Source organism: Bacillus sp. PK6-026 (genome assembly GCF_054161455.1).
The window spans coordinates 4,285,797-4,343,467 of record NZ_CP096418.1 but is presented as its reverse complement, the minus strand read 5'-3'; the positions used below and the strand labels follow the sequence as shown (position 1 = coordinate 4,343,467).

General features: G+C 43.1%; 53 protein-coding genes, 4 tRNA genes, 2 pseudogenes and 1 riboswitch (2 of these 60 cut by a window edge). Of the genes and pseudogenes, 30 read left to right on the top strand and 29 right to left on the bottom strand.

Going from position 1 to position 57,671, the window contains the following annotated elements; translation table 11 throughout:
- From nagB to M1D59_RS22000, 4 genes are all read right to left on the bottom strand, one after another.
- Window positions 1-85, bottom strand: partial view of a glucosamine-6-phosphate deaminase gene (gene nagB / locus M1D59_RS22015; protein WP_025810495.1) — the 5' portion only. 662 nt of this gene lie to the left of the window's left edge; only the first 85 of its 747 coding nucleotides appear in the window; it begins with the start codon at window positions 83-85; its stop codon lies beyond the left edge, outside the window.
- On the bottom strand, window positions 82-1,332 hold the full coding sequence (nagA, locus tag M1D59_RS22010; RefSeq protein WP_025810496.1) for an N-acetylglucosamine-6-phosphate deacetylase: 1,251 nt from the start codon (window positions 1,330-1,332) through the stop codon (window positions 82-84). The genes nagB and nagA overlap by 4 nt, the downstream gene beginning before the upstream one ends.
- Before the next feature lie 131 nt (window positions 1,333-1,463).
- Entirely contained in the window at window positions 1,464-2,669 is a 1,206-nt protein-coding gene (locus M1D59_RS22005; RefSeq protein WP_020453627.1) for a CynX/NimT family MFS transporter, read from the bottom strand.
- A gap of 57 nt (window positions 2,670-2,726) precedes the next feature.
- On the bottom strand, window positions 2,727-2,879 hold the full coding sequence (locus M1D59_RS22000; protein ID WP_020453626.1) for a YycC family protein: 153 nt from the start codon (window positions 2,877-2,879) through the stop codon (window positions 2,727-2,729).
- Between the two features lie 133 nt (window positions 2,880-3,012).
- On the opposite strand from M1D59_RS22000, the gene M1D59_RS21995 reads away from it, so the two are divergent.
- The gene (locus M1D59_RS21995) at window positions 3,013-3,240 is read left to right on the top strand and encodes a hypothetical protein (protein ID WP_371268723.1); all 228 of its coding nucleotides are present in this window, start codon (window positions 3,013-3,015) and stop codon (window positions 3,238-3,240) included.
- Between the two features lie 33 nt (window positions 3,241-3,273).
- On the opposite strand, the gene M1D59_RS21990 is transcribed toward M1D59_RS21995, so the two are convergent.
- Window positions 3,274-3,471: a DUF2188 domain-containing protein gene (locus M1D59_RS21990; RefSeq protein WP_020453624.1), complete on the bottom strand. Its 198-nt coding sequence runs from the start codon at window positions 3,469-3,471 to the stop codon at window positions 3,274-3,276.
- Between the two features lie 183 nt (window positions 3,472-3,654).
- Here M1D59_RS21990 and dnaB point away from each other — a divergent pair, with 183 nt between their 5' ends.
- On the top strand, window positions 3,655-5,019 hold the full coding sequence (gene dnaB, locus M1D59_RS21985) for a replicative DNA helicase (RefSeq protein WP_020453623.1): 1,365 nt from the start codon (window positions 3,655-3,657) through the stop codon (window positions 5,017-5,019).
- 17 nt (window positions 5,020-5,036) lie between these two features.
- Here the strand turns inward: dnaB and M1D59_RS21980 are convergent, their stop codons facing one another.
- A complete protein-coding gene (locus M1D59_RS21980) occupies window positions 5,037-5,303 on the bottom strand; it encodes a holin (protein WP_106071168.1) in 267 nt (88 codons plus the stop codon).
- A gap of 265 nt (window positions 5,304-5,568) precedes the next feature.
- Here M1D59_RS21980 and M1D59_RS21975 point away from each other — a divergent pair, with 265 nt between their 5' ends.
- The 22 genes from M1D59_RS21975 (at window position 5,569) to M1D59_RS21870 (ending at window position 24,488) form a co-directional block, all read left to right on the top strand.
- The gene (locus tag M1D59_RS21975) at window positions 5,569-6,861 is read left to right on the top strand and encodes an adenylosuccinate synthase (RefSeq protein WP_020453621.1); all 1,293 of its coding nucleotides are present in this window, start codon (window positions 5,569-5,571) and stop codon (window positions 6,859-6,861) included.
- A 63-nt stretch (window positions 6,862-6,924) separates the two neighbouring features.
- Window positions 6,925-7,338 carry an NUDIX hydrolase gene (locus tag M1D59_RS21970; RefSeq protein ID WP_025810498.1) on the top strand — a complete coding sequence of 138 codons (414 nt, stop codon included), beginning with the start codon at window positions 6,925-6,927 and terminating at the stop codon, window positions 7,336-7,338.
- 226 nt (window positions 7,339-7,564) lie between these two features.
- A tRNA-Lys gene (locus M1D59_RS21965) sits at window positions 7,565-7,640 on the top strand.
- Between the two features lie 7 nt (window positions 7,641-7,647).
- Window positions 7,648-7,719, top strand: a tRNA-Glu gene (locus tag M1D59_RS21960).
- An 88-nt stretch (window positions 7,720-7,807) separates the two neighbouring features.
- A tRNA-Asp gene (locus M1D59_RS21955) sits at window positions 7,808-7,884 on the top strand.
- A gap of 21 nt (window positions 7,885-7,905) precedes the next feature.
- Window positions 7,906-7,978, top strand: a tRNA-Phe gene (locus tag M1D59_RS21950).
- A gap of 415 nt (window positions 7,979-8,393) precedes the next feature.
- Window positions 8,394-9,101: a cell wall metabolism DNA-binding response regulator WalR gene (walR, locus tag M1D59_RS21945; RefSeq protein ID WP_003177967.1), complete on the top strand. Its 708-nt coding sequence runs from the start codon at window positions 8,394-8,396 to the stop codon at window positions 9,099-9,101.
- 7 nt (window positions 9,102-9,108) lie between these two features.
- Window positions 9,109-10,953: a cell wall metabolism sensor histidine kinase WalK gene (gene walK / locus M1D59_RS21940; RefSeq protein ID WP_020453619.1), complete on the top strand. Its 1,845-nt coding sequence runs from the start codon at window positions 9,109-9,111 to the stop codon at window positions 10,951-10,953.
- Window positions 10,943-12,307: a YycH family regulatory protein gene (locus M1D59_RS21935; protein ID WP_020453618.1), complete on the top strand. Its 1,365-nt coding sequence runs from the start codon at window positions 10,943-10,945 to the stop codon at window positions 12,305-12,307. The genes walK and M1D59_RS21935 overlap by 11 nt, the downstream gene beginning before the upstream one ends.
- Window positions 12,294-13,142 (top strand): two-component system regulatory protein YycI, encoded by an 849-nt coding sequence (locus M1D59_RS21930; protein WP_020453617.1) that lies wholly within the window; start codon window positions 12,294-12,296, stop codon window positions 13,140-13,142. Before M1D59_RS21935 ends, M1D59_RS21930 begins: the two co-directional genes overlap by 14 nt.
- A gap of 14 nt (window positions 13,143-13,156) precedes the next feature.
- The gene (locus M1D59_RS21925) at window positions 13,157-13,951 is read left to right on the top strand and encodes an MBL fold metallo-hydrolase (RefSeq protein ID WP_003177960.1); all 795 of its coding nucleotides are present in this window, start codon (window positions 13,157-13,159) and stop codon (window positions 13,949-13,951) included.
- A gap of 82 nt (window positions 13,952-14,033) precedes the next feature.
- A complete protein-coding gene (locus M1D59_RS21920) occupies window positions 14,034-15,245 on the top strand; it encodes a S1C family serine protease (protein WP_026580409.1) in 1,212 nt (403 codons plus the stop codon).
- A 288-nt stretch (window positions 15,246-15,533) separates the two neighbouring features.
- Window positions 15,534-16,385 carry an SAM hydrolase/SAM-dependent halogenase family protein gene (locus M1D59_RS21915; protein ID WP_043054529.1) on the top strand — a complete coding sequence of 284 codons (852 nt, stop codon included), beginning with the start codon at window positions 15,534-15,536 and terminating at the stop codon, window positions 16,383-16,385.
- A 252-nt stretch (window positions 16,386-16,637) separates the two neighbouring features.
- Entirely contained in the window at window positions 16,638-17,108 is a 471-nt protein-coding gene (locus M1D59_RS21910) for a hypothetical protein (protein WP_020453614.1), read from the top strand.
- A gap of 30 nt (window positions 17,109-17,138) precedes the next feature.
- Entirely contained in the window at window positions 17,139-17,657 is a 519-nt protein-coding gene (locus tag M1D59_RS21905) for a GNAT family N-acetyltransferase (protein WP_035338110.1), read from the top strand.
- A gap of 429 nt (window positions 17,658-18,086) precedes the next feature.
- Window positions 18,087-18,569 (top strand): DUF4234 domain-containing protein, encoded by a 483-nt coding sequence (locus tag M1D59_RS21900; RefSeq protein WP_458117701.1) that lies wholly within the window; start codon window positions 18,087-18,089, stop codon window positions 18,567-18,569.
- A gap of 198 nt (window positions 18,570-18,767) precedes the next feature.
- On the top strand, window positions 18,768-18,926 hold the full coding sequence (locus M1D59_RS21895; protein WP_003177948.1) for a CxxH/CxxC protein: 159 nt from the start codon (window positions 18,768-18,770) through the stop codon (window positions 18,924-18,926).
- Window positions 18,927-19,006: 80 nt separating this feature from the next.
- The gene (gene rlmH / locus M1D59_RS21890) at window positions 19,007-19,486 is read left to right on the top strand and encodes a 23S rRNA (pseudouridine(1915)-N(3))-methyltransferase RlmH (protein WP_458117700.1); all 480 of its coding nucleotides are present in this window, start codon (window positions 19,007-19,009) and stop codon (window positions 19,484-19,486) included.
- Window positions 19,487-19,638: 152 nt separating this feature from the next.
- Window positions 19,639-21,762 (top strand): sensor histidine kinase, encoded by a 2,124-nt coding sequence (locus M1D59_RS21885; RefSeq protein WP_105981340.1) that lies wholly within the window; start codon window positions 19,639-19,641, stop codon window positions 21,760-21,762.
- Between the two features lie 6 nt (window positions 21,763-21,768).
- Complete coding sequence (locus M1D59_RS21880; protein WP_105981339.1) at window positions 21,769-22,395, top strand: hypothetical protein; 627 nt, start codon at window positions 21,769-21,771, stop codon at window positions 22,393-22,395.
- Entirely contained in the window at window positions 22,385-23,044 is a 660-nt protein-coding gene (locus M1D59_RS21875; protein WP_158700710.1) for an HNH endonuclease, read from the top strand. The genes M1D59_RS21880 and M1D59_RS21875 overlap by 11 nt, the downstream gene beginning before the upstream one ends.
- A 16-nt stretch (window positions 23,045-23,060) precedes the next feature.
- The gene (locus tag M1D59_RS21870) at window positions 23,061-24,488 is read left to right on the top strand and encodes an Eco57I restriction-modification methylase domain-containing protein (protein ID WP_199792117.1); all 1,428 of its coding nucleotides are present in this window, start codon (window positions 23,061-23,063) and stop codon (window positions 24,486-24,488) included.
- Window positions 24,489-24,895: 407 nt separating this feature from the next.
- Here the strand turns inward: M1D59_RS21870 and M1D59_RS21865 are convergent.
- The 10 genes and pseudogenes from M1D59_RS21865 to M1D59_RS21820 all read right to left on the bottom strand — a co-directional run.
- Window positions 24,896-25,671 (bottom strand): annotated as a pseudogene (locus M1D59_RS21865) (ABC transporter ATP-binding protein); the annotation flags it as partial.
- Window positions 25,672-25,936: 265 nt separating this feature from the next.
- A complete protein-coding gene (locus M1D59_RS21860; protein WP_105981337.1) occupies window positions 25,937-26,248 on the bottom strand; it encodes a nucleotide pyrophosphohydrolase in 312 nt (103 codons plus the stop codon).
- 577 nt (window positions 26,249-26,825) lie between these two features.
- Window positions 26,826-27,830, bottom strand: coding sequence for a FecCD family ABC transporter permease (locus tag M1D59_RS21855; RefSeq protein WP_216919098.1), 1,005 nt, complete (start codon window positions 27,828-27,830; stop codon window positions 26,826-26,828).
- The gene (locus tag M1D59_RS21850) at window positions 27,827-28,837 is read right to left on the bottom strand and encodes a FecCD family ABC transporter permease (RefSeq protein ID WP_035339312.1); all 1,011 of its coding nucleotides are present in this window, start codon (window positions 28,835-28,837) and stop codon (window positions 27,827-27,829) included. Before M1D59_RS21850 ends, M1D59_RS21855 begins: the two co-directional genes overlap by 4 nt.
- Window positions 28,838-28,921: 84 nt before the next feature.
- Window positions 28,922-29,842: an iron-hydroxamate ABC transporter substrate-binding protein gene (locus M1D59_RS21845; RefSeq protein ID WP_035339310.1), complete on the bottom strand. Its 921-nt coding sequence runs from the start codon at window positions 29,840-29,842 to the stop codon at window positions 28,922-28,924.
- Window positions 29,843-29,858: 16 nt separating this feature from the next.
- The gene (locus tag M1D59_RS21840; RefSeq protein WP_155273790.1) at window positions 29,859-30,017 is read right to left on the bottom strand and encodes a hypothetical protein; all 159 of its coding nucleotides are present in this window, start codon (window positions 30,015-30,017) and stop codon (window positions 29,859-29,861) included.
- Window positions 30,018-30,399: 382 nt separating this feature from the next.
- A pseudogene (locus tag M1D59_RS21835) lies at window positions 30,400-30,738 on the bottom strand (FAD-dependent oxidoreductase); the annotation flags it as partial.
- Window positions 30,739-30,847: 109 nt separating this feature from the next.
- A complete protein-coding gene (gene fbp / locus M1D59_RS21830; RefSeq protein WP_023856838.1) occupies window positions 30,848-32,773 on the bottom strand; it encodes a fructose-1,6-bisphosphatase in 1,926 nt (641 codons plus the stop codon).
- A gap of 802 nt (window positions 32,774-33,575) precedes the next feature.
- Entirely contained in the window at window positions 33,576-34,040 is a 465-nt protein-coding gene (locus tag M1D59_RS21825) for a hypothetical protein (protein ID WP_020453596.1), read from the bottom strand.
- Between the two features lie 21 nt (window positions 34,041-34,061).
- The gene (locus M1D59_RS21820) at window positions 34,062-34,547 is read right to left on the bottom strand and encodes a GyrI-like domain-containing protein (RefSeq protein ID WP_020453595.1); all 486 of its coding nucleotides are present in this window, start codon (window positions 34,545-34,547) and stop codon (window positions 34,062-34,064) included.
- Window positions 34,548-34,656: 109 nt separating this feature from the next.
- Here M1D59_RS21820 and M1D59_RS21815 point away from each other — a divergent pair, with 109 nt between their 5' ends.
- The 3 genes from M1D59_RS21815 (at window position 34,657) to M1D59_RS21805 (ending at window position 37,684) form a co-directional block, all read left to right on the top strand.
- Window positions 34,657-35,619: a helix-turn-helix transcriptional regulator gene (locus tag M1D59_RS21815; RefSeq protein ID WP_095291217.1), complete on the top strand. Its 963-nt coding sequence runs from the start codon at window positions 34,657-34,659 to the stop codon at window positions 35,617-35,619.
- A gap of 235 nt (window positions 35,620-35,854) precedes the next feature.
- Window positions 35,855-35,934: riboswitch (glycine riboswitch) on the top strand.
- A 147-nt stretch (window positions 35,935-36,081) separates the two neighbouring features.
- Window positions 36,082-37,434 (top strand): amino acid permease, encoded by a 1,353-nt coding sequence (locus M1D59_RS21810; RefSeq protein ID WP_458117699.1) that lies wholly within the window; start codon window positions 36,082-36,084, stop codon window positions 37,432-37,434.
- A 127-nt stretch (window positions 37,435-37,561) separates the two neighbouring features.
- The gene (locus M1D59_RS21805) at window positions 37,562-37,684 is read left to right on the top strand and encodes a hypothetical protein (protein ID WP_257419524.1); all 123 of its coding nucleotides are present in this window, start codon (window positions 37,562-37,564) and stop codon (window positions 37,682-37,684) included.
- A 48-nt stretch (window positions 37,685-37,732) separates the two neighbouring features.
- On the opposite strand, the gene ahpF is transcribed toward M1D59_RS21805, so the two are convergent.
- The 3 genes from ahpF to adhE form a co-directional block, all read right to left on the bottom strand.
- Window positions 37,733-39,262 carry an alkyl hydroperoxide reductase subunit F gene (ahpF, locus tag M1D59_RS21800; RefSeq protein ID WP_458117698.1) on the bottom strand — a complete coding sequence of 510 codons (1,530 nt, stop codon included), beginning with the start codon at window positions 39,260-39,262 and terminating at the stop codon, window positions 37,733-37,735.
- Between the two features lie 13 nt (window positions 39,263-39,275).
- Window positions 39,276-39,839 carry an alkyl hydroperoxide reductase subunit C gene (gene ahpC, locus M1D59_RS21795; RefSeq protein ID WP_020453590.1) on the bottom strand — a complete coding sequence of 188 codons (564 nt, stop codon included), beginning with the start codon at window positions 39,837-39,839 and terminating at the stop codon, window positions 39,276-39,278.
- A gap of 267 nt (window positions 39,840-40,106) precedes the next feature.
- Window positions 40,107-42,710 carry a bifunctional acetaldehyde-CoA/alcohol dehydrogenase gene (gene adhE, locus M1D59_RS21790; protein ID WP_458117697.1) on the bottom strand — a complete coding sequence of 868 codons (2,604 nt, stop codon included), beginning with the start codon at window positions 42,708-42,710 and terminating at the stop codon, window positions 40,107-40,109.
- A gap of 366 nt (window positions 42,711-43,076) precedes the next feature.
- Here adhE and M1D59_RS21785 point away from each other — a divergent pair, with 366 nt between their 5' ends.
- Entirely contained in the window at window positions 43,077-44,999 is a 1,923-nt protein-coding gene (locus tag M1D59_RS21785) for a 3'-5' exonuclease (RefSeq protein WP_231005401.1), read from the top strand.
- Window positions 45,000-45,071: 72 nt separating this feature from the next.
- Here the strand turns inward: M1D59_RS21785 and gnd are convergent, their stop codons facing one another.
- From gnd to M1D59_RS21750, 7 genes are all read right to left on the bottom strand, one after another.
- On the bottom strand, window positions 45,072-46,478 hold the full coding sequence (gene gnd / locus M1D59_RS21780; RefSeq protein ID WP_458117696.1) for a decarboxylating NADP(+)-dependent phosphogluconate dehydrogenase: 1,407 nt from the start codon (window positions 46,476-46,478) through the stop codon (window positions 45,072-45,074).
- Between the two features lie 30 nt (window positions 46,479-46,508).
- Entirely contained in the window at window positions 46,509-47,855 is a 1,347-nt protein-coding gene (locus tag M1D59_RS21775) for a GntP family permease (protein WP_023856844.1), read from the bottom strand.
- Window positions 47,856-47,876: 21 nt separating this feature from the next.
- Window positions 47,877-49,418 (bottom strand): gluconokinase, encoded by a 1,542-nt coding sequence (gene gntK / locus M1D59_RS21770; protein ID WP_020453586.1) that lies wholly within the window; start codon window positions 49,416-49,418, stop codon window positions 47,877-47,879.
- Window positions 49,411-50,142, bottom strand: coding sequence for a GntR family transcriptional regulator (locus M1D59_RS21765; protein ID WP_020453585.1), 732 nt, complete (start codon window positions 50,140-50,142; stop codon window positions 49,411-49,413). The genes gntK and M1D59_RS21765 overlap by 8 nt, the downstream gene beginning before the upstream one ends.
- Window positions 50,143-50,328: 186 nt before the next feature.
- The gene (locus tag M1D59_RS21760) at window positions 50,329-50,763 is read right to left on the bottom strand and encodes an EVE domain-containing protein (RefSeq protein WP_020453584.1); all 435 of its coding nucleotides are present in this window, start codon (window positions 50,761-50,763) and stop codon (window positions 50,329-50,331) included.
- Window positions 50,757-51,149, bottom strand: a complete 393-nt coding sequence (locus M1D59_RS21755) for a rhodanese-like domain-containing protein (RefSeq protein WP_146873690.1) — start codon at window positions 51,147-51,149, stop codon at window positions 50,757-50,759. The genes M1D59_RS21760 and M1D59_RS21755 overlap by 7 nt, the downstream gene beginning before the upstream one ends.
- Window positions 51,150-51,161: 12 nt before the next feature.
- The gene (locus M1D59_RS21750) at window positions 51,162-51,587 is read right to left on the bottom strand and encodes a MarR family winged helix-turn-helix transcriptional regulator (RefSeq protein WP_020453582.1); all 426 of its coding nucleotides are present in this window, start codon (window positions 51,585-51,587) and stop codon (window positions 51,162-51,164) included.
- Between the two features lie 152 nt (window positions 51,588-51,739).
- On the opposite strand from M1D59_RS21750, the gene M1D59_RS21745 reads away from it, so the two are divergent.
- On the top strand, window positions 51,740-52,915 hold the full coding sequence (locus M1D59_RS21745) for an ROK family transcriptional regulator (protein ID WP_458117695.1): 1,176 nt from the start codon (window positions 51,740-51,742) through the stop codon (window positions 52,913-52,915).
- 35 nt (window positions 52,916-52,950) lie between these two features.
- Here the strand turns inward: M1D59_RS21745 and galT are convergent, their stop codons facing one another.
- Genes galT through M1D59_RS21730 form a run of 3 tightly spaced genes read right to left on the bottom strand, consistent with a single transcriptional unit; the run spans window position 52,951 to window position 56,620 of the window.
- On the bottom strand, window positions 52,951-54,438 hold the full coding sequence (galT, locus tag M1D59_RS21740; protein ID WP_023856847.1) for a UDP-glucose--hexose-1-phosphate uridylyltransferase: 1,488 nt from the start codon (window positions 54,436-54,438) through the stop codon (window positions 52,951-52,953).
- Window positions 54,435-55,436, bottom strand: coding sequence for a UDP-glucose 4-epimerase GalE (galE, locus tag M1D59_RS21735; protein WP_025810522.1), 1,002 nt, complete (start codon window positions 55,434-55,436; stop codon window positions 54,435-54,437). Before galE ends, galT begins: the two co-directional genes overlap by 4 nt.
- Window positions 55,437-55,450: 14 nt before the next feature.
- Window positions 55,451-56,620 (bottom strand): galactokinase, encoded by a 1,170-nt coding sequence (locus M1D59_RS21730; protein WP_023856849.1) that lies wholly within the window; start codon window positions 56,618-56,620, stop codon window positions 55,451-55,453.
- 241 nt (window positions 56,621-56,861) lie between these two features.
- On the opposite strand from M1D59_RS21730, the gene M1D59_RS21725 reads away from it, so the two are divergent.
- Window positions 56,862-57,671, top strand: the 5' portion of a protein-coding gene (locus M1D59_RS21725) for a LacI family DNA-binding transcriptional regulator (RefSeq protein WP_458117694.1). 183 nt of this gene lie beyond the right edge of the window; only the first 810 of its 993 coding nucleotides appear in the window; it begins with the start codon at window positions 56,862-56,864; its stop codon lies off the right edge, out of view.

The window sequence follows — 57,671 nt, the reverse complement described above, 5'->3', positions numbered from 1 at the left end:
CAGATAAGCGGTTTACTTTCTCGATGATGAGTCGGGCGGCCGTTTGGCTCATGTCCTGATAATCTTTAGCTTCAATGATTTTCATGGTGAAACCTCCCTTTTGCTGAAAGCAATCACGCCTTTGCAAAGCGTCATCACAACTTCATTTTTTTCATTTAAAATGATCAAATCGGCATCTTTCCCGCTTCGTATGCTGCCTTTTCGGTCAAACACATGAAGCTGCTTGGCGGGATTGACCGCTGTCATGTACACGATATCTTCGAGTGAACATCCTGTAAAATCCATCATGTTCAGAGCAGCCTGGTTCATCTTCAAGATGCTGCCGGCAAGCGTACCATCCTCTAAGACGGCTTTTTCGCCTTTCACGAACACCTCCTGTCCGCCTAATGTATAGGTTCCATTTTTTAAGCATTTTGCGCGCATGGCATCCGTAATTAAAATGATGCCTTCTTTCTGTTTTTGCTGAAATGCCAGCTTGACGACCGCAGGGTGAACATGAATGCCGTCGGCTATGACTTCGGCCTTCAGTTCATCATGCAGAAGGGCGCTTCCGGCCGTCCCCGGCTCGCGATGGTGCAGCCCCCGCATGCCGTTGAACAAATGGGTGACATGGGAGATGCCGGCCTTAATCCCGTCTGCCATTTCTTTGAGTCCGGCGTCGGAGTGGCCGGCGGAAGCCGTGACACCTGTTTCTTTCAAAAAGGAAATTAGTTCCAAAGACCCCTCCAGCTCTGGCGCAAGTGTGACTAATTTAATGTTATTCCCGGAGATGCGCTGCCATTCTTTAAATAACGAAAGATCCGGCGGGATAATATCATCCGGCGGCTGGGCGCCACACCGTTTTTCTGAAATAAAAGGGCCTTCTAAGTGAACGCCTAATACTTCGGCGGTCCCGGGCTGGCCGCCTGCTTCCTTATAGCGGTGAACGTTTGCCAGCGCATGCTCGATCGTGGCCTTATCCTGGGTCATCGTCGTCGCCAGGAAGCTTGTCGTTCCTTCTTTCGGCAGGGCTTCGGCCATTGTTTGCAAAGCCTCGGCTGTTCCGTCCATGACATCTGCGCCGTTTGCTCCGTGAATATGAACATCAATCATGCCCGGCAGCACTTTGAAGTTCTCCGGAAATGTCAGTTGTTCTGCTGTTGCGGCGGAAGCGGGAATATCAGTCATTGGTCCGTAAGCCTCGATTTTTTCCCCGTTCGTCAGAAGAAATCCGTCTTCTATCATTCCATTTTCACTGTAAATATGAAGATGTTTAAACATATAGCGTTGGGATGGGTTGGTTTTCACAGTCAAAAGTCCTTTCTTGAAAACGTTATCATCAGTATAGAACATTACAACTCTAGTTGTCTAGACCATTAAGAGAATTATTTTTGTCAAATCTGATCATACAGCATCACACTTCATTTAGCCGCTGTGTTGTCAGGTTATATTCCAAAAAAAAGCCGGCTTATCTGCCGGCTTCGTTATGCTGCTTTAGCATAAATATATTGATTTCTTCCCGCACCGAGTCCTGCACCGATTAAAGCGACCAGCGCACCGATGAACAGTAAAATCGGTCCGTTCCATGAGTGCATGTGATCGTAAAGAAAACCGACAAAGCTTGGACCAATCGCTGCCAGCAAATATCCGGCTGATTGCGACATTCCTGATAATGCCGCTGCTTGATCGGCATTTTCGCTTCTCAGCCCGATTAAAGTCAAGGCTAAACTGATGCTGGATCCTTGTCCGATTCCGATTAAAATGACCCACAGCGTCAGCATCGCTGTATTGCCTCCATACAATAGCCCTGACATTCCCGCCAAGTATAGGATGCCAAGGGCCAGCACGATGCTTTTTTGGTTTCGGAACCGCCCGGCAAGAACCGGAGTCAAAAATGTCGACGGGAGGCTGGCAAACTGCATCAGCGACAGCATCCAGCCGGCAAGTGACATGCTCATCCCATGCGAACGGAGAATTTCAGGCAGCCAGGCGATCGTGCAGTAAAACAAGAACGACTGTATGCCCATAAAGAATGTGACCTGCCAGGCGATTTTCGAGCGCCAGACCGTTTGGCCGTCCGTCTTTAAGCTGACCGTACGGTTTCCCGTATCATGATAGCGGAGCTGGGGAACCCAGATCAAAATCGCAACAAACGCGAGACCGGCCCAGACCATAAGCGATGCGCTCCATCCCCACGCTAAACCGTGTGACAGCGGAATGCTGATCCCTGAGGCGAGCGCCGCAAAAATCGACATGGCTGTCGTATAGTAACTTGTCATAATTCCCGCTTTGTCAGGAAATTTATGTTTGATCAGGCTGGGCAAGAGCACATTGGAGATGGCGATGCCGACTCCGATCAATGCGGTTCCCGCAAATAGTGTGAAAGCTTCTCCGTAAGAGCGCAGCAAAATCCCGATCAATAAGATGACCAATCCGACCCAGAGGGTTCTCTCATTGCCCAGCTTCTGTCCGAGCTTAGGGGCGATGGGGGACAGGACGGCGAAAGATAACAGCGGCAGCGTCGTCAAGAAGCCGGCCATGCCGTTCGTCAAATCCATATCCGAGCGGATCGAACTGATCAATGGCCCGACAGATGTAATAGCCGGTCTTAAATTAAAAGCGATAAATATGATTCCTGCAATCAATAAGATATTGTTCAAACGGGGGCGTCGAGCGTCAATGTAATGCATGCTGTATTCTCCTTTGCTTTCAGGTGGAAAAGTGACATGAAAAAGAAACCCGGAACATCATCCAAGGTTACTTTTTTGATCTTGCTTCTGAATTTCGGCAATTTTCGCAAGCAGGATATGCTGCGGCATATGCATGATTTGTTCAAGTGGAAGATTTAAGCTTTCCGAAAGTTTTTGCGCCGTTTCGGCAGATATTTGTAAAGGTTTCATAAAGTCCTCCATTTTATATTGTACCCCAGCGTACAGAGTACGCAACAGTGAATATTGACTCCGATATATATTGTAACATCATATGACAAGTGAGTTGGAAGAAAAAGAAAAAAGCGATATAAATAAAGAGGAGGTGATCGTCTTGAATTCGACATTATCTGTGCTGAAAAAGAAATTGTATGAACAGCAGATCAGAGCGAAAGGGCTTTACACATTTGAAGAATACAAAGATATGCGCAATGTGCTGCAAACGCTGCGGATGAAATTTGCGGCCTATGAAGAATGGGATTTGTACCAACATGCGACCGATTTGATGGTCAGCATGCTTTTGAAAAACAATTGGAACAGCCGGCTGGATTAATAGTGGAATAAAAAAACACCTCGGCCGAGGTGTTTAATAAGACCGTTCGTCTTCTTTGTTGTCCTGCCGGTCATAGATGACAAGCTTCGCAGGACGATTCTCTTTCGCCATCTCTTCTCCTTTTTCTACGGCCTCTGTCCTTGTGTCATAAAGCTCAACAGGCGCCGTATCTTCCAGTTTCAAAAACCATCCGTCCGTCTCGGCATTTGGTGTCACCATATAGACCTTCATGAAAAACAACCTCCCCAAACATGTTATTGATTTGTTTTCCCGGATAAATCAGGGGAGCAAACATCCTCATTGCCGTTCTCCCTTTCTATGAAAATATTTCTACAAAAAGCGAGTCTACTTTTTTTCTGTAAAAATGGTAAAATAGACGTTGGATTATTTTTAAATGGGAGGACGGTGCTTAACATGACAGATCTTCTGAATGACAGGCTGCCGCCGCAAAATATCGAAGCCGAACAGGCCGTGTTAGGTGCTGTTTTTTTAGAACCATCAGCTTTAACTTTGGCGTCAGAAGTCTTGATTCCAGATGATTTTTACAGAATGTCGCACCAAAAAATATATAACGCCATGCTTGTTCTTGGAGACCGCGGCGAGCCTGTAGACCTGGTGACGGTGACATCAGAGCTTGCGAACACGGACCTTTTGGAAGAGGTTGGCGGTATTTCTTATTTGACGGATATTGCAAATTCTGTGCCGACTGCGGCTAATATAGAGTATTATGCGAAAATCGTGGAAGAAAAATCGATTCTCCGCCGCTTGATCCGTACGGCAACGACGATTGCTCAAGACGGATATACAAGGGAGGATGAAGTCGAAGACCTCTTAAGCGAAGCAGAAAAAACGATTATGGAAGTCGCCCAGCGCAAAAACTCCGGGGCCTTTCAAAATATTAAAGATGTGCTCGTTCAAACTTACGATAATATCGAACAGCTCCACAACAGAAAAGGGGACATTACCGGGATCCCGACAGGTTTTACCGAGCTTGACCGAATGACGGCGGGCTTTCAAAGAAACGATTTGATCATCGTAGCCGCCCGTCCGTCAGTCGGTAAAACTGCTTTTGCCTTAAACATCGCCCAAAACGTGGCGACTAAAACCGATGAAAGCGTCGCGATCTTCAGCCTTGAGATGGGCGCCGAACAGCTGGTCATGCGGATGCTCTGTGCGGAAGGCAACATCAACGCCCAGAATCTCCGGACCGGAAACCTGACGGAAGAAGATTGGGGCAAGCTGACAATGGCGATGGGAAGCTTATCAAACAGCGGTATTTTCATCGATGATACACCGGGGATCCGCGTCAGCGAAATCCGTTCCAAGTGCAGACGGTTAAAGCAGGAGAACGGCCTCGGCATGATTTTGATCGACTACCTGCAGCTCATCCAAGGAAGCGGCAGATCAAGTGACAACCGTCAGCAGGAAGTGTCGGAAATATCCCGTGCACTGAAAGCGCTGGCGAGGGAGCTTGAAGTTCCAGTCATCGCCCTTTCACAGCTTTCCCGGGGCGTCGAGCAGCGCCAGGACAAGCGTCCGATGATGTCGGACATCCGGGAATCGGGAAGTATCGAGCAGGACGCCGATATCGTTGCGTTCCTGTACCGCGATGATTACTATGACAAAGAATCTGAGAATAAAAACATCATTGAAATCATTATTGCAAAACAAAGGAACGGCCCGGTCGGGACCGTCTCACTCGCTTTTGTAAAAGAATATAATAAGTTCGTCAACCTGGAACGTCGGTTTGATGACGCGGGTGTTGCGCCTGGTGCTTAAATCCCTGAGACATGCTCTCAGGGATTTTTCTTTTTTCTTGCATTGCGGTTTTTACCGATTTCAAATAACCCCGTTGCGGTTAATCCGGCAAGTCCTCCGGACCATAAACGGAGCACGAGTTCAAGGTCTGTAAAAGGATATGCTGCGGCCCCGATCAGCAAACCTATCAAGAGTGAAACGAGCGGAATCAAGTTTTTCGGCAACTTGAACGTCTTCTTCACCAATTCGACCAGCGCCAAAATAATCGGCGATAAAACAGATGCAAAAATTAATACCGTCTCCATCGGCATCTCCCTCCTTACTTATTGAATATTTGTGTTGCCGGTTTTTTATGTGTCTTTGTCCAAGAAAAACGCTTATTTTTAAGATTTGACTTACAGACTGTCTATTAAAAAGAAAATATATGAAATTTGCTTTATAATAACGAACAAATGTGTTTGGTGTTAAAATTAATGTTCGGATTTCCGATTGACTTTGCGGGATGACACTGATAAACTGAATGTGTTTGATATTGATATCGTTTGAAAAGGTTAACGGAGGTGCACGGATATGTCTTCAGTAGTTGTTGTAGGTACGCAGTGGGGTGACGAAGGAAAAGGCAAAATCACCGATTTTCTTTCCGAAAACGCAGAGGTAATCGCACGGTACCAAGGCGGAAATAACGCAGGACATACAATTAAATTCAACGGGGTAACGTACAAACTGCATTTGATTCCATCCGGTATTTTTTATAAGGATAAAACGTGTGTGATCGGCAACGGAATGGTTGTTGATCCGAAAGCATTGGTGACGGAGCTGGCTTATCTTCATGAGCGGAACGTCAGCACGGACAACTTGAGAATCTCCAACAGGGCCCATGTCATTCTGCCGTATCATTTAAAGCTTGATGCGGTCGAAGAAGAGCGGAAAGGGGCCAATAAAATCGGCACGACGAAAAAAGGAATCGGCCCGGCTTATATGGACAAAGCCGCTCGCGTCGGAATCCGCATCGCCGATCTGCTGGATAGAGAAGTCTTTGAAGAAAAGCTCGCCCGCAATTTAGAAGAAAAAAACCGTCTGCTGGAAAAAATGTACGATGCGGAAGGATTTAAAATAGAAGACATTTTAGACGAATACTATGAGTACGGCCAGCAGATCAAACAATATGTCTGCGACACATCCGTCGTCTTAAACGACGCGCTTGATGACGGCCGCCGCGTCTTATTCGAAGGAGCGCAAGGGGTTATGCTTGATATCGACCAAGGGACATATCCGTTTGTTACATCTTCAAACCCTGTCGCCGGCGGCGTAACGATCGGCTCAGGTGTGGGACCGACAAAAATCCAGCATGTCGTTGGTGTATCGAAAGCTTACACAACGCGTGTCGGAGACGGGCCGTTCCCGACAGAGCTGAACAATGAGATCGGAGACCAAATCCGTGAGGTCGGCCGCGAATACGGAACAACTACAGGGCGCCCGCGCCGCGTCGGCTGGTTTGACAGCGTGGTTGTCCGCCATGCCCGCCGCGTCAGCGGAATTACCGACCTTTCATTAAATTCAATTGACGTATTGACCGGGATTGAAACATTGAAAATCTGTGTCGCTTACAAATACCGCGGCGAGATCCTCGAAGAGTTCCCGGCAAGCTTAAAAGCGCTCGCTGAATGTGAGCCTGTCTATGAAGAAATGCCGGGCTGGACAGAAGATATCACAGGAGCGAAAAGCTTGAGCGATCTGCCTGAAAATGCCCGCCATTATCTAGAGCGAGTTTCTCAGCTGACAGGCATTCCGCTTTCTATTTTCTCAGTCGGTCCTGACCGCTCTCAAACAAATGTGGTGAGAAGCGTTTATCGTCCGAACTAAATTCCAGAAGAGCCTCTGCAGTTCGCAGGGGCTTTGTTTTTCAATGACAAGGAGGGCAAACGGGTGGAACGTGTCGATGTTGTATATTCATTCGTGGAAGAGAACGGAAACATCCTGATGGTGAAAAATAAGAAAAATCAATCGTGGACGCTGCCGGGCGGCAAGGTGGAAGCTGGAGAATCGCTAACAGAAGCCGCGGCGAGAGAAATGAAGGAAGAAACAGGCTATGGAATTCAGCCTCTTGATATATTAGCTATAAATGAAGCGATTATCGGCGGCGAGCATGTATATTTCATCGTCTTTAGAGCCCGGATCACCGATCGTCCGGATGCCATCACGTTTGACGAGAACATTGTTGAAGCCAAGTGGATGCCGCTTCATGAAGCTGACCGGCTGCTGTCTGTATTCCATCCGAACGGAATCATGCACTGGCTGAACCGCGAAGGGGCGGAGTATCATCACGAAGGGAAAAAATAATAGAAAAAAATAAAAAAATATATTGCCACTTCTGTTCGTTCTATGATAATATAAATCTCGTTGTTGCGAAAACAACGAAACGAGCCATTAGCTCAGTTGGTAGAGCACGTCCGAATAAGTTTCGGAGAATTCGCTTCAGCGTACACATCGAGAGACATCTCGAAAAAGCTTCCTGAGATGTGGGCGTCGTTATTTCAGATTAAATCTAAGGGTGTAATTTAATCTTGAGCCATTAGCTCAGTTGGTAGAGCATCTGACTTTTAATCAGAGGGTCGAAGGTTCGAGTCCTTCATGGCTCACCATTTCCCTGGCCCGTTGGTCAAGCGGTTAAGACACCGCCCTTTCACGGCGGTAACACGGGTTCGAATCCCGTACGGGTCATTGATTTACTTTAGCGTAATTGCTAAATCCCCGCTTGCTCCGGAGGAGACCACGATTCTTCTCCGAAGCAGGTACTGTAAATATGCAAGGTCCGGTAGTTCAGTTGGTTAGAATGCCTGCCTGTCACGCAGGAGGTCGCGGGTTCGAGTCCCGTCCGGACCGCCATTTTAAAAAAGTTACATACCTGGCTCGGTAGCTCAGTTGGTAGAGCAACGGACTGAAAATCCGTGTGTCGGCGGTTCGATTCCGTCCCGAGCCACTCTAAAAAGCGCGTCTGTTTTTAAGCAGATGCGTTTTCTTTTAGCTGAAAACAAGGAAATAAAATGCTGAAGGAATAAAAAGGAGAAAAAAAGGGAGGCCGGTAACCCGGCCGAAGAAGAAGACGTTACTATATAGACGGTCTTGAAGGGGAAGATGTTTCATTTTTCAGTAAAAAAAGTCACAAAAATTTAATTGTTGTGATAAAAGCGGAAAAATAGCAAGTGGATTTAATTTCCAAACGTTTTCCTTTGAACTATTTTTTTAACTTTTGCTTCATAAACGTTATAATGTATAAGAAATCTATTTTCTAGAAAGTGTTTTTTAATGAAGACATGCAGTGTACTTGATATAAAACTTAGGCAGCCATCCGCTGGCTGTATTGTATCCAAACTCTGAACCAGGGGGAACGAATAATGGAAAAAAAGATACTAGTTGTAGATGATGAAAAGCCGATTGCTGATATTTTAGAGTTTAATCTGAAAAAAGAGGGCTATGAAGTCCATTGCGCATACGACGGCAATGAAGCGCTTCAGATGGTTGAGGATCTCAACCCTGATATGATTCTGCTCGACATCATGCTTCCGAACAAGGACGGTGTGGAAGTGTGCCGTGAAGTCCGCAAAAAATATGATATGCCCATCATTATGCTGACAGCAAAGGATTCGGAAATCGATAAAGTCATCGGTCTTGAACTGGGAGCTGACGACTATGTGACAAAACCGTTCAGCACTCGCGAACTGCTCGCGCGTGTCAAAGCGAACTTGAGAAGACAGAACACAGCGGCTCCTGCCGAAGAAGAATCGTCTTCAAACGAAATTCAAATCGGATCGCTCGTCATTTTTCCGGATGCCTACGTCGTTTCAAAACGAGACGAGACAATCGAACTGACGCATCGGGAATTCGAACTGCTGCATTACCTTGCTAAACATATCGGGCAGGTCATGACGCGTGAGCATCTGCTGCAAACCGTGTGGGGATACGACTACTTTGGAGATGTCCGGACAGTTGACGTTACGGTCAGACGCCTTCGCGAAAAAATCGAGGATAATCCGAGTCACCCAAGCTGGATCGTCACAAGGCGCGGTGTCGGCTACTATTTGAGAAATCCGGAACAGGACTAATACCGAAATGAATAAAGTCAGTTTTTTCCGCTCGATTCATTTTAAGTTTACCTTAATATACGTTCTGCTGATTATCGTTGCCATGCAGATTATCGGCGTCTACTTTGTCAATGAGATGGAGAAGTCACTTCTTAAATCATATAATGACTCTCTTGACCAGCGGGTGAACAACCTCTCGTATTATCTGGAACAGGAAATGACGAAGGATAGAAGCACGTCTTCCTCGACTACCTTGAAAGAAGACGCAGAGCGGATTCTAAATGATTTCAGCAAGGAAGGCGAAATTCTCGAAGTCAGTCTGATTGATAAAAGCTATGAAGTCATCGCGACCTCCAATCCTTATAACCGGGAGGTGGCGGGGAAAAAGACAACAGAGGGCATTATTAAAAGGACACTGCTTGTCGGTATTCCGTACGAAAACAAATTTTTCGACCCGGAGCGTGACAGCAAAGTGCGGATTTCAGTCACGCCGATTAAAAAATCGAATCAAGAGACGATCGGGGCCATTTATGTCGTGGCATCGATGGATAATGTCTACAATCAAATCCGGACGATCAACACCATTTTAGCGTCTGGAACTTTTATTGCGCTTGGAATCACTGCATTCCTCGGGATTTTTGTCGCGCGAACGATTACACATCCGCTGTCAGATATGAGAAAGCAGGCCATTGAACTGGCGAAAGGAAATTTCTCAAGAAAAGTCAGGAAGTACGGAAACGACGAAATCGGCCAGCTGGCCACAACGTTTAATTATTTAACAAGAGAGCTGAAAGAAGCTCAATCCATGACAGAAGGCGAACGAAAAAAACTATCTTCTGTTATTGCCTATATGACAGACGGGGTTATCGCGACAAACCGAAATGGCGCGATTATTTTGCTTAATACGCCGGCACTGGAGCTTTTAAATGTTTCACGTGAAACGGCTCTCGAAATGCCGATCACCTCACTGCTCGGCCTTGAAGATGAATACACGTTCGAAGATTTGGTTGAACAGCAGGACTCGCTCCTTCTTGAAATTGAACAGGAAGAACGGACGTCTGTGCTTCGCGTCAATTTCTCGGTCATCCAAAAAGAGCACGGAAAGATTGATGGGTTGATTGCGGTTATTTACGATGTCACAGAACAAGAGCAGATCGATCAAGAACGGAGAGAATTTGTGGCAAATGTCTCCCACGAACTCAGAACGCCGCTCACCACAATGCGCAGCTATTTAGAAGCGCTTGCGGAAGGCGCGTGGCAGGATCCAAACATTGCGCCGCGCTTCTTGAATGTGACACAGAATGAAACAGAGCGCATGATCAGACTTGTCAACGACTTGCTGCAGCTTTCTAAGTTTGACAGCAAGGACTACCAATTCAATAAAGAATGGATTCATTTTATCCGTTTCTTCTCATTGATTATTGAGCGCTTTGAAATGACGAAAGAGCAGCATGTTGAGTTTATCAGCAATCTGCCGGATAGAGAATTGTATGTTGAAATCGATCCGGACAAGATTACGCAAGTGCTGGATAATATCATTTCAAATGCATTGAAATATTCCCCTGAAGGAGGCCATATCACGTTCTCTGTTGATGTAAATGAAGAAGAAGAGCTTCTTTATATCAGTGTCAAAGACGAAGGTGTCGGCATTCCGAGAAAAGACATGGAGAAGATCTTCGAGCGTTTCTACCGTGTCGATAAAGCCAGAACAAGAAGACTCGGCGGTACGGGGCTTGGTCTTGCGATCGCAAAAGAAATGGTACAAGCCCATGGCGGCGACATTTGGGCCGACAGTATCGAAGGAAAAGGAACAACGATCACATTTACCCTGCCATATAAAGAAGAACAAGAGGATGATTGGGATGAAGCGTGAAACAATTAAAACGATAATACTGTCCCTTTTGGTTTTGATCAGTCTTCTTTTTACTTTTAATATTTGGGGATTTCAGGGGAATTACGAAAAAGTAGAAGATTCACAGGCTCAGGTCAGCGATAAACAGCCGATTACAAATCAGACAAAGTTGCTAAATGAAGCCGTCAAACCGCAGCAAATGTTCATTCATGAGAATGGACAGCATTATTTGCTGAATGATACGACGCTCTATTCTCAGCTCTGGGACGACATGAGCCGATGGGAAGTCAAATCGTTAAAGGATATCTCGGACAAATTTGACAGGCAGCAGTTCAAAAACTGGCTGTACGCTAAAAATAAAGACTCCAAATTGGATCTCGTTTTTAGCGACAATATTCCAATCGATGTGCTGCAGCCGCTTTTCAAATGGTCCGCCAACTCTTATGAATACAACTCTTTTGACAGAATCGTTCTTCCTTTCAACGAAGGACGGGGCATGAAAAAAATCTACTTTGTATCCTTCAGCAAAGAGACGGTTGTTGAAGCGGTGATTGAATCGGCAAATTACCGCAACATCCTTGCAGACATTGAAAAAGAAAAATCGCAGATGCCTCTTTACGAGGACTTTGCAATCAATTCTCGCAGAGATGTCTTGCTTCCGGTTAATAGGCTGAAGCTGTCTGAAAAAGAGTATTTTACAGAAACGATCAGCCCGACGCGTTTTAAAAAAGCTTTATTTGATGATCCGCAAACCGTCCGGCAGGAAACCAACTTAAACCGACCGGTATATACGGATGGAACAAGCCTTTTGGAGGTCTACTCGAACAACAGGCAGATTAAGTTCCAGCACCGCAACCTGGAACCGAGTTCTGCTTATCAAAATGGAGAGCTGATCAATAAAAGCTTTAAATATTTAAACGACACGGGAAGCTGGACGGATGATTATCAATTTTTCGGCTTGAATGAAAATCAGCAGATCAACTTTAATCTGTTTATGGATCAGCTGCCGGTCGTTAACAGCCAAAACCAGCCTTTCGGAACGACAGCGATTGAACTTCGCTGGGCAAACAACGACATATTGGATTATAAACACCCAACATATGTCTTGGGCGCAAACGCTAATCCGGTCAGCAAAAAGGATAAAGAAATCATGAGCGGAGAAGAATTGATTCAGTTCCTGCAAGACAATGAAGAGTATGACTTTGATAAGATTGAGCAAATCTTTCCTGCCTATGAAATGGTCTCAGTATCAGAGGAACAAGACCCTCTTGTAAAACTTGTACCGACTTGGTGCATTAAAATAAACGGTACGATAAAGCCGGTATCAAAGAAAGATTCAGCGGTGAAGGAGGGCATTGAGAGTGGAGTGGAATAGAACAAAAACAATCTTCATTATCGTCTTCCTCATCCTTGATATCTTTTTGGCCTTTCAATACTTTGATAAGCGCAGCAACAATCAGTTTCCGATTTTAGAAAAATCAACGCTGCAGGAAGATATGAAAGCAGACCATATTTCATATGGCAACTTGTCTAAAGAGACGTCAAAAGGTTCCTCAATCTCTGCACAAAAGCGAGTCTTTAAGCAAAGCGAGATTAAATCGTTAAAAGGGCAAAAGCCGAAGGCGTTAATGAATACCGCAAAAGAGAACGCTTTGACGGAAATAGAAATGGAATTTGAAACACCCATTGCACTTCCGAAAGCGGATATGGAGACAAAAGCAAGGGAAATCGTCAACGAAGAGATTATCGACGGCAACAAGTACAAGCTTTGGAAAGTCGATAAATCCGGAAAACAGATCGTTTTCTTCCAAACCTATAATGGAAATTACATTTTTCAGGATCGGCAAAACGATGATAACACAGAGATGGGCGAAGTCGTTCTGTACCTGAATAATAAAAACGAAGTTGTTTCATATAAGCAGTCGATGCTGCAGGATATAAAAGAAGTCAAAACGGAAAGTCTGATCTCCGCAGTCGGAGCGGTTGAAGCTTTGTACTATCCGGATTATTTGAAGAAGTACAGCAAAATTAAATCAGCCGAGCTTGGCTATTTCACGCAGTATCCGCTGGCAAGCGCGCAAATTTTCGTGCCCGTTTGGCGGATCGAAGTGGAGCGCAAAACGGACGATAAAACCATTCACGAAGAATTTATCGTGGATGCACGGGATGGAGCGCTTCTTCAATCACAAGAGAAAAAGGAAAAATCATAATGGAGTGAGAAACCATGAGCCTGCAATTTAGCGTACTTGCGAGCGGGAGTACCGGTAATGCTTTATATTTGGAAACCGATGACCACGCTTTTTTAGTTGACGCAGGACTTAGCGGGAAGGCGATGGAAGGGCTGATGGCGCAAATTGACCGAAAGCTTGATCAGCTTGACGGCATTTTTGTTACGCATGAGCACAGTGATCATATAAAAGGACTTGGTGTGCTGGCAAGAAAATATGAGCTGCCCGTTTACGCCAATGAAAAAACGTGGAAGGCGATGGAAGGGCATATCGGCAAAATGGATAACGGCCAAAAATTCGTGTTTCCAATGGAAACCGTCAAATCGTTCGGCTCCCTCGATGTCGAATCGTTTGGCGTATCCCACGACGCCGCAGAGCCGATGTTTTATGTTTTTCATTACAATGGCCGAAAGCTCGCTTTGATTACGGATACGGGCTATGTCAGCGACAGAATGAAAGGCATTATCCGCTCGGCAAACGCTTTTGTTTTTGAAAGCAATCATGATGTCGGCATGCTGCAAATGGGCCGCTATCCGTGGAACATCAAGCGCCGGATCTTAAGCGACGTCGGACATGTATCCAATGAGGACGCAGCACTCGCAATGACTGATGTAATCGGTGATGAGACATCGAGAATTTATTTGGCTCATTTAAGCCAGGACAACAACATGAAAGAGCTGGCGAGAATGTCCGTCCAGCAAACGTTGGCTGCCAAAGGATTTGCAGCGGGAGAAACGTTTGACTTATATGATACCGATCCTAAGAAACCGACACCTCTTGTAGCGGTGTAAATTTTACTGATTGAATGATTAATCTGCGGGCAGATGATCCACACTATATACATATATCGTTCCTTGAAAGGATTTGAATATAGTGGAGTTTAATCATGATGAGGAAAAATTCGTTCGGGAAAAGCCGGTGAGAAATTGGAGAAGCTTTTTGTTTTCAAGCCTGGTCGGCGCTGTTATCGGCGCTCTTTTAACAGTGTTTGCCCTGCCGTATCTCTCGCAGCAGGGATGGCTGCCGTACAATCTGCAAGTCATTGAAGCGCGCGGAGGTCAAGGAGCTCAGCAGGGCGGTGCGGTCCGCAATGTATCCGTCAACGTGAACAATGAAGTCACACAAGTGGTCTCTAAGGTTTCTGATTCTGTTGTCGGCGTTATCAACATCCAAAAAACCGGTGTATGGGATGGAGACAGCGAAGCGGGAACAGGCTCGGGCGTTATTTATAAAAAGGACGGCAAAACATCCCACATTGTGACCAACCACCATGTCATTGAAGGGGCATCCCAAATCGAAGTCAGTCTGAATGACGGAACGCGGATTCCGGCAAAACTGATCGGCAGTGATAAACTGATGGATCTGGCCGTCCTGCAAGTCAGCAGCAATAAAATAAAAGCGGCTGCTGAATTCGGAGATTCTGATAAAGTGAAGACAGGCGAGCCTGTCATCGCGATTGGAAACCCGCTCGGCCTGCAGTTTTCAGGGTCTGTTACACAAGGAATCATCTCAGGAACCGAACGCGCTGTTCCGGTCGATTCAAACGGAGACGGACAGCCGGACTGGAATGCCGAAGTATTGCAGACGGATGCTGCCATTAACCCGGGCAACAGCGGAGGCGGACTGTTTAATATTGATGGAAAAGTCATCGGCATTAATTCGATGAAAATCGCTGAATCAGCCGTCGAAGGCATCGGTCTGAGTATCCCTGCCAACCTTGCCATTCCGGTTATCGAAGATTTGGAAACGTACGGAGAAGTAAGACGGCCGTATTTCGGAATTGAGATGAAATCACTTGGCGACATTGCAAGCTACCACTGGCAGGAAACGCTTAAACTGCCGAAAGACGTAACATCAGGGGTCGTTGTAATGGGCGTTCAGCCGGTGTCTCCTGCAGGCAGAGCCGGTTTGAAAGAGCTTGATGTCATCGTCGAATTCAACGGTGACCGCGTTTACGATATCGTTGATCTGCGTAAAAAGCTTTACACCAAAAACGTCGGCGATAAGGTGAAAATCAAATACCTGCGGGGCGGAAAAGAAAGAACAACAGAAGTAAAGCTGTCCCGATCCAAATTGGGAAGCTGATAAAGACAGTCTGGCCGGTACGGCCGGGCTGTTTTTTTATTATGCCAAGTCTGAGGAATGATCGTCAAAAGTCAAAAATGGGATAGTTAGAGAGGAAAATAAGACTTTCCGGATGAATAATCGGGTTTTTAGGGTGTGAAATCGAAGTTTTTGCTTCAATAAAAATGAGAGTTTCTAAAAAATGGACAAAACATCATATTGCGTTTCAATTTCGCGTACGATATGATGATTTAAACATTTTGGCAAAGGCAGATTCACTGCGAAAATCAAGGCGGAAAGGGAGATAGGATGAGTCAGCATGCACTTGTATTACAATCTGATTTTGGCCTTGATGACGGGGCGGTAAATGCGATGTACGGCGTGGCTTATTCAGTTGACAGTTCACTCCGGATTTTTGATTTGACGCACAACATTCCCGTTTTTCACATTTGGGAGGCTTCCTATCGGCTGCTGCAGTCCGTTTCTTATTGGCCTGAAGGCACTGTCTTCGTGTCTGTCGTCGATCCAGGTGTCGGTTCAGAACGCCGCAGCGTCGCAGTCAGAACCTCTTCCGATCAATATATCATCACACCGGACAACGGAACACTCACCCATATCAGCCGGCAGAATGGGATTGTCGAAGTGCGCTATCTTGATGAAGCGCAAAACAGGCTTCCGAGATCAGGCGAATCACATACTTTCCATGGACGCGACATTTACGCTTACACCGGGGCAAGACTGGCAGCCGGGATTCTAAGCTTCGACCGGATCGGTCCTGAAGTTTCAACAGATTCCATCGTCAAACTTCCGGTCATGGAAGCTTATATCGAAAATGATTGGATAACCGGAACGATCGACATTTTAGATATCCGGTTTGGAAACCTTTGGACAAATATCAGCCGTAAACTGTTCAAGTCACTTGACGTTCAATACGGAGATCCTGTGGAAGTGGTCATCAAACACGAGGACACCAAAGTCTATCAGCAAACGATGGCTTTTGGACGGTCGTTTGCCGATATGCCGGTCGGTAAGCCGGTTGTTTATATCAATTCATTAGACCGCCTGGGTATTGCCCTCAATCAAGGATCCTTTGCCAAAACACACCATATTGGCACCGGCATCAACTGGCAGATTTCTCTTCAAAAAAGTATACAGCGGTAAACAAAAGAGCCTGAATTCCAATCAGGCTCTTTGTTTTTTGTTTCATTCTTATGACATAAAAACGGTTGTCACACATTTTTCAGCTAATCGAGAAGGCGGCAATCCTTTTTAAAAAATAGTACATTTGTCATATTGGTACCTAAGTCATATTGTCTAAAAGCAGAGAAAAGAATATATTGAGGGGGTGTGCCGCTGCTATGAAAAAATTCATTCAATTCATTTGTTTGGAAAACGAGTGTCCGGAGGAATGATATGAACGACAATGTGCAGACTGCGTTGAAAACGCTGTCTAATGTAAAGAGCAGAAGTATCGTGTCCGTTTTTGTGCTATGTCTGATCACACTGGGGGTTTACATACCATACTGGTTTCTATCCAGGAAAAAAAGCTTCGATTTGCTGCCTTATCATGATATTCCCTACACCACGTTAAAAGCTATCATATTTTATCATTTATTTTCGATTCCAATTAGAATATCAGCAAAAATTGCTTTTCCTGACATGCATTACAGCCTTTATATGCTGCTCGACCGCGTGATTTTGATTCTGTCCGCAGGTGTTTTGATTTACTGCGCACTGGTGGTGACCGCTTCATTAAACAAGCTCTCAGGCAAAGAACCTGCGAATGGATCCATTTTTGCGTTCCTTTTGAATGTCATTTACATTCAGCACAGAATCAATAAACTTTCCGAGCCGAAAAGCGAATGGCTGAGCAAAGCATCATGATCAATAAACAAGGAAGTGAAGCACAATTTGATGTTGAAATCAAAAATTAAAATTGACTTAAACAAACCGAGAAAAAAACCGGCAATCCGTTTAATGCCAATGACGGAAGAAGACTTTAAGACATACCATGCCTATTCCATCCAGCATTACGCCATGGAGAAAGTAAAAGCGGGCACATGGACAGTGGCGGAAGCGATGGAGAAAGCAGAAGAGCAATTTGCAGCTCTTTTGCCAAACGGCATTGAAACGAACAACCATCATCTATGGTCAATCATGGACGACAGTGAGGATGCCGCAGGTTGGCTTTGGCTCTACGCTGACCCGCACCATCCTCAAAAGGAAGCATTTATTTACGATTTCGGGCTTTATGAAGCGTATCGAGGGCAGGGAATCGGCCAGCAGGCTTTAGCCGTCTTAGAAGAAGAGGCAAAGCAATTAGGAGTCCAAAAGCTGTCCCTGCATGTATTCGCCCATAATAAAAAGGCGAAGCGGCTTTATGAAAAAATGAATTTTGAGACGACGGATTTGCATATGAGCAAGAGGCTGTAAGATCAAAGCTGTGAAGCTTTGATCTTTTTTCATGGCCAATGTTCCACATGAAACAAAGCGTGTCATTATTCCTATTTGAGAGAGGTGGGAAATAACGAAAAAAAGACAAAATGATTCGAATGAACCTCTTTATGTTACGCAATGACAGATTGCATATTACAAAGGTAAAAATATGACGAATAATGTCCTATTGATTGTCGAATTTCTGCAGGTAAATACGAAATAGGGATCAGGCGAAAAGATACAATTTTTTTATTCCGGTCAAAAAAAAGAATCCATATACCTAAAAAAATCCCAATTTGACACTTCAATGGATTTTGATTTATTGCATTCAATATAGTACATTTTGATAAGGAAAGTGGAAAAGTATAGATGACAAGGATAAAAAGACCTGGAAGAACAGTTTTAAGGAAAGAAGAGTGTTTCAGCATGAGTAAGGAATTAGAAGAATTTCCGAAAATAAAAGCCATATATGCGGTGTTATTAACAATCATAACGTCTGGCATATACATCCCGTACTGGTTTCTTTCAAGAAGAAAGAATTTAGAACGATGCCAAATTAAGCTTCCCTATGTCGCCATTAAAGTGACACTGCTGTTAAGCGTACTTTCAATTTTGGAGCCTTTTTGGACTTTTTATTCAATCACATTTCAAAGTGAAGACCTACTGCCATGCAGCAACAGCATTTTGCTTCTCCCGCTGCGCCCCGGACACAGCTTTCTCCCGCAGCTCTCATTTCTCCTTTTTTGGACGATCAATCTAGTTAGCGCATTTAAGGTTAGAAAAGCGTTTATGGGGTTGTCAGAAAAGCCGGTTAACGGGTTTTTGACTTTCATTCTTAACGTTTCATATTTGCAGCATGTCACGAATCACCATTCTTTAATTGTTCAGGAGAAAAGAGAAGCAGTATAAAAACAAGATTAAAGCATCAGCGAGGTTAGCTGGTGTTTTTTATTTAGAGAGAACAGAGTTATCCAGAGGAATATAAAAGCTTGTGGATAACCTTATGAAGTCATGCTAAAACCTACTAACATGTGCATAAATAGGGTATATTGAATAAGGAGCTTTTTTATAAAAGAGCCCAATGATACAGATATTGGAGGGACTTTTATGAAGTCTTGTGAAGAGCATATTGAAACCGTCATTGACATGTATGTGGATGAAGAAGAATTGGCCCCTGAAATCAGAAAAATCGAACATACACACAGTTTATCCACAACCTGTGAATTGTGTGATAAGCCTGCAGTATATATAGTGGGGAACGAATGATCGGACACTAAATACACAACCTTTATCCACAATTGTGGATAATGTATCTGAATAACTTGTTCTTAAAGTGGGGATGACCTGTGAATATATCAATCGTAGCAATCGGAAAACTAAAAGAAAAATATTTAAAACAAGGAATCAACGAATACATCAAACGGCTTTCGGCATACGCAAAAGTCGACATCATCGAACTGCCGGACGAAAAAGCACCGGAAAACCTAAGCGATCAGGACATGAAAATCGTCAAAGACAAAGAAGGCGAACGAATCCTCTCCAAAATCAGCCCTGACGCCCACGTCATCGCCTTGGCAATCGAAGGAAAAATGAAAAGCTCAGAAGAATTAGCCGATAATATGGATAGACTCGCCACATATGGGAAGAGCAAGGTAACCTTCGTCATAGGTGGCTCACTCGGCTTGAGCGACGCCGTCCTGAAGCACGCAGATGAAAAGCTGTCGTTTTCAAGGATGACGTTCCCGCATCAGCTCATGCGGCTGATTTTGCTGGAACAGGTTTATCGGGCGTTTCGGATTAATCGAGGGGAGCCTTATCATAAGTGAGTGAGGTTCTACTTATGAAAGTTATTAAAGTACTTTAAGATTCTAATTACAGGATTATTAAATTTATAGCAGTTTGAATCTTTCAATCAAAACTTAGAGATTTTTATAAGGGTGTTTATATTTTAAAGAATTAAATATATAAGGAGGATTATATGAAAAAACTCAAGTTTACTATTGAGGATAAAGAAATTGCTGAATTATTGGGAAGACAAAATTTTTCTTCTAGAGAATCAGCAATTTTTGAGTTATTGAAAAATTGTTATGATGCCGGATCTAAAAATTGTGATATATATATAGAATCGGATTGCATAAAAATTATTGATTCTGGTGATGGAATGAATCAAGATGACATCGAATCAAACTGGATGCATGTAGGTAAAAGTAATAAAGGTTATAAAAATGAACAACATAATAGAGTGTTAGCGGGATCCAAAGGTGTAGGAAGATTTGCGTTAGCAAGATTAGGAGATAGTGTAAAGGTCATATCAAAAAAAGAAAAAGAAAAAGCTGTAATTTGGGAAACTGACTGGCTAACATCTGGCGTTAAAGAAACTAGTGTTGATTTTTCCAAAGGAACTATAATAGAGATTTCAGATTTAAGGGATAGCTGGCGGTGGAAAAATGTTGAGACTTTAATTAGCTTTATTAGTCGTACATATAAAGGAAGTGACATGAAAATACATGTTCATTTTGAAGGGGAAACTTATAATATAAACCCAATATTTGAAGGTATAAAAATGGGGGTGAATTATGTTTCTAAAATAACAATGCGATATGAAAGCGAAAAAATGAGATTGTCAGTTATTATAGAATCCGATGAATTTAGATCAGAAGTAAAAGAGATAATTAAGCCTATTTCTGAAAGACATTATGAAAACAAATTTGACATGATAAATGAAATAAAAAAAGATGAAGTCGAAGAGCTTGAGCAACATCTCAAGGAATTAGGAGATTTTTCGGCAGAATTATATTTTTATTTAGGCAGAAAAAGTTTAGATTTAGCAGAAAAATTTATGTATAAATACAATGAAATAGATAAAATTGATACGGGTGTTATTCTGTATAGAAATGCATTTAGTATTTCTTCACTTGATGGAAAAAAAGATTGGCTTGATATAGGTTCTCGAGCTCGATTATCTCCAGCAGCAGCTTCACATCCTACAGGTAGTTGGCGGGTAAGGCAAAATCAATTATTTGGATTTGTTATGATTGATAAGAATAACAACCCAATGTTAAAAGATTTGGCTAATAGACAAGGGTTAGAAGAAGATGACTATTACCAATTATTCAAAAGTATAATTGGTTTTGGAATAAGTAGGTTTGAGAGATACCGTCAATCAATTATCAGGAAAATTCAGCAGTATAATCAAATTAAAGAAAAACAAAAAAAAAATAATAAAAAACTAAAGCATTTTTTAAATAAGCCAACAATTGTAACAAAAATGTCAGAGAAAGAGCTTGTTTCTTTAGTAGATGAAGTAAAAGGTATTCAGCGTGAAGCCAAAGAACAATCAAAAGCACGTGAAGAAAGTTCTAAACAACACAAATATGATGTTAGAATATTAAACGTGTTAGCAACTCAGGGATTGCGAGCAAGTGCCATAGCACATGAACTACATAATAAAAGGAACTCTTTAGAAACCGGTTATAATAACATTATTGAAGCTTTGAAGGAATACGGTTTTTGGGAGGAATTAAATTCAGATGAATTTACAAGAGTTGCGTACAAAAATGTGCCCCAAACATTAGAACGTTTAGAGGAAATCAACATAAAACTAATTGCATTTCTAGATGTGATTCTGAGTAAAATTGAAAAAAATAAGTTTAGTGAAAAAATTGAATCTATCGAAAAATCTATAGAAAAAATCGTTGAAACCTGGATCCAACAGTATACATGGTTGAATTTTAAACTGAATATCAGAAATGATATGATAGGAAAATATGAAATTACAAATGATGTATTAGAAGTAATATTTGATAACTTAATTTTAAATAGTATTCAGCATAATGAGATGAAAGATAGGTTAATAATTAAAATTGATGTAGAAATAAAAGACAGAACAATATGCTTGGAGTATGGTGATAATGGCATTGGTTTAAGTCCTAAATATAAAAATGAACCAAAGAGAATATTAGAAGTACACGAAACCTCCAGAGATGATGGACATGGTTTGGGAATGTGGATTGTTAACAATACACTTCACATGTATGAGGGAGAAGTGACTGAAATAAATGGGAATAAAGGGTTTAATATGCATTTTAGTTTAAAGGGATGAGCAGATATGAAGATGAAGGAAACCATAAATATATGTTATATAGATGATAGAATCGATTATATCTTGGATAAATATTTAGATGAGTACTGTAAAAAACAAAATGAAGAAAATGAATATGGTTATCAATTAAAATTTACAGACTATGAATTTGAACTTACAGATAACTACAAAACTTTATTGAGTAATAATTTAATAAATCAAGCTAATATTATTGTAATTGATTCTAGATTATTCGAAAATGAGAATTCCAGTTTGAGTAAATTTACAGGTGAACAATTTAAAATAATATTAAGACAAATTTTGCCCTTTATAAAAACGATCGTTATTAGCCAAAATGATTCAGCATCTGATTCATTAACCATAAGAAAATTTAAATCAACAAATAGTGACCAGTCTTCCCAAGAATATTATAATAAATATCTAGAGCCTGCATTAAAACAGAATATTATAGCAACAATAGAAGAGCACCAAATTTTAAATCAACTAACACTTGAGAATGAAGTAGACTCTTTATTGATAGGGACAATACAAAACACTATTTCTGGAATTCGAGATACAGCTTTATTTGAGAAAGAGGACTTGGATAATTTGATAAAACTATTTAATGAGGTTAAGGTTAAATATGGAGACTAATATAGTAAAGATAAAAGATTATAGAAATACTTCTTATAAGAATGATGATTTTACATTAGGGAATAAAAAGCTTGTTTTTATGAAGAAATTTAAAACTGATCATCCTAAAGTAAGGAATATATATAATACTTTAAAAAATAGAACAAATAAATATAATAGTGAATTTAGAAGAATATATTATAATAAATGTGCGTATTGTGGAATAAGTACTCAAGTAATTGACTCATCCAGGTTTGAAGTGGATCATGTAATACCATTATCAACATTAAAAATCAATTTAGATTATTCCCGAGACAAAATAAATGGTATTGAAAATTTAGTCAACAGTTGTCAAATGTGTAATAGAGGAAAGCGAGATTTTTATTGTGATGAAGAAAATTTAAAAATACTGCATCCAGATTACAATTGTCTACCCCAAATCTTTTATCGTAAAAAAGATTATTCAATAGATATTAATGAAGATTATGGAAAAAATAGTGTTATTATCGAATTTTATAGGAAATTAAAATTTGATAATCAATTAAGACGGTTAGATTACCTTTTGATGGAGATGAAAGATTTTTGCGATATACACGAAGGAGAAGCTATAATAAATGATATTCAAAAACTCATTTTCAAAATTGAAAGTAAGAGAAGAGCAAACTATTAATTAATTGGAGAGTACCGTGAAATACAAATGCCAGATTTTTACACCGGGTGAATATGTAGAGAAGATGTTGGATTCTATAGATTATGTTGGGGAACAGGTTTTGGGAAAATACATACTTGAAAACTCCTGTGGAGAAGGTAACATCTTAATTAAAATCGTAAAAAGATATATTGAGGCAGCTAAAAGCTTAAGGTATTCAAAACAACGTATAAAAAAAGATTTAGAAAAATATATTTTAGGTTATGAAATTGATAAAAAGGTTAGAAACAAGTGTATTACAAACCTGAATAATGAAGTAAAGAAATATGGAATATCCCAAGTAAAATGGAATATTAGAGATGAAGATTACTTAAAACATCCAATTGGAGAAAAAGTGAATTTTGTTGTAGGGAACCCTCCTTATGTTATGTATCAAAACTTAGAACTGAATGAAAGAAAATTCCTCAAAAAAAACTTTTTATCATGTTCTAAGGGTAAATTCGATTATTGCTATGCATTTATTGAGAAAAGTATTAGAGAACTTAATGTTAATGGCAGAATGGCTTACATTGTACCAAATAGTATTTTTAAAAATGTATTTGGCAAAGAATTAAGAGATATTATGAAGAGTTCATTGGAGACAATTTATGATTATAAACAAAGTGTTGTCTTTGATAAAGTACTTACTTCACCAGCCATTATCTGTTTAAATAATATAAAAAGAAAAACTTTTATAACATATCATGATGTTGATAATCAGGAAATATATCAAATTGAGAAAAGTACTCTGGGCGATAAGTGGTTATTTTCACCCTGTGAAGCTGATACAAACTCGGTCTCTTCAAAAAAATTTGGTGACTTTTTTAGAGTATCAAATAGTGTTGCTACATTATTAAATTCAGCTTATGTGATAAGCAAAACGGATATTCTGAAAGAAGATAAACATTATATTGAGTTAAATGGTTTTCGGATAGAAAAAGATGTACTTCGTTTTGCTGCAAGTCCTAGAAGTTATTCTATTAATAGAGAGGAATATATTATTTTCCCTTATGATTATTCAAACGGCAAATTGGTGAAATTTGAGGAGGAAGAGTTTAAAGTAAAGTATCCAGGTGCATATAATTATTTATTAAGTTATTCTATGCAGTTAAAATTAAGAAAATCAGATAAGTCATCGAAATGGTTTGAATATGGTAGAAGCCAAGCTTTATTACATTTGAATCAGGAAAAGATATTATTGTCTTCTGTTGTTACAAATGAAGTTAACACCTATCGGTTAGATAAAGATACTATACCATATTCAGGTTTTTTTATTATTCCTATAGCTAATATGAGCTTGGATGAAGCAGATAAAATTCTAAAATCTGAAAAGTTTTTTGCTTACCTTTCATTACGAGGAATAAATGCTAATGGAAAGTCACTGCGTTTTTCTGTAAATGATATTATGAACTATTCAATAAATTAGGGTATTAAGTTTTTTATTTATATATATAACTAAAAAAGCGATTCTAATTACACATTTTTTTAAGGAGGTAAGTACTAGCCCTTCCCTTGTTTATTATTATGTCTTTTTTCAATAATAGTAAATAAGGGTCGGACCTATAAACTATAAGAGGGTGTCTATGAAATTTGCAAAAGAGTTTGAATGTATATTCAGGTGTAATACCTTTATACTTGTTTTTTTATCTCTTCTTCTACTCGTTTTATATCTCATTCTGTCTAGCGTGTAACTCCTACAAATATATCCTATATACTCCGATCATAGTTGGAACTTTACTTTGTCCAGAAGTTTTTTAACCTGCTTCTTTGACCAAATTAATAGCGTCTGTGTAAGAAATTATTTTTTGCCCTTAGTAATTTTAGTGTATCCTCAAGTTTGTCCGTATTGGCCGTGTCGATGTAAACCCGGTTGTTTTTACGAAAAATCTGTTCGATTTCCGGGTGCTGATACAGCCTCTCGAGCGACTGTTCGGGATCGACTATAAATGAAACCGAATGCTTCGATATTCTTGATTTTATTTGGAACGGCGTCCCGTCAGCTACTATGCTGCCGTCTTTAAACAGCAAGATTCGTTGCGCGGCATCATCTGCTTCCTGTAAGTAGTGTGTAGAAAAAATGATTGTTTTTCCTTGCTCTGCGAGCGTTTGAACCGTGTGCCAAAAGCGGTTTCTTGAAGTGATATCCATTCCGACCGTGGGTTCGTCAAAGATCATCAGTTCTGGATCGCCGGCAAGTGCCAAGGCAAAGCCGAGACGCCGCTTTTGCCCGCCTGTGTTTTTAAATCCTTGTCTGTCAAACCTGTCAGCGCTCTAAGCTTCTGAAAGGATAGAGGCTTTGGATAGTAGCTCCTAACGAGTTCGATAATTTCACCTGCACGCAAACCAGGCATCACACTGACTTCCTGCAGCATCGTGCCGATTTTTTCACGCACCCGTTTTTCATGCGGTATGGAACCGAATAATGTGATGTTGCCTGCCGTCGGTTTTAACAGCCCCAATATCATAGAAATCGTTGTTGTTTTCCCGGCGCCGTTTGGCCCTAGAATGGCTATAATTTCTCCTTTTTTAATTGAAAAATCTATCTGATTAACCGCCGTTTTTTGGCGGAATGTCTTTGTCACATTCGTCAAGCTCACAACATCGCTCATGGCTTACAGACCACCTCCTGATTTACTCATTCCATTGTATAAGCTGAGGGAGGCGGATTTTAGTAAGTGATGTCATGAAAATCGGGTGACAAATGTCATTTTTTAAAAAAATAACAGGGAGCTAGCGAACGGTGCTAAAAAGCAAATGAAGTGGGGAGATTACGGTAAGTAAACGAGCAGAGCGCCATCATCATCAACGCATCATGGAGATAGAGAGAGCGGTCTTCAATTGGGAAAGAAGCTCTCTCTACTTAAAAGGAGAGTCTCAACCATTATGATTAACCGGATACTTCCTCCCATTCTTCACAATCTTCTCTTCCACAATCTCTTTTACATCCAGTCCAAGATCGTTACATAACATGAATGAGTAGATTAAAACATCTGCGATTTCTTCACGGATGTTTTCTTTATTGGCTTTGAGTGCTTCTTCACTGCTGATCCATTGGAAGTCTTCGAGCAGCTCGGCTGCTTCGATGGAGATTGAGATGGCGAGGTCTTTTGGGTTATGGTATTGTCTCCAGTTTCGTTCATCTCTGAATTCGTTGATTGCGTTGATTAGGTTTTGGATATCGTTCATGATGATTTTCCCCTTTCTCGAGTAGCATGATATGGAGTAAATTCTCTTTTTTCAAACACAAGTTCATTCATTGTTTCAGCCTCTGAATCTCTTTTTTTAAAATAATAGTACCATATTTATGGCAGCCTATTGATATAAGTATGCAAATATTTTCCGGAGAAAGAGTCGGAAAAAGCGGCGTGCGGTTGTCACGGACTCTATGATGACAAGGAAGCAGCTATAACAAAGCGTTTTTTTGTTGAAATAAAACTTAGTAGCCAAGCCTCGATAGAAGGTGGCTGTTAATCAGATCAGAACGGCATTGGATCAAAGAATTAAACATGACCGTGAGCTGCGGAAGAAGTGTTGCTAGAACAATTTATCATGATATGGAGAAATCAGGTGGGGAGCGTATCATAAGTAAATGAGGTTTTTTTAGATTTTCACTCTAATAGATAAAAGAGGTCGTCTGAAAAGAGAAAACGCCTTCCTTTCATACCACCTCTGCAAAATGGACTACCAAAGGGTTTGATTTAATGGGTCCATTTTGAAATGAATTTTTGGAGACTCACTTGGAACAGCCTCGTTTTTATGGATTTTACTTTTTCAATAGCAAATAAATAAAATAAGGTGCCCCGATTAATGAGACCATGATTCCAGCCGGTATAGTGGTTTCAATGATATTACGTCCGATTGTGTCGGCGAATAATAAGAACCAACCGCCAAGTAGAATAGCAACAGGGATAAATAGTTGATTTCTGGGTCCTACTAAAGTTTTGGCGATATGTGGGGCCATTAATCCGATAAAGGAAATACCTCCTGTGACAGAAACGGCAGCAGCTGCTAATGCGACAGCTGTTAAAAGCAAAACGATCCGTTCCCTTTCAATGGAAACCCCAACTCCAATGGTTACAGGCTCGCTTAATCCTAATAGATTTAGTCGACTTGCTTTGTACAAAGTAAACGGAATCAAGATGACTAACCAAGGCAGAAGAGCTCCAATAAATGGCCAATCCGTACCCCAAATATTACCCGCCAGCCATTTGGCGATGAAATCAACTTTTGTCCGTTCAGTAGAAGAAATAATGACAATCATAGCTCCGGAAAGTGCAGTTGAGAATCCGACTCCGATGAGGACTAAGCCTATAGGCTGCATACCACTATTTTTGTTATAGGCTAACAGATAAATGAAGAAGCCCGTTATAATCGCTCCTATAAAGCCAACAATTGGAATCATATAAACAAATGATCCAGCTTCAGTCGGGAAAAATAAAAAGAAAACGGCAATGGCAACCCCAGCACCGGAATTAATCCCAATAATGCCTGGATCAGCTAAATCATTTTTTGTGATTCCTTGCAAAATAGCACCTGATATAGCAAGTGCCATCCCAGCTAATAAAGTAATCAATATTCGAGGCAATCGAATAGAATATAATATAAATTCCTCTTTAAAGGTTCCTTGACCTAATAGAGTGTGGATGAGTCTGTCAAAAGATAAACTAGCAGACCCTATTCCCATCCCAATAATAGCTGTAGCTATGATGAGTATGAGAGAAATCGATAAAATCATTCGCTGTTTTTTAATTAATGTTGAATGTATCATGAGAGTGTTTTTCCTCCCTTTCGGACAATGATCAGGAAGAACGGTAAACCAAGCATAGCGACAATGGCTATAACAGGTGTTTCGTATGGTGCATTTAAGGTACGGCCAAGTGTATCAGCAAATAGCATAAAAGTAGCTCCGCAAGTTGCAGACATTGGTAAAATAAAACGATAATCGGTTCCAACAATTGCCCGAACAATATGAGGAATCATAAGACCGATAAAGGTCATATTGCCAACCAGAGCAACAGATGCTCCCGCGAGAATGATAATGATAATAAATAGAAGGATTTTAATTCTGATGATATTTTGACCTAAGCCAACTGCAACTTCTTCATTTAAGCTGAGAATGGTAAGTTGTCTCGAGAGGAAAAAGGAAACAACAATTCCAATGATAATAAAAGGTACGATGATTCGCAGTTGATTCCAAGTTGTTCCAACCATCCCTCCTGCTGTCCACATCGAGATATCTTTAGAAATTTTAAAATAAAGGCCAAGCCCTTCAGCAATGGCGTATAAAAAGGCGGAAACAGCAGAACCCGCTAATACAATACGGAAAGGAGAGAATCCGCCTTTTTTCATCGAACCGATTCCAAAAACCAACAAGGCACCGAGTGCGGCTCCAATAAAACAGGCAACCATCGTCAAAAAGTAATTGGCTGATGGAATGAAAGCGATCGTAACAGCCAATGCTGCATAAGCCCCGGCAGATAATCCTAGTAAACCTGGATCAGCAAGTGGGTTTCTTGTTATACCTTGCATGATTGCACCAGAGACAGCAAGAGCTGCGCCAACAAAAATCGCAGCTATTTCACGAGGTAACCGAATATCACGGATAATCGAAATATGATCGCCGGTTGCAGAAGACGAAAGAGCCAACCATACATCTTCAACTGAAACGTCTGCAGCTCCAAATACCATTGCCATAAAAAACATACCAATAAACACTAGAATTCCTAAGATGAGTTTGAAGGCAAATGAGGTAAAAGATTGAGTTTTTCTTATCATAAAGCTCATCATTTTCCTTTCTTAGAATGGGAAAGGGGCTGCCCTTTGGCCAACCCCTTTCAATAGACCTCTGCTTTTCTAGTCTTAGTTTCCTAGAAACGCTTTTTTAAAGAATGCTAGTTGCTTTTCAAGTGTGATTGGGTCAGTGAATGATGCGCCTTCACCTTGCATTTCAATGACATGTCCATTTTTGACAGCTGGAATGTTCTTGTATGTGTCTGTTTCTTGGAAAGATGTATTCGCATCAGAGTACTTACTTAAAATGACATAATCTCCCGCATATTTTGGAAGCACTTCAGCTGATAACGTATAATACCCTGCTTTTAATGCGTCTTTCTTTACTTTTTCAGGCATATTTAGTTTCATCGTTTGATATAAGATTTCTGTACCGCGCGCCCAGTTATTACCGTAAACATAAAGATCTTTCCCATATGCTTCAATAACAGATACAGTTGAATCCTTGCCGATTTTTGTGCGAATATCTTCTCCGATTTCTTCTGCCCGCTGTTTAAAGTCGTCAACCCATGCTCGGGCTTCTTTTTCTTTGTTTAGTAGCTTGCCAATTTCCACGTGCTGAGTTAAATAATCTACTTTACCCCATGTATAAGTAACAGTAGGAGCGATCTCATTTAATTTGTCTAAATTTTTAACCGTTGATAACGCGATGATTAAATCTGGCTCTAATTCAATAATTTTTTCTAGGTCATCTTCTGAAACTTCTTGAACATCTTTTAACTTTTCTTTAAAGGTTGGATTGTTTTTAGACCAAGTGTCTACACCGACAACGTTGACTCCTAAATCTAACACATTTCCGGTATACCCTGAAAGCATAACAACTCTTTGCGGATCGGCTGGAACTTCGATTGGTCCTGTTTCCGCTTGGTATGTAATCGTTTTAGATTCTTTTTTTGCTGAGCCGCTATCCTTTGTTGCTGACTCTTCATTGCTGCATGCACTAATCATAAGCGTCAGCAGTAGCATAAACGGGATTAATAGTTTCTTCATGCTCATTTTCACCTCTTTATAAATTGTAAGTAACACACTTCGGTTTATTTGTTCTCGGGCCAATTTGAAAGACTTCCCGCAGTACTCGCCTCTTCACAAGCCCAGCCTTCACGACTTCGCCGTCTTTAATGCAATGATATAATCCGAAAAAAACGAGCAGCTCGATGTAAATCATGTCCGTCTCCCGTACAAGAGCCATAGCAATTCAAACACATTGGCGCTGACCTCAGGATATGGTTGTTCCTTTTTATCTGGAATCGTTACACAGAGATTTTTTACAATTAAACGTCCTCCAGAGCCAGTATTTAATTCTTCAGTAAATAGCTGTATGAACCGCAGAATGAAAATAAATAAACGATAATGATTATCAATATCAACAATAAATATATATTTCATTTTTCAATATGTCAATACAGAAATTGTGTCCTTATCATAGTACCCTCATGAAAGTGAAACCTTTTAGAAAGAAAAAATTAATTATGATGAAAACAAGTTTAATAACTTATCATTGATAATCAATTACGAATGATGTTTGGAAGTGAACGGTGATGAGTCAACAGGCCGGGGGTGCTTGTTTGGCCGCGTTTATCGACTGCGATTTCGCCGATGCGGTTGCACTCGACTGATCCGTCTAACCACTCTGTGTTTGGCACGAGACCGATTTTGACGAAGACAGCTTGGAGTTCAACGTGTTGTTCTTCGCCTGTTTCACGATCCACGTAAGTGATGCCGTTTACGTTTAGGTCACCTGTAATTTCTTTCGTTTGTACATGTTTCACTACAGTCGCGTTTGACAGGCTGTAGAGGCGTTTTTGCAGGACTTCCTCCGCTTTCAGCTCCGGTGCGAACTCAAGAACAGTGACATGGTTGACGATGCCTGCGAGATCAATCGCCGCTTACTTTTCTATGAACGAGCAGAAAACCAGACCTTGTTAGCAATTTGCTGTACGAAGTGGAAAACCGTAAAAAAGAGCCCAGAGAATGATCCCTGAACTCCACATTTCCTCACTTCATATACCGATACTCCCGCAATCTCTCCAAAATAGCTACTTCCTTCAAGAGTTCCTCACCAACATTCGTTTCCTTTACTTTCTTCCGCTCAAGCTCTTTATCCACTAATCGCTTCACCGTTAAGACATCAGTTCCGGTGCTCAGCACTTCCGCCTTGGAATTAAAGTGTTTATGGGCGACGAGCTGCATGCCGTAGGAGTTGTATAACAGCGTGTAGCCGGCGATACCTGTTGTCGATTGGTAGGCTTTGGAGAAGCCGCCGTCGATGACGATCATTTTTCCGTTTGCTTTGATCGGATCTTCTCCTTCGATTTCTTTTACCGGTGTATGGCCGTTGATGATATGGCCATGATCCGGGTTGAGGCCGAATTCTTTCAGGATGTTTCGGCAGGTTGCCTCGTCTTCACGCAAATAGTAATACGGGTTTTTCTTCTCTTTATGTGTTTCCTTCTCTTTAATGAAATACCGCTCAAAGGTCGTCATAGCGCGTTTTCCAAAAAGGGAGGAGTGCTCGCCTGTCCATAAATACCAGACCATATCTGTCGCCAGATCATCGGTTTCTTCCGGGTGGGCAAACGCTTCCCGCAAGAATCGTTCAAATACATCAAGCAGCTCACGGCCCGCATACGGTTTATCCTCAATCATCATCGTTTCCATATTGCCGTTTTCATCAACTGGAATACAGCCGTGAATCAACAGGTTGCCGTTATATTTTAAATAAAGGCTGCCTTTTTTCATCATAAAATTCATATGGCGGCCCAGCTTTTCGGAATGCTGGACAGAGAATAGCAGCTTGTCTATGACTTCTGCTTCTTCTTCTAATAGCTGATCTGGCTGCTCCGGATTCACTGTCGCAAAGCAGGTGTTTTCCAGCTGATATGTTTTTCCGTGCAGCGTGATTTCGTTTTTGTCGTAATCTATTTTCTCTAATAACAGCCGCTCTTCCATATTAAAGTTCGGCCGTCTCTTGATAATCGGGCTTTCAAGCTTGAATTGGATCATCGCAATCGCTTGATGAATTTTTGTGATTTGCTTAATCTCATCTTCCGGTCTGTTTTCGTCTGCTTTCGGACGGAAAGATGGGTTATCATCGTAATATTTTTCGGCAAGGTTCAAGAGCGGTCTCAGATTGATGCCGTACACGTCTTCAATAATATCCAAGTTGTCATAGCGGGCACAGATGCGGATAATATTTGCCAGGCATACTTTAGAGCCTGAATAAGCGCCTATCCAAAGGACATCGTGATTTCCCCACTGAATATCGACTGAATGATAGTTGATTAGTTCTTCCATAATCTGATCCGGCTGCGGTCCGCGGTCGTAAATATCGCCGACAACATGCAGATGGTCCACAACCAATCGCTGCGTGCTATATGCAAGACCGGTGATCAGCTTATCAGCTTGGCCAAGCGCAATGATCTGATCTACGATTTTGGAGTAATACTGTTCTTTGTTGGCAGCTTCTTCTGTTTTATACAGCAGCTCCTCCGTAATATAAGCAAACTGAGAGGGCAGTGCTTTGCGTAATTTGGAGCGGGTATACTTGGAAGAGCAATAAGATACGAGCTTAATCATTCGATTAATCGTTTCTTTATACCAATCGTTTAACGATGCTTTCGTATCGTAATTATGTTTTATTAACTTCAGTTTGTCTTCCGGATAATACACTAATGCTGCTAATTCATCAATTTCTCTATCATAAATGACACCGCTGAAAATATCGCGTATCTTCTCTTTTACTCTTCCTGAACCATTCCGCAGCACGTGCTGGAATGCCTGGTATTCCCCGTGCAAATCACTGACAAAATGCTCGGTGCCTTTCGGCAGGTTCAGTATCGCTTTCAAATTAATGATTTCCGTTACCACTTTTGCTTCACAATCGTATTTTTGTGCGAGTAAATCTAAATATTTGGTTTCCAAAATCGTCCATCCCCTTTTTAGAATAGGAGCTGTCCCCCTATGTACGAGCATTTGCATGATAAGGTGATTTTAAAAGTATGACATTATTTTTAAATAATTGACCTTTATATGATAGTACCGCATAACTCCTTTTTGAGACAATCAAAACGAGGGAAAGAGGCGCTGAGATGAGCGGAGAGAAAGCTTGAGAAGGCTTCTTTAACATTAATCGGACACCGCATTTCAGCTTCCCGGCTTTGGCTTGGTCATTTTTCTATCGCAGGATTGTCTCGTTTTCAGAAATGAGAGGAATGAAAACTCAATACGTAGCAGGCCATGATTACTGTGGGGCGTACTTATAGCAGGGGAAGCTTCTGAAGAGACCGCGGAAGGGTTTTACAATCTTAAGCAGTATTTGTCGTGCTGATGATTGTCAGCGGCACAAATATGATTTGTTATTCTTATGACCACGAGATTGGTGGACATCCGGTCTCTTTGTTATGGGGCTTTTTATCATCGCCAAGAATTTGACCACCGAAGCGTTCAGCGGCAATCCCTGTGCGGATGCCTTACAGGCAGGGTGGATAGCTGCATTTGCACCAGCCGTACCAGTAGTCGTCAATAAGGTTTACGCTAAAAAAATAACAGCACCTTCAAATTTGATGGAGAGGTGCTGTTTTGTCATTTGAATGCATGAATGGTTGTTGTTTTTGCTTTGTGCTGAATTTGCTTTTTTGCTCAACCAAGTTTTTCTTATCCGAATAAAGAAAAAGAATGATCAAATACGAAAAATGACTGAATTCCGGCACTTACGCTTTTTACTTTAATATTCTCCTTTAATGACAAAGTAGGAGCCCCTAATGGTTCCAGCTAATTTAGACTTCTGCCTAGCGAACTTAAACTTCCCTTCTAACTCCTTTGGTACCTCCATCCCCTCAGAAAGCTTAAACCCAACGGCCCGCTTTTTAGGATCATCAATCGTATACATGACGTTGACTGCAAGACCATCCTCATAAAAAACATAGGCAATTTTGATATTTTCCACTTGAAAACGCGACGTTTCTAAAGGTTTGGCCGCAAACTCAATATCACGTTCTTCTTTCAAAATTCGGTTCACATAATCAAGGGTCTCGCAGGACTCGCTGGCTGGTACAACCGTAAATTCATGCTTGTATTTGTTCATAAAGTAACGGGCTTCATTAGCACGTAAACCAGCAAGTGCTTCTGCTGCAGGTGAAGACTCTAATCCAACCGTAGAGACATTTTTAAAATCAACGATATAGGACAATTCCAGCTCTCCTTTATCTTTTTATTTCTTAACAACAGGAATCCACATTTCACCGAATACTAAGCCGTTTCGCTGCCCCATCTCAACCGTTGCATTCGGCCCGCCAACATAGGCAAAATTCTTTGCTTCCGGCAAGACTTGACCGAAGGCAATGCCAGTAAGCTTATTGCTCAACTCATCAGCCGTCTTCCCTTCCCCTTTAACAACCAGGTATTCCCCCTTAGGGAATTGGATAACTCTGGTTTCTCCCGCCACCGACGCCTCTGCCTCTGTCATCACGCCAGCATAATGCATCATCTTGTTGTTTACCGCTTCGTTCACGGCAAAAATATAGTCATTTGTAGCTATGGCTTTTAAAGTGTCAAGCCTTCCATCTTGTTTGACGGCCGCCCAAAAGTCTGCCTTTTCCTTATTTATGCCAGCAGAATCTGTGTAATCGCTCTCAAGCTCCGTTCCAATACCAAAAACGGTAAAGCTGTCTTTTTCCTCCAGCGTGTAATTTTTCATATTCAAAACCTTCCTTTTTTTAAAATAATCAAATGATTTGTCTTTTCACTTGATGCGTTTATAATAACCTTAAATCATGTCAAAAAATGATACTGTTTAGGAGGCCCCGATGAAAAAAGTTGAACGGATTAATATCATCATGCGGTATATCAACAACCGCGCCCACTTTACAATTTCTGAAATCATGCAGGAATTTCACATCTCTCGTTCGACAGCTATCAGGGATATCAGGGAAATTGAAGCTATGGGGATGCCGCTTGTTGCTGAAGTTGGAAGGAGCGGGGGTTATTTTGTCATGAACCACTCTGTCCTGCCTGCTGTTCGCTTTACCGATCATGAGATTAAAGCTCTTTTTATCGCTTTTATGGCTACAAGAAATCAACAACTCCCTTATCTAAAGAGCCGTCAGTCTTTAGCTGAAAAATTACTGGGCCTTATCTCAGAAAACCAGCAAGAGGCCCTGGTTTTTTTAAATCGAATCTTGCTTTTTGAAGGGACAAACCCCAATAATCCCGACCTGCTTGAGCTTTCAGATCTCCCCCATCCCATGTTAGAAAAACTCATCCAGCTCCTTCTTTTGGATAGCTATTTATTGATTACCATCAAAGAAGAGAAGGTAATAAAGACTTATCCCATTTATCTTCTGCACCTTTATCATGAAAAAGGCCTTTGGCTGATTGAAGGCTTTGACTTAAAGGATGAAAGGAGGAGGATTTTCCCTGTGGACAATCTTACCAATGTCAAACCATACTCTGTGAAAAAAAGAATAAGTAAGAAAAAGATTTTAGAGAAACTAGGTAAACAGGAAGAAGTAATCAACCTTGTCCTTGAACTTGGTCCACAGGCGATTGCCCAATTCAAAAAATATCATCCTTTAAAAATTTCAATTTCCTATACGAATCCTTATCAAACCGCAGCCATTCTAAAGACTTTTATCAATGTGAATCATCCCGAAGAATTGTCCGAAATAACAAATTGGCTGCTTTTCCTAGGTGAAGATATCAAGGTCAGGGAAGTACCAGAAGAAGTATTAGAAGGTTTACAAGAGAGATTATGCTTATTCTGCCCATGAGCAGTGCCAGTTAAACCCCAATTTTCGAAAGGATTCCGTAATAGAAGCTGATTTATAAACCAGGTGAAAATATTGTCGCTAGTATAGGTGAGTTTAAGAATACTAGCGTTAACTATAAATAGGACCATTGACAAATCACTCAACCTCTATTAAAATTAAAAGTTATCCGATAGTAATTATCTATCGAAAAACTCAATACATGCAAGCTATGATTGCTGTGGGTCGCACTACAGCAGGAGCAGCTTCTGGAGAGACCGCGGAATTCTGCGGCGCCGAAGGGTTCACAATCTCAGGCAAAAGGACAGAAGAGTACCGAATATGTATTTGTCGTGCTGATGATTGTCAGCGGCACAAATATATTTTGATATTCTTATGACCGCGAGATTGGAGGACATCCAATCTCTTTTTTTATGGGCTTTTTTACTGCTCGTCGTTCACTAGAGAGGTAAGGAGGAGTTTGATGTGGAACAGCGGGAATTAAAGAGGGACTTATCCAATCGGCACGTACAGCTTATCGCTATTGGCGGGACGATTGGCACCGGGTTGTTTTTAGGCTCCGGTAAGGCGATTCAATTGGCGGGTCCTTCTATCATCTTTGCGTATTTCATTGTAGGTATTGCGCTTTTTTTCGTGATGCGGGCGCTGGGAGAATTGCTGTTATCTAAAGCGGGTTATCAATCGTTAACCGATATTGCCGAGGAGTATCTGGGGCCGCGTGCGGCGTTTGTCACCGGGTGGACCTATTGGTTTTGCTGGATTATGACAGCTATGGCGGATGTGATTGCCGTCGGTGTCTATGTGAAATATTGGTTTGATATTCCGCAGTGGGTCCCTGCACTTATCTGTTTACTCATTTTATTAGGGCTCAATCTGTTGACTGTCAAGCTTTTTGGAGAATTGGAATTTTGGTTCGCTTTAATAAAGGTAATCACGATTCTTGCGTTAATTGTCATCGGTGTTATTTTGCTGGTGATCGGGTTTAAGACGCATACAGGAACGGTTTCGGTTACCAACCTTTGGGCGCATGGCGGTTTGTTTCCAAACGGATTTTCAGGTTTTTTGCTTTCTTTCCAAATGGTGATCTTTGCATATGTCGGTGTGGAATTAGTAGGTGTATCGGCGGCGGAAACGTCGAACCCGAAAAAAAATATTCCATCGGCTATTAATAAAATTCCTTTACGGATTTTATTTTTCTACGTCGGCGCGCTTATCGTCTTATTATGTATTAACCCTTGGATGGAACTGAATGCAGCGGAAAGTCCTTTTGTGAAAACCTTCAGCTTAGTCGGCATCCCGCTTGCCGCGGGAATCATTAATTTTGTTGTATTAACGTCAGCCGCGTCTGCTTGTAACAGCGGGATGTTTTCAACAAGCCGGATTCTGTACAATTTAAGTAAAACGAAACAGGGCCCGGCCAATTTTGCGAAGCTGAATAAAAACCATGTGCCGAGTCACGCGTTATGGGTATCAACCATTGGCCTGTCAGCAGGAGCGCTATTAAGCAAACTGATACCGGAACAAGCCTTTGGGATCGTGACAACCATCAGCGCGATTTGTTTCATATGGGTGTGGGGTGTGATTCTTGTCAGCCATATCAGATACAGGAAAACCCGTCCGCACTTACACGCAGCATCAACATTCAAAGCGCCATTCGCGCCGTTTATCAATTATGTTGTCCTGGCGATGTTTGCGGTCATTCTCATGATTATGCTGTATGCGGATGCGACTCGCCCGGCCTTGCTGCTGACTCCTCTATGGTTTATTGTATTGTTTATTTTATTTTGGATGAAAAAAAACAGGACAAAAAGAACATGATGAGTCAAATTAAATCTCTTGAAAAAGACGGTGTACTGCATGCAGTATGCCGTCTTTATTTTTGATTAACCGTTTCCTTTTATAGGTTTATATTTAATGTAGACATGAGAACGAGAGGAATGGAGTCATGGAATACAATTCATACATGAATGGACAATCGCAATATCCCGCTTGGTCCTATCCGTACAATTTGATCATATGGAAAGCGTTTGTCGGCCATGATGTGAAGTCCTATTTATATGGGTTATAACATAAAAAAGCGCCATACTGCCGTTTAAGCAGCATAGCGCCTTTCGTGTTAGTTCCGGATCAAATAATCAAACGCCCCTAATGCGGCATTTGCCCCCGATCCCATTGAAATAATGATTTGGTTATATGGTCCGTCTGTGCAGTCGCCGGCAGCGAATAGGCCAGGGATGGTTGTTTCGCCGCGTTTGTCGACTGCGATTTCGCCGATGCGGTTGCGTTCGACGGTTTCAGGGAGCCATTCCGTGTTCGGCACAAGACCGATTTGGACGAAGACGCCTTGGAGCTCGACGTGTTTTTCTTCTCCTGTTTCACGGTCAACGTAAGTGATGCCGTTTACGTTTTCATCACCCGTGATTTCTTTTGTTTGGGCGTTTTTCACGACAGTCACGTTAGGGAGACTGTAGAGACGTTTTTGCAGAACTTCGTCTGCTTTCAGCTCCGGTGCGAACTCAAGAACAGTCACGTGGTTGACGATACCTGCAAGGTCAATCGCTGCTTCGATACCGGAGTTTCCGCCGCCGATGACGGCGACGTCTTTGCCTTCAAACAACGGTCCGTCACAGTGAGGGCAGTATGCGACACCTTTGTTTTTGAACTCTTGTTCGCCAGGTACGCCGATATTGCGCCAGCGTGCGCCAGTTGACAGAATGACGGTTTTGCTTTTCAGAACAGCGCCGTTTTCGAGTTCAAGATGGAAAAGATCTTTTTTCTCGAGACCTTTTGCGCGTTGCAGGTTCATGACGTCGATCTCGTAATCCTTCACGTGTTCTTCAAGGCTTGCCGCAAGCTTCGGCCCTTCGGTGCGCTTCACGCTGATGAAGTTCTCGATGCTCATCGTGTCAAGGACTTGGCCGCCGAAGCGTTCGGCAACGATTCCTGTGCGGATGCCTTTGCGCGCCGCATAGATTGCTGCGCTTGCACCGGCAGGTCCGCCTCCGATAACGAGTACATCGAACGGATCTTTATCAGAAAGCTCAGATGCATCTGTGCCGCTGCCCATTTTCGCAAGAATTTCTTCAAGCGTCATTCGGCCGCTTCCAAAGGATTCGCCGTTCAAGTATACGGTCGGCACAGCCATAATGTTTTTGCTTTCGACTTCTGACTTGTATGCCGCACCATCGATCATCGTGTGCGTGATGTTCGGGTTGAGCACGCTCATCATGTTCAATGCCTGCACAACGTCCGGGCAGTTGTGGCATGTGAGGCTGATATAAGATTGGAAGCGGTATTCGCCGCTGATGTTCTTGATTTGATCGATGATTTTTTGATCGACTTTCGGCGGTCGGCCGCTTACTTGCAAGAGTGCCAGCACCAAAGATGTGAATTCGTGACCGAGCGGAACTCCGGCGAATGTGACGCCTGTTTCTTCTCCGGCACGATTGACGCTGAAGCTTGGCGTTCTGTCGAGCTGCGCCTTTTCAACAGTGATTTTTGATGACATGGAAGCCAGCTCTTCTACAAGAGCCAGCATATCCTTAGAGACACTGTCATCGCCTGTACTGACTTTAAGGACGATGTCATTTTCAATCATCTGCATGTATTGGTTTAATTGTGCTTTGATATTTGCTTCAAGTACCAATTGAATGCACTCCTTAGATTTTGCCTACTAGGTCAAGGCTTGGTGTCAGTGTTTCAGAACCTTCTTCCCATTTAGCCGGGCAAACTTCGCCTGGGTTTTGGCGGACGTATTGAGCCGCTTTTACTTTGTTGATCAGGGTGCTTGCATCACGGCCGATACCGCCTGCGTTGATTTCAACAGCTTGGATCACACCGTCCGGATCGATGATGAATGTTCCGCGGTCAGCAAGACCTTCTTCTTCGTTCAGCACTTCAAAGTTGCGGGAGATCGTTTGAGACGGGTCGCCGATCATCGCGTAAGTGATTTTGCCGATTTTCTCAGAGCTGTCATGCCATCCTTTATGTACGAAGTGAGTGTCTGTAGAAACAGAGTATACTTCGACACCAAGTTCTTTTAGGGCAGCATATTCGTTTTGAAGGTCTTCAAGCTCAGTCGGGCAAACAAATGAGAAATCTGCTGGATAGAAGCAGAAAATGCTCCATTGGCCTTTTAGATCTTCGTGTGTAACATCGATAAACTCACCGTTTTTGTAAGCTTTCGCTGCGAATGGTTGTACTTCTTTTCCAATTAGAGACATAATATCGTCCTCCTGAATGTAGTTTAAGAGAAATGAAAATTGTAAACTTTATTTCTCTGTAATTATTATAATTATATACAAATTATCAAGTAATAAATATTTTTTGTCAAGGGGAAAGCCCGTTAATTTTTTGTTAAGTATTTCAGCTAAAGAAAAGAGTTGGAGTTTCGTAACTTTCATATAGTATGATTGGCACAAATGGTAGAGTAGTGAGAATAAAGAGGCCTAATTGAAAACGAAAAGCCGTCGGAATGACGGCTTCTTTGGCTAAACTCCTTTATATGCGGAACGGTAAATCTCAGCAAGCTCCGAAACGAGCGGCAGCTTCGGATTGGCTGTCGTACACTGATCTTCAAAGGCGCGTTCGGCCATGAGATCCACTTTGCTTTCGAATGCGGCAGCATCCACGCCGTTTTGTTTAATGCTCATCGGAATTTTAAGCTCTTTGGCGAGCGAGATAATCTCCTGGATCAGGCTTTCAACGCCTTCTGCAGTTGTTTTTGCAGGCAGGCCGAGCGTTCTGGCAATCTCCGCGTAGCGCTGATCGGCTATGAAGTGGCTGTATTTAGGAAATGCCGTGAACTTTTTCGGCTTTTCTGCATTATAGCGGATCACGTGCGGCAGAAGGATGGCGTTTGCCCGTCCATGAGCGATGTGAAACTCCGCGCCAAGCTTATGGGCTAAGCTGTGGTTGATGCCAAGGAAGGCATTGGAAAACGCCATTCCGGCAATCGTTGATGCATTATGCACTTTTTCGCGGGCCAGCTCGTCGCTGCCGTTTTTGTATGCTCTAGGCAGGTATTCGAAGATCAGCTGGATGGCCTTCATGGCCAAGCCGTCTGTATAGTCGTTAGCCATGCACGATACGTATGATTCAATTGCGTGAGTTAATACGTCCATTCCTGTGTCAGCCGTAATATGTTTCGGCACGGTCATGACAAATTGCGGGTCAATGATCGCGACGTCCGGCGTTAATTCATAGTCGGCCAGCGGATACTTCGTATTCGTTTCTTTGTCTGTAATGACAGAGAATGACGTGACTTCAGAGCCTGTGCCTGATGTCGTCGGGATCGCGACGAATTTTGCTTTTTCACCCAGTTTCGGGTATTTGACAATGCGCTTGCGGATGTCCAGGAATTTTTGCTTTAATCCAAAGAATTCAGCATCCGGGTGCTCATAGAACAACCACATTCCTTTTGCGGCATCCATTGCAGAACCTCCGCCGAGGGCGATGATGACATCCGGCTGGAATTTGGCCATCATGTCGACGCCGTTCATCACCGTTTCGATTGAAGGATCAGGCTCGACATCAGAAAAAATTTCACAATGAACGTAATCCGGGCGCCTTCTTAAGTAGTGTAGGACGCGGTCTACATATCCGAGTTTCACCATCCCCGGATCAGTCACAATCAACGCTTTTGAGATGTCAGGCATTTTCGCTAAATATTGGGTTGCGTGTTTTTCAAAATAGATTTTTGGAGGAACTTTAAACCACTGCATATTGACATTCCTTTTCGCCACTTTTTTCGTGTTGATTAAATGAACAGCTCCAACGTTTGACGAGACGGAGTTTCCGCCATATGTGCCGCATCCGAGTGTTAAAGAAGGCATATAGGCGTTGTAAATGTCGCCGATCGCCCCTTGTGACGACGGTGCATTGACGATGATCCGCCCGGCTTTCATCCGTAATCCGAATTCTTTAACGGCTTCTTGATCGTTCGTATGAATTACCGCCGAGTGGCCGGTTCCACCGAACGCGAGCATGTCTTCGGCGCGTTTTAATCCCTCTTGAATTCCGCTGACTTTGTAGCACGCTAAAACAGGGCTCAGTTTTTCCCTGGAAAGCGGGTAATCCGGACCTACGCCTTCTAATTCGGCGATGAGGATTTTTGTATCTTGAGGCACTTTGACACCGGCCATTTCAGCGATTTTGAATGCCGGCATGCCGACGATATCAGCGTTTACCGCGCAAGTATTTTCATTGATGACCAATTTCTCGACCTTTAATTTTTCGGTTTCATTTAAGAAATAGCAGTTGTTTCTTGTCATTTCGACTTTGACGTCTGAGTAGATGTCTTTGTCTATGATGACGGCCTGCTCTGATGCGCAAATCATGCCGTTGTCAAATGTTTTGGATAAGATCAGATCATTGACGGCTTGCTTCAGGTTGGCAGACTTCTCGATGTAGCACGGAACGTTTCCAGGTCCGACGCCAAGGGCCGGTTTTCCGGAGCTGTACGCTGATTTCACCATGCCGGCGCCCCCTGTTGCGAGAATCAGGGAAACGTTCGGATGGGTCATTAAGGCTTGAGTTGCATTCAGCGAAGGCGTTTCAATCCATTGGATACAGTTGTCTGGTGCTCCTGCTTTGACGGCTGCGTCCCGAAGGATTCTCGCCGCTTCGCGGCTGCATTTTTGGGCCGATGGATGGAAAGCAAACACGATAGGGTTTCTTGTTTTGATCGCTATCAGGGACTTGAACATTGTAGTGGAAGTAGGGTTGGTCACCGGCGTCACCCCGGCGATGACACCGACAGGCTCCGCGATTTCAATGACTCCGTCGTGTTCGTTTTCATTGATGATGCCCACTGTTTTATCGTATTTGATATGATGGTAGACATACTCTGTGGCAAACATGTTTTTAATGATTTTATCTTCATAAACGCCGCGCTTCGTTTCTTCGACGGCAAGTTTGGCGAGAGGCATGTGCTGATCAAGGCCGGCAAGCGCCATCTGTTTGACGATCTCATCAATCTGCTCCTGATCAAAGCTGCGGAATTCTTCCAATGCCTTTAGGCCTTTTTCGACTAGCTGATCAACCATGGTTGAGGCATTTTGCTTTTGTTTCATTTCCTTTTCTTCGATTGCCATTGTAAACCCTCCAGTGAATGAATAGGAATTTGATTACAACAGGATGTTCAGGGATGAATGATGCGGACATTGTTTGTGAAACATTTCACAAGTGGAGTTAAAAAATTTTATCCCTGAAGCGAATATCTGGTTTATTTTGGTATCAGTCCTCCTTTTCTGTGGCTGAATTTATCATATCACGAATTTGAAGTATGAGTTTGTGAAATGTTGAACAAAGTATGAAATCAACAGAAACTAAGAAAATCCTGTTTAATGGTGCATTTTTCATCTCTTACATAAATAGATTTCCTTTACTTTCCTTTCTAACCCCCGATAATATAAATATATGGAAAACGTGGCTAGTAGGCATCGAAGGAGTTGGTTAAATTGGCAATGACAATACCCGAATCAATACGAAGTTCAGCAACAGTGGGAGAACGGATTTTGTTTCGTACATTGAAAAACTATTTGCCTGATGATTATATTGTGTACTATGAACCTGAAATTCAAGGTGTCTGTCCTGATTTTGTTATTATAGGGCCGGATATGGGCTTGCTTGTGCTTGAAGTAAAGGATTATACGAAAAATTCGTTTTATAGGTTCACAAAAGATGACTGGCAGATTCGAAATGCGAGCGGCGACATGTGCAGTGTGAAGAATCCGTTAAGACAAGCAAGAGAGTATGCTTTTAAAATAGCTGATGTACTCCAAAAGGATAAGAGTTTAATTCAAACGGAGGGTAAGTATCAATTTAAACTGAAATTTCCTTATGGATATGGCGTTGTATTTACCAGATTAAATGAAATTCAATTGTTGGAAAAGCAAGTTTATCAAATAATAGATCCAGAGTTTATCTTGACTCGAGATCAAATTGATCCTGATCATGTAAACTTTTCAGAAGAATTGTTGATAGAAAAGCTGTTTCAAATGTTTCATGTGCAATTTCAAATGAAAACCTCTCTTACATATGAAGACATTAATACTATTCGATATTATCTTTTTCCGGAAGTGCGCATTGGAGCGGAGTTTGAACAATCTGTTCCATACCGTGACCAGCTTCTTTTATCGTTGCGGGACATTAAAACGATGGACTTGCATCAAGAGAATATGGCAAAGCAGATTGGTGATCAACACCGTATAATTCGCGGTGTAGCAGGAAGCGGAAAAACCTTAATTCTCGCAAGTCGTGCAAAGATACTGGCAAAAAACCACCCTGATTGGAAGATATTAATCCTCTGTTACAATATTTCATTAGCATCGAATATTACTCAAATGGTTCGTTCAATGTTTGCAGAACCGGATCATTTATTTGACTTTCAATATACTGAAGAAGGAAAAGCTGTTGAGTCTCGAGTTCCTGAAAGTATCCAAATTCGTAACTTTCACCAGTGGCTTAAGCAAGATCTAAAAATAAAAACGAATGAGTTTATGATTGATCAATATATTGAACAGCTGGAAAAAGGCGAGGCAATATCTCCGAAGTATGATGCCATTCTGATCGATGAAGGTCAGGATTTTGAAGGAAATTGGCTTCATTTGATCAGCCTGTGCCTGAGTCCGGAAACGAAATCCTTACTTTTGGTGGAAGACCGTGCACAATCTATTTACGGCAGGAAAAGGAGCTATATAAAAGATACAGGACTTGATTTTAGAGGAAGGTCAAAAATTCTAAACATCAATTACAGAAATACATCGCAAATTGTTTCCTTTGCTTGGGATTTTTATGAGAAGCATTCGGTTTTACAAGACAAAGTCAAACTAGGGCAGACAGAGAGCGTTGAGATTATTTCGCCAAAAAGTACAAAACGTAAGGGGCCTGAACCGGCATTGTTGAAATTTGATACGATTAACAAAGAAATGCAGGTCATTGCAAAACAAATTATGAATCTTCATGAAGAAAAGAAAGTGCCTTACTCGGAAATCGCCATTCTTTATCGAGTGAAACGGACGAATAAATTTAATGTTGTAAAAACTGTACAAAAAGCGCTCAAAGCGCAAAATATTCCTTTTAATTGGATAGCGGAAAATGAAGAAACGAAGCGCAGTTTTAACCCTGAGGAAGAGACAGTCAAAATCTGTACGATTGACAGCAGTAAAGGACTTGATTTTCAGGCTGTGTTTTTGGTCAAAGCTGATCTCATGCCGTTTCCACTTGAAGAAGATCAAGAACGGGAAGTATCACTCATGTATATCGGCATGACGCGTGCAAAGGAATTCCTGTATATTTCATATTCGGGGGCTTCGGAATATACAAATTATTTTGATGAACTGAAAGAGGAACAACACGATGAACAGGTATTACTGAAGTGAAAAATCGGGCTGTCGAGATATTCTCGACAGCCTCATTTATTTGACTGAAAACAACTATAGGGCTCCTTGTTTTCACTTATACCAGTCCGTATGAAACACGCCTTCCATATCCGTCCGCTCATACGTGTGAGCGCCGAAATAATCGCGCTGCGCCTGCAGCAGGTTTGCGTTTGAGTGGCCCGTCCGGTAGCCGTCGTAATAGGAGAGGGCGGTGCTCAGGCACGGGAATGAGATGCCTGAGCTGATGCCTTCGCAGACGACCTTTCGCAAGCCGGACTGGTATTCTTTTAGTTTTTCAGCGAAGTCAGGTGCGACCAGCAGGTTGGACAGGTCCGGCTGTTTGTCGAAAGCTTCGCTGATGAGATTTAAAAATTGTGCGCGGATGATGCAGCCGCCGCGGAAGATGAGGGCGATGTCCTTTAACGGCAGGTTCCATCCGTTCAGGTCAGACGTCATTTTATATTGAGCGAAGCCTTGGGCATAGGCGCAGACTTTCCCCATGTATAACGCCTGTCTGACGCGGTCGATCCACACGTTCTGATCCAGGGGCCGTTCTTCTGTTTCAGGGCCGGCCAATACGTTTTCGGCAGCTGTCCGTTCGTCTTTTAATGATGACAGGTAACGGGCAAACAGGGATTCCGTGATAATCGATGATGGAATGCCGTTGTCGATGGCCTGCAGGCTCGTCCATTTGCCCGTGCCTTTTTGGCCGGTTTTGTCGAGGATGACGTCGATGAGCGGAGCGCCCGTTCGCTCATCCTTTTTCCTCAGGATCTCTGCCGTGATTTCGATTAAATAGCTTTTCAGCTCTCCTTGATTCCACGTGTCGAAAATGTCAGCGATTTCATCTATCGGCAAAAGAAGCTTTTCTCTTAAAAATGTATACGCTTCAGCGATAAGCTGCATGTCTGCGTATTCGATGCCGTTGTGCACCATTTTGACAAAATGCCCCGCGCCTTTTGGACCGATGTAGACACAGCATGGATCTTCTTCTACTTGGGCGGCGATTTTTGTGAGAATCGGAGCTGCTTTTTCGTAGACGTCCCGATCTCCGCCGGGCATAATGGATGGGCCTTTTAAAGCGCCGACTTCGCCGCCGGAAATGCCGATTCCCAAGTAGCCGATACCTTTCGCTTTCAAACTGTCATATCTTCGTTCCGTATCTTCGTAGTGGGAGTTGCCGCCGTCCATGATGACATCCCCTTCTTCAAGCAGAGGAACGAGCGAGTCGATAACAGAATCAACCGGTTTGCCTGCTGTGACCATAAGAAAGATTTTTCTCGGTTTTTCTAAAGACTGTACGAAATCTTCAAGTTCATAGTACGGCTTGACTGTTTGGCCTCCCGTTTTTTGGACGAGTTGATCGGTTAAATCCCTTGTGTAGTTATAGACGGCGACTTGTTCGCCTTTGTTTGCCATGTTCAGGGCGATATTGCTCCCCATGACTCCCAGACCTATGACACCGATTGTATTGCGCATGTAATACCTGCTCCTTCATTTAAGACTTTTTTATACAAATAGGCTTAACAATAAAGTAAATCCTAATCCGGCCACCGCGATAATGGTTTCAAGCAGTGTCCAGGTGGCAAATGTTTCTTTCATGCTTAGTCCGAAATACTCTTTGAACATCCAGAAGCCTGCGTCATTGACATGGGAAGCGATTACACTTCCGGCCCCTGTTGCAAGCACAACCAGCGCAAGATTGACATCGCTTTGTCCGAGCATCGGAAGAACGAGTCCGGTTGTGCTTAATGCAGCAACTGTCGCGGATCCTAAGGAGATGCGCAGAATTGCGGCGATGACCCAGGCGAGCAAGATCGGCGACATGGCTGTTCCTTTGAATAATTCAGCTACATAGTCGCCTACTCCGCCATTGATCAAGACTTGTTTGAAGGCGCCGCCGCCCCCGATGATCAAGAGCATCATTCCGATTTGTGTAATGGCGGTTGAACAGGAATCCATCACTTGTTTGATCGGGATCTTTCTGGCGATCCCCATCGTATAGATCGCGACCAACAGGGAGATGACCATCGAAGTCGAGGCATTCCCGATTAAACGAACCGCTGCCAGCAGGCTGTTGTCTGCAAGGCCCATCGTTTCTTGAATAAGCGTAATAACAGTCGAAATAGACATGATAATGACCGGAAGCATAGCTGTGAAGACGCTGATGCCGAAGCCGGGCGTCTCTTCAAGCTTGAACGTTTTCTGCTCACCGAGTGAAGCGATGCTGCCCATTTTCTCAAATGATTGCGGGACGATTTTTTTCGCCAGTTTCGTAAATAAAGGTCCGGCCAAAAGAACGGTTGGAATTGCAACAATGATACCGTAGAGCAGCACTTCCCCGATATTGGCGCCGAGCTCTCCCGCGATAGCCGTCGGTCCCGGATGCGGGGGCAGGAAGCCGTGTGTGACGGATAAGGCCGCCGTCATTGGAATTCCAAGGTATAAAATAGATATCTTCAATTCTCTTGAAATGGCGAATACAATTGGAATCAATAATACCAATCCGACTTCGAAGAATAATGCAACCCCGATGATAAAGGAGGCGATGACGACCGCCCATTGGATGTTTTTCTCTCCGAATTTGTTGACGAGGGTCATCGCAATGCGCTGAGCGCCCCCTGAATCCGCGATCAGCCTGCCCAGCATGGCGCCGAGCCCGAAGATCAATGCGATATGGCCGAGCGTTCCGCCAAGGCCTTCTTCAATCGTTTTGACGATGTCGTCAAGCGGCATTCCAAGCGCCAATGCAACCCCGAACGATACGATAATCAAGGAAACAAACGTATTCAGTTTTAACCCCATAATCAAAAGCAATAATGCGACAATCCCGATTGCTACGATCAGTAATGGCATGATAACGCCTCCAATTCTCCCCTATTTTTTGCTGGATAAGCTTCTTTGATAATTTGCAATTTGTGTATATTCGTTTTCAAGTGCTCGAGATAAGTTGATAAAAAGCGGCATTAATTTTCTGTATTCTTTGGCCGATTCTTCTTTCGGCGCGTGTCTGTGCGTGCTTCCGATCATGTCGGAGACGACATCGAATGAATCGATTTTCCCTGTCGCGTACAGCCCCAAAATGCAGGCTCCGAGACAAGAGCTTTCATAGCTTTCCGGCACGACGACTTCCGATTCGAAAATATCGGCCATCATTTGCCGCCATACGTCAGACCTTGCGAAACCTCCGGTCGCCTGAATTCGGGCAACTGGACCGTCCATGCATTCTGTCAACGCCAGGAAGACGGTGTACAGATTGTAAATAACCCCTTCCAATGCCGCGCGAATCATGTGTTCTTTTTTATGCGACATGGTGAGGCCGAAGAATGAACCGCGCACATCCGGATTCCAGAGCGGCGCCCGTTCGCCTGCGAGGTATGGATGGAACAGCAGTCCGTCGGCACCCGGCCTGACGCGTTCGGCAATTTTGGTCAAGACATCGTACGGATCAATGCCGAGACGTTTTGCCGTTTCGATTTCTGATGATGCAAATTCATCTCTAATCCAGCGAAGGACGATCCCGCCGTTGTTGACTGGCCCGCCGATGACCCAATGATTCTCAGTTAAGGCATAGCAAAAGATTCTGCCTTTTTCATCGGTTTGCGGTTTATCGATAATCGTGCGAATCGCACCGCTTGTCCCAATAGTGACGGCGATTTCGCCTTTTTTAATCGCGTTGACGCCGAGGTTGGAAAGCACGCCGTCGCTGGCACCGATGACAAATGGCGTTTGCGGATCAATTCCCATCATCGCCGCCAGTTCCGGATTGCAGTGATGGAAAATGGCTGTTGTCGGAACGAGCTTTGATAGGTGGTCGGGTGTGATGCCTGCAATGGCCAGTGCTTCTTCGTCCCAGGCCAATGTTTTGAGATTCATCATTCCCATCGCCGAAGCTAAGGAGTAATCGACGACATATTGATCAAATAACTTTTTAAAAATATATTCTTTGATTCCGATATATTTTTTTGCTTTGACAGCGATTTCAGGATGCTCGTTTACAATCCATGTGATTTTGCTTAGCGGCGCCATCGGATGAATCGGCGTTCCCGTCCGTTTATAGACATTGTGCCCGTTCATTTCTTCTTTGATTTTATGAGCCCAGCCTTCGCTTCTGTTGTCTGCCCAAGTGATGCAGGAGGTGAGCGGCTTGTCGTTTTCGTCCATCGCAATCACGCTGTGCATCGCGCTGCTGAATGAAATGAATGACGGCTGTTTGTCAGGATGCTGCTGCATGATTTTCGCCGTTGACTGGATGACGGCCTGAAAAATCTCATCCGGGTTTTGCTCAGCGGTCGAGATGTCCGGTGTGTAAAGCGCGTAGCCGATGCTTTCCTTTTGGATCACGTCCCCTTTTTCACTGAATAAAACCGCTTTCGTGCTTGTCGTACCGATATCTATGCCTAACATATAACTAGTCATTTTCTTGTTCGGCCCCTTTCGCCAGCATTTGTTGCGACAGCCACAGATCTTCAACTTTACCTTGCACGTCATCGAAATTTTGATGTAGGGATTTAAGCATCAGATCCCTGTCTTTCGTTTTGATCGCTTTGATATAAAGTTCATGGTTATCGAGAATTCGTTCAAAGTCTTCGTATTTTTCTTTTAAGCGGGCCCGCATGGATAAAAGAATAAAGCTTTCCATCACAGGTTTGAGATTGTTCCATATCATCAAAATGTAAGAATGATTGATGGAGCGGACAATCGTTTCGTGAAATAAGACGTCTTGAAATGAGAACTCGTCGGCATCTTTGTATTTGATGGAGACTTTCATCATCTCCAATATTTTGCTGAGGTCTGTTACCAGTTCGTCGACATTGGCCCGTCCAAGCCGTTCGAATACGAATGTTTCCATCACCAGACGCACATCATAAATTTCTCCAATTTCTTTTTCGGTTAAACCGATGACAACGGCGCCCATCCGTTCCAAACGGATGATTTTTTCCGATGCCAGTATTTTTAAAGCCTCGCGGATGGGAGACCGGCTCACCGAGAATTCCGCAGCCAATTTATTTTCAGATAAAATGGTACCGCTTTCAATCAAGCCGGAAATAATGCGCATTCTCAGCTCGCATGCGACGCGAACACCTGTTGAAGCTCTTGAAAGCCACTTCTCCGGATATAAAAGATTTTTAGATTGGCTCATACACTCACCTTCCTAGTTATACGAGTATACTTGTATACAAGTATGATAACGCGATTATTTTGATTATGCAAACACTTTCATTTCAAATTTTCCGAAAAATTTTTTCCATTTATAAAACGATTTGTTTTGCCAATGCGCTCGAAATACTCCACTAAAGCAAAAAAATATAAAGGGAGCAGCTGCCCTTTATATTTTGACCATTTGTTTAACGATGAGTTTGAAGTCATGTTCGCTAATTTCTATGTGCCCAAATCGAAAGGAATAACCCCAGTGCCGTTTGTTTTTGATGAAAGAGAGGTTAGGAATGAATGGGTGGATCGGCGTTTCCCGGCATTTTAAAAAGTTGATCTTCCTTCTGTAAGGTGAGAATCCTTCTCCCGCATGAACCTTGTAAACTCTGTTATCACTCACTTCCCCTACAGCTGTAAACTTTTGATAGGGCGCATCATCTTTGAGATTTTGTTTTGGCGAGTAATAAATGATCCAATCATCGGGATTCATTCTTTTTAAAGGCGCCTCTTTTCCGTGGCAAAGTTGAGCAAAGCCTCCGGATACACCCTTCAAGACGTGATCGCGCGAAGCTACGCCGATCCAATACCTTCTTTTCATTCCATTCAGCATCCGCAAGCATCCTTGTCAGTATCCCCTTCGGTGCATGCTGACACAGGAAAATTCATTTCTCTCCATGCCGCGATCCCTCCGGTCAGCTCTTTCACTTGATAGCCTTTTTCTAATAAAAATTTAGCTGCTTTAGATGCCGTATTGCACCAGACATCCCAGCAGTACACAATGATTTCTTTATCTTTTGGAATATCCTCTAATCGATGAGGGAGATCGTGTTCAGGTATCGCTTGAGCACCTTTTATCGTCAAACTCCTGACTTCGCTTGGCCCGTTTCTTACATCTATTAAAAAATATTTTTCAGGGTGATCCTTTGAAGATTTAAAATAATCCATTGGACTAATGGTGGCTTCTAAACGTGCATTAAAAAAATCGAGTGAATTCATAGGGTATGCCTCCTAGTTTTTATACTTTTTCCATACTTTTAAAAGCAAATCTTTAAATAATTTTTTTTCATTGTCAGTCAGAGGGGATAAAACCTCATATTCTGTCTGTACTAAAACCTGTTTGCATGATGACAGTACATCGCTGCCTTTTTCAGTAAGGATTAGGCTGTATGCCCTGCGATCACTTGCGTTTTTTGTCCTTTCCACAAAGCCTGAAGCTTCTAAATGGTCAACATGGCTCACCATTGTCGTACGGTCGATCTGCAGTTGTTCAGAAATCAGTTTTTGAGAAGAAAAAGGGTTTTCTTCAATAAATACAAGTACTCCGAATTGCCTGGCATTCAAGCTATACGGAGCGAGAACATCAGCAAATTGATCCTCCATTTGCTGAAGAACCTTTCCTAGCAAAAATCCGTAAAATTGACTTAACTGTTTCAAAAATCATCACCACCTAAAATAATCACCAAACAATATAGTCAGTATAACTGATTATATTTTTGAACGCAAGCCTTCTTGTTTTCGTTTGTTAATTTAATTAATTAACCGTGGTACAATAAAACCTACGATATGGTGTAAATGGAGGATTTCACATGCAACGCGGTACATTTCAATTAATGAAATCGGTGAACAAATCGATCATTCTTAATAAAATCAGAACTTCAGAGCCGATTTCGAGAGCCGAGATCGCCAAGGAAACAAAGATTACCCCTCCCACGGTCTCAAGCATTGTCAAAGAGTTGATCGAACAAGGGCTCGTGAAAGAAAGCACGCTCGGCCATTCGAGCGGCGGAAGGAAGCCGACAATGCTGCACATCAACACAGGTGCCTATTATGTCATTGGCATTGATGCCGGGCCTGAGACGGTGGAGTGCATCTTAACCGATTTAGCCGGAGGGATACTGCAGCGGACATCCAGCCTGCTGAAAAAACCGCTGACAAACGAGATGTTCATTGATGTTTTAAAAGAAAATGTTTATGCGATTTTGGGACGGGCCGATGTCAATCAGGAAAAGATCATCGGGATCGGCATCGCAATGCACGGGGTCGTCGATGCTGAAACAGGAATGTCACGCATCGCCCCGATTTTAAACCTAACCAATATTCCCATTAAAGATGTGCTGGAACAAGAATTCAACTTAACGGTCAGAGTTGAAAACGATGCCAGGGCGATGGCGCTTGGCGAATCGTGGTTCGGCGGCCGCGATGATGCAGGCGGCAGTATGGCGGCCGTAAACATCGGCCGCGGTGTCGGTGCGGGGATTGTCATCAACGGAAAACTGTACCATGGAGCGGAAGGAATCGCAGGGGAACTGGGCCATATGATCATTGATATTAATGGAGAAAAGTGCGAGTGCGGCAACCGGGGCTGCCTGCAGACGATTGTGAGCGGTAAAGCGATTGCCAAGCGGGGAAACAAACGGTTAAAAGAAAGTCCGGACAGCCTGACAGCCAAAGATTTGTTTGAAATGGCCGAGAACGGCTGCCAAACGTGTATCGAACTCTTTCGGGAAACCGGTGTGATGATCGGAATCGGGCTGACCAACTTCATTCATCTTGTCAATCCGGGCAAAATCGTGCTGGGCGGCGGAGTGATGAAAGGCGGGAGGTTCATATTGCCGGCGATACGAGAAACGATACAGCAGAAAGCCTTAACAGCCGAAGCGAGGCAGACAGAGGTGACGATAACGAAGCTCGGCGATGAAGCGACGCTTTACGGAGCCGTTTCATTGCTGTTGGCGGAGCTGTTTGATCCGGTGTTAAAATAAGCCTTTTTTTCGCCTGTTTTAACACCGGTGAAGCCTTACCCCTGACGATTGACCGTGTGGATGAAGCGCATGAAAGCTTCGCGGTTTTTGAATACCCCGGCATCCTCAAGGGCTTTAACAAATTTCCGGCCAAGTTCTTTTCGTACAATTGATTCAGCATGCTTCGGCCCGGACAGCTCTCCGTATTCGGTTTTGAGCTGTTCGGCCCATTCCCGGTGATGCGCTTCAACGGCATCTGACTGACCGAGCAGGAATTCTTGGACACCTGCCAGTTCGGTCTTTAAGCGGGGAGGAAGAACGGCCAGGCCCATCACTTCGATTAAGCCGATATTTTCTTTCTTAATATGGTGAACGTCAGCATGCGGGTGGAATATGCCGTATGGATGCTCGGCAGATGTCCGGTTGTTTCTGAGCACAAGGTCGATTTCAAAAACACCGCTCATGTTTCTTGCAATAGGCGTAATCGTGTTATGAGGCGTTTCACCAGTAAAAGCCGTAATATCCGCTTGTTGATCCGAGTAGTTTTTCCAAGTCTGAAAAATATGATCCGCCGCATCGACAAGGCTGTTGATCGCCGTTCCTTTCAAGCGGATGACAGACATCGGCCATTTTAAAACAGAGGCTTCGATGTCCGGATGCTGTTTGATTTGAAAGGAGAACGCGTCTTCTGCGCGCGTCATCGCAAACTCATATCGTCCGGCTTGATAATGGTCATGGCTTAAAATAGACCCGCCGACGATCGGCAAATCGGCATTCGATCCGATAAAATAATGCGGAAACAGCTCTGTAAAAACAAGCAGCCTGTGAAAGGCAAGCTTATCAATTTTCATCGGCCGATGCTGCTCAGAAAATAAAATGCTGTGCTCGTTATAGTAAGCATATGGAGAATATTGAAAATACCAGTTTTCTCCGGCGAGCGGGACTTTAATAATCCTGTGGTTCGCCCGGGCGGGATACCCGATTCGTCCTGCATACCCTTCATTTTCTTTGCACAGCAGGCACGTCGGATAGCTGCGTGCTCGTTTTGCAGCGGCGCGCTCCCGTTTGATTTGCTCAGGGTCTTTTTCCGGCTTTGACAAATTGATCGTAATATCCATTGTGCCGTAAGGTGTATCTGCCTGATACGAAATATTTCTTTCAATTCGTTTTGTCTGGATATAGTTGCTGTTTTTGCTGAGCTGATAAAAATAGGCGGTCGCCTCCAGCGGCGATTGCTCGTATTTTTGCTGAAACACGGCATTGATGACAGAAGGTCTTGCAACAAAGCAATTCATCACATTTGCCGCCAGCATGTCTTTCGCGTCTGCGTCGTCGGTTATGACGCCGTGTTCAATTGCATAAGCGGCGAGTCTTTCCAAAAGGTCGGGGATGGAGTCGCCGGAAGCCGCAGGGGCTTCTTCGGGAAACGAGTCCAGACCCAGCAGGTTCATCACTTGGTTGCGTGCGTAGTTCACGTCATCCGGTTCGATTAACCCTGTTTCAAGCGCTTTTTGAATGAGTCCGGCTATGTCTGGTTCAATCATGTTGACACTTCCTTCCTGTACCCGTTTGGATGTGATGAATGCCACTTCCAGGCGTCTTCAATGATCTTTGCTACAGAAGTGCGCGAAGGCCTCCAGCCCAGGACTTGCTTTGCTTTGTCAGAGCCGGCAATCAGGATGCTCGGGTCGCCGGCTCTGCGCTTGCCGATCTCGGCGGGAATGTCTTTGCCGGTGACCTTTCTCGCCGCATCAATCATTTCTTTCACCGAAAATCCTTCGCTGCTGCCGAGGTTGAATATATCGCTTTTGCCGCCTTCTCTTAAATAGTCCAAAGCCGACAGATGAGCGTCAATCAGGTCTTCGACATGAACATAGTCGCGGATGCACGTGCCGTCGGGCGTATCATAGTCATCCCCAAAAATCGTAATATGCGGTCTTTGTCCGAGAGCGGTTTGCAGGATGATGGGGACCAGGTGTGTTTCCGGATGATGGTCTTCTCCGATCTCTCCCGTTTCCCTTGCTCCTGCGACATTAAAGTACCTGAGAGACACAAAGCTGACTCCATGGGCTTCTTCAGTCCGCTTCATGAGCTTCTCCATGATCAGTTTCGTTTCCCCGTAGGTGCTTGTCGGCCTCGTCGGCATGTCTTCTGTGATCGGCACCGATTCAGGCTCTCCGTAGACGGCCGCCGTCGAGGAGAATACGATTTTTTTCACATCGTGCTCAAGCATCGTCTGAAGCAAAACCTGTGTCCCGGATACATTGTTGTCGTAGTATTTAAGCGGATCTTTCATTGATTCGCCGACAAGTGAACTGGCGGCGAAGTGGATCACTTCTTCAATACGTTCCTTTTCGAAAACAGTGCGGAGGAAGTCGCGATCGCGCACATCCCCTTCATAAAAGACTGCCGCAGGATGTACGGCCTGTCTTTGGCCGGTCTCAAGGTTGTCAACGACAACGACGGTTTCGCCCCTGTCCAATAATTGATACACGGCGTGTGAACCGATATAGCCGGCACCGCCCAAAACCAACACACTCATATCCATTCCCCTTTCTATATTTCTTTGGCGCCGTCGCCTATCGCCGCAGTATAAAATGCGGCATCATAGCCAACCGTTTCGCGGTAGACGGCATTCACGCGTTCTTTAAAGCTGTCTGTCCGGTCTTTTTCTACAATCGCAATCGCACAGCCGCCGAACCCGGCGCCGGTCATGCGTGCACCCAGGACGCCGTCTTGTTCCCAAGCCACCTGGACAATGGTATCAAGCTCCAGCCCTGTCACTTCATAATCATCCCTTAAAGACATATGAGATTCATTCATCAGCTTGCCGAACCCGGCGAGATCGTCCCCGCGAAGTTTCCCCAGCGCTTTCAGCGTCCGGGCATTTTCGTACACCGCATGCTTGGCGCGTTTTCGATTAATTTCATCTCGGATGAGGTGCTGATGAGCTTCAAATGCTTCCGCCGTCATTTCGCCCAGACTTGCAATCGATAACTCCTGCTGCAGATCGCGGAGCGCCTCTTCGCATTGGGCCCGCCTTTCATTATATTTAGATCCGGCCAGCGTCCGCTGTTTGTTTGTATTGATGATGATCACATCGTGTTCCTTCAATACGAAGGGAGCGTATGTGTAATGAAGTGTTTGGCAGTCTAACAAAATCGCGTGATCCTTTTTCCCCATGCCGATCGCAAATTGGTCCATAATGCCGCTGCCTACGCCGATGTATTCGTTTTCGACTTTTTGTCCGAGCTTAACCATGGAGATCGTGTCTGTCTGCAAACCATAAAGCCCTTTTAAAAGAACGCCTGTCGCAAGTTCAATCGATGCGGAAGAAGAGAGGCCCGCCCCGTGCGGAATATTTCCGTAATACAAAATATCGGCGCCGTGAACGATTTGGTGGCCTGCTGCTTTCATCAAAAGGAACATTCCTTTCGGATAGTTGGCCCAGCCGTCAGACCGGTCAAAGGCTAAATCGCTCAAGCTGCATTCAATTATGCCTTTGTCAGGGAAGTTCTTTGAATAGAAACGAATCATTTGATCATCTCGTTTCACGCCAAGGGCATAGGTGCCAAATGAAATCGAAGCGGGGAAAACATGCCCTCCATTATAATCCGTGTGTTCGCCGATTAAGTTGATTCTTCCCGGAGCAAAAAAGGTTCGCGGTGTCTGTTCTGTCTTAAAAATAGAGCGAAAGTCGTTTGATAAAGCGGCTGCAGTATTCATATATCCTCCCATTCGTTTGACGTGCAGACTTAATAAATTAATTTAATTAAGTTTAACCCCAGTTTACTACGGGTTTTCAATTGGTGCAATAAAAAGTGTTTTTTCAAATGAAACGTTTTCATGTAAAATCCTTATTGGCGGGGATAGGGCAATCAGCACTTGACTTTTACAAAAATCAACGTTAAATTAGTAAAATATTTTACTAAAAAATATGAAAGATGTTCATGGAGGTTTTGCAATCGTGGCGACGATAAAAGATGTTGCAGAAAAGGCGGGGTATTCCATCTCGACGGTTTCCCGCGTATTAAATAACGACGAAAGCCTGTCCGTACCCGATGAGACGCGGGAGAAAATATTTGAAGTGGCGGAAAGCCTGAACTACCGCAAAAAAACGATCAGAACACTGGTAAAAAACATCGCGTTTCTGTACTGGCTGACGGATAAAGAGGAACTCGAAGACGTGTATTTTAAAACGATGAGGCTGGAAATCGAGAAGCTCGCAAAGCAATTCAACGTTGAACTGACGACGTATAAAATTTCGGGGGGTATTGACGCCATCCCCGAAAACATTGAAGGATTCATTGCGGTCGGATCATTTTCAGATGATGAATTAAACCGGTTAAGGCAGATGACGCCTCACGGAGTATTTATCGATTCGACGCCGGATCCGAATCATTTTGATTCAGTCAGGCCGGACTTAAAGCAGATGACGAGGAAAACGGTGGACTTTCTTATCGAAAAAGGGCATGAAAAGATCGGCTTTATCGGAGGCACGTACCACAATCCCAATACCGATGAAGACGAAATGGACGTAAGGGAACGAACGTTTCGCGATTATATGAGGGAAAAAGGGCTCTTGGAGGAAGGCTTTATTTTTTGCCGCAGGGGATTTTCTGTGGAAAACGGCTACCATCTGATGGATAAAGCGGTTGAAACATTGAGCGAAAAGCTGCCGACGGCCTTCTTTACAGCGGCGGATCCGATCGCCGTAGGCTGCCTTCAGGCTTTAAATGAAAAAGGGGTCGCCATCCCGGGCAGGGTGAGCGTCATC

What these genes read in the sequence shown, in the direction of transcription:
- nagA (WP_025810496.1), bottom strand. Translation starts at nt 1,332, where the DNA reads ATGTTCTATACTGATGATAACGTTTTCAAGAAAGGACTTTTGACTGTG.
- M1D59_RS22005 (WP_020453627.1), bottom strand. Translation starts at nt 2,669, where the DNA reads ATGCATTACATTGACGCTCGACGCCCCCGTTTGAACAATATCTTATTG.
- M1D59_RS22000 (WP_020453626.1), bottom strand. Translation starts at nt 2,879, where the DNA reads ATGAAACCTTTACAAATATCTGCCGAAACGGCGCAAAAACTTTCGGAA.
- M1D59_RS21990 (WP_020453624.1), bottom strand. Translation starts at nt 3,471, where the DNA reads ATGAAGGTCTATATGGTGACACCAAATGCCGAGACGGACGGATGGTTT.
- dnaB (WP_020453623.1), top strand. Translation starts at nt 3,655, where the DNA reads ATGACAGATCTTCTGAATGACAGGCTGCCGCCGCAAAATATCGAAGCC.
- M1D59_RS21980 (WP_106071168.1), bottom strand. Translation starts at nt 5,303, where the DNA reads ATGGAGACGGTATTAATTTTTGCATCTGTTTTATCGCCGATTATTTTG.
- M1D59_RS21975 (WP_020453621.1), top strand. Translation starts at nt 5,569, where the DNA reads ATGTCTTCAGTAGTTGTTGTAGGTACGCAGTGGGGTGACGAAGGAAAA.
- walR (WP_003177967.1), top strand. Translation starts at nt 8,394, where the DNA reads ATGGAAAAAAAGATACTAGTTGTAGATGATGAAAAGCCGATTGCTGAT.
- walK (WP_020453619.1), top strand. Translation starts at nt 9,109, where the DNA reads ATGAATAAAGTCAGTTTTTTCCGCTCGATTCATTTTAAGTTTACCTTA.
- M1D59_RS21935 (WP_020453618.1), top strand. Translation starts at nt 10,943, where the DNA reads ATGAAGCGTGAAACAATTAAAACGATAATACTGTCCCTTTTGGTTTTG.
- M1D59_RS21925 (WP_003177960.1), top strand. Translation starts at nt 13,157, where the DNA reads ATGAGCCTGCAATTTAGCGTACTTGCGAGCGGGAGTACCGGTAATGCT.
- M1D59_RS21915 (WP_043054529.1), top strand. Translation starts at nt 15,534, where the DNA reads ATGAGTCAGCATGCACTTGTATTACAATCTGATTTTGGCCTTGATGAC.
- M1D59_RS21910 (WP_020453614.1), top strand. Translation starts at nt 16,638, where the DNA reads ATGAACGACAATGTGCAGACTGCGTTGAAAACGCTGTCTAATGTAAAG.
- M1D59_RS21905 (WP_035338110.1), top strand. Translation starts at nt 17,139, where the DNA reads ATGTTGAAATCAAAAATTAAAATTGACTTAAACAAACCGAGAAAAAAA.
- M1D59_RS21900 (WP_458117701.1), top strand. Translation starts at nt 18,087, where the DNA reads ATGAGTAAGGAATTAGAAGAATTTCCGAAAATAAAAGCCATATATGCG.
- M1D59_RS21895 (WP_003177948.1), top strand. Translation starts at nt 18,768, where the DNA reads ATGAAGTCTTGTGAAGAGCATATTGAAACCGTCATTGACATGTATGTG.
- M1D59_RS21885 (WP_105981340.1), top strand. Translation starts at nt 19,639, where the DNA reads ATGAAAAAACTCAAGTTTACTATTGAGGATAAAGAAATTGCTGAATTA.
- M1D59_RS21880 (WP_105981339.1), top strand. Translation starts at nt 21,769, where the DNA reads ATGAAGATGAAGGAAACCATAAATATATGTTATATAGATGATAGAATC.
- M1D59_RS21875 (WP_158700710.1), top strand. Translation starts at nt 22,385, where the DNA reads ATGGAGACTAATATAGTAAAGATAAAAGATTATAGAAATACTTCTTAT.
- M1D59_RS21860 (WP_105981337.1), bottom strand. Translation starts at nt 26,248, where the DNA reads ATGAACGATATCCAAAACCTAATCAACGCAATCAACGAATTCAGAGAT.
- M1D59_RS21855 (WP_216919098.1), bottom strand. Translation starts at nt 27,830, where the DNA reads ATGATACATTCAACATTAATTAAAAAACAGCGAATGATTTTATCGATT.
- M1D59_RS21850 (WP_035339312.1), bottom strand. Translation starts at nt 28,837, where the DNA reads ATGATAAGAAAAACTCAATCTTTTACCTCATTTGCCTTCAAACTCATC.
- M1D59_RS21845 (WP_035339310.1), bottom strand. Translation starts at nt 29,842, where the DNA reads ATGAAGAAACTATTAATCCCGTTTATGCTACTGCTGACGCTTATGATT.
- M1D59_RS21840 (WP_155273790.1), bottom strand. Translation starts at nt 30,017, where the DNA reads ATGATTTACATCGAGCTGCTCGTTTTTTTCGGATTATATCATTGCATT.
- M1D59_RS21820 (WP_020453595.1), bottom strand. Translation starts at nt 34,547, where the DNA reads ATGAAAAATTACACGCTGGAGGAAAAAGACAGCTTTACCGTTTTTGGT.
- M1D59_RS21815 (WP_095291217.1), top strand. Translation starts at nt 34,657, where the DNA reads ATGAAAAAAGTTGAACGGATTAATATCATCATGCGGTATATCAACAAC.
- M1D59_RS21805 (WP_257419524.1), top strand. Translation starts at nt 37,562, where the DNA reads ATGGAATACAATTCATACATGAATGGACAATCGCAATATCCCGCTTGG.
- ahpC (WP_020453590.1), bottom strand. Translation starts at nt 39,839, where the DNA reads ATGTCTCTAATTGGAAAAGAAGTACAACCATTCGCAGCGAAAGCTTAC.
- adhE (WP_458117697.1), bottom strand. Translation starts at nt 42,710, where the DNA reads ATGGCAATCGAAGAAAAGGAAATGAAACAAAAGCAAAATGCCTCAACC.
- gnd (WP_458117696.1), bottom strand. Translation starts at nt 46,478, where the DNA reads ATGCGCAATACAATCGGTGTCATAGGTCTGGGAGTCATGGGGAGCAAT.
- M1D59_RS21775 (WP_023856844.1), bottom strand. Translation starts at nt 47,855, where the DNA reads ATGCCATTACTGATCGTAGCAATCGGGATTGTCGCATTATTGCTTTTG.
- gntK (WP_020453586.1), bottom strand. Translation starts at nt 49,418, where the DNA reads ATGACTAGTTATATGTTAGGCATAGATATCGGTACGACAAGCACGAAA.
- M1D59_RS21765 (WP_020453585.1), bottom strand. Translation starts at nt 50,142, where the DNA reads ATGAGCCAATCTAAAAATCTTTTATATCCGGAGAAGTGGCTTTCAAGA.
- M1D59_RS21760 (WP_020453584.1), bottom strand. Translation starts at nt 50,763, where the DNA reads ATGCTGAATGGAATGAAAAGAAGGTATTGGATCGGCGTAGCTTCGCGC.
- M1D59_RS21755 (WP_146873690.1), bottom strand. Translation starts at nt 51,149, where the DNA reads ATGAATTCACTCGATTTTTTTAATGCACGTTTAGAAGCCACCATTAGT.
- M1D59_RS21745 (WP_458117695.1), top strand. Translation starts at nt 51,740, where the DNA reads ATGCAACGCGGTACATTTCAATTAATGAAATCGGTGAACAAATCGATC.
- galT (WP_023856847.1), bottom strand. Translation starts at nt 54,438, where the DNA reads ATGATTGAACCAGACATAGCCGGACTCATTCAAAAAGCGCTTGAAACA.
- galE (WP_025810522.1), bottom strand. Translation starts at nt 55,436, where the DNA reads ATGAGTGTGTTGGTTTTGGGCGGTGCCGGCTATATCGGTTCACACGCC.
- M1D59_RS21730 (WP_023856849.1), bottom strand. Translation starts at nt 56,620, where the DNA reads ATGAATACTGCAGCCGCTTTATCAAACGACTTTCGCTCTATTTTTAAG.